This is a genomic window from Stenotrophomonas sp. VV52 (genome assembly GCF_002893095.1).
Lineage (GTDB): Bacteria > Pseudomonadota > Gammaproteobacteria > Xanthomonadales > Xanthomonadaceae > Stenotrophomonas > Stenotrophomonas aracearum.
The window spans coordinates 1-56,195 of sequence record NZ_PKQQ01000015.1 but is presented as its reverse complement, the minus strand read 5'-3'; the positions used below and the strand labels follow the sequence as shown (position 1 = coordinate 56,195).

48 protein-coding genes, 1 pseudogene and 1 riboswitch (1 of these 50 running past the window's edge) are annotated in these 56,195 nt (G+C 67.7%); of the genes and pseudogenes, 23 read left to right on the top strand and 26 right to left on the bottom strand.

Annotated elements, in window-relative coordinates; all coding sequences use genetic code 11:
- Positions 1-1,614 carry the 3' portion of an acetyl/propionyl/methylcrotonyl-CoA carboxylase subunit alpha gene (locus C2U58_RS18420; RefSeq protein ID WP_102947200.1) on the top strand. 369 nt of this gene lie to the left of the window's left edge, so 1,614 of the gene's 1,983 nt are visible here — the last part of the coding sequence; its start codon lies off the left edge, out of view; its stop codon occupies positions 1,612-1,614.
- A 4-nt stretch (positions 1,615-1,618) separates the two neighbouring features.
- Here C2U58_RS18420 and C2U58_RS18415 read toward each other — a convergent pair whose 3' ends face one another.
- Together C2U58_RS18415 and C2U58_RS18410 are read right to left on the bottom strand one after the other, a co-directional pair.
- Positions 1,619-4,096: a putative peptide modification system cyclase gene (locus tag C2U58_RS18415; protein WP_102947170.1), complete on the bottom strand. Its 2,478-nt coding sequence runs from the start codon at positions 4,094-4,096 to the stop codon at positions 1,619-1,621.
- Between the two features lies 1 nt (position 4,097).
- Positions 4,098-5,255 carry a putative peptide maturation dehydrogenase gene (locus C2U58_RS18410; RefSeq protein WP_102947169.1) on the bottom strand — a complete coding sequence of 386 codons (1,158 nt, stop codon included), beginning with the start codon at positions 5,253-5,255 and terminating at the stop codon, positions 4,098-4,100.
- A gap of 182 nt (positions 5,256-5,437) precedes the next feature.
- On the opposite strand from C2U58_RS18410, the gene C2U58_RS18405 reads away from it, so the two are divergent.
- Positions 5,438-5,740 (top strand): NHLP-related RiPP peptide, encoded by a 303-nt coding sequence (locus C2U58_RS18405; RefSeq protein WP_102947168.1) that lies wholly within the window; start codon positions 5,438-5,440, stop codon positions 5,738-5,740.
- A gap of 24 nt (positions 5,741-5,764) precedes the next feature.
- Here C2U58_RS18405 and C2U58_RS18400 read toward each other — a convergent pair whose 3' ends face one another.
- From C2U58_RS18400 to aceB, 4 genes are all read right to left on the bottom strand, one after another.
- On the bottom strand, positions 5,765-8,245 hold the full coding sequence (locus C2U58_RS18400) for a putative peptide modification system cyclase (protein ID WP_102947167.1): 2,481 nt from the start codon (positions 8,243-8,245) through the stop codon (positions 5,765-5,767).
- Between the two features lie 12 nt (positions 8,246-8,257).
- Positions 8,258-9,301 carry a GGDEF domain-containing protein gene (locus tag C2U58_RS18395; protein WP_102947166.1) on the bottom strand — a complete coding sequence of 348 codons (1,044 nt, stop codon included), beginning with the start codon at positions 9,299-9,301 and terminating at the stop codon, positions 8,258-8,260.
- A 248-nt stretch (positions 9,302-9,549) separates the two neighbouring features.
- On the bottom strand, positions 9,550-10,833 hold the full coding sequence (gene aceA, locus C2U58_RS18390; protein ID WP_102947165.1) for an isocitrate lyase: 1,284 nt from the start codon (positions 10,831-10,833) through the stop codon (positions 9,550-9,552).
- A 144-nt stretch (positions 10,834-10,977) separates the two neighbouring features.
- Positions 10,978-12,627, bottom strand: coding sequence for a malate synthase A (gene aceB, locus C2U58_RS18385; protein WP_102947164.1), 1,650 nt, complete (start codon positions 12,625-12,627; stop codon positions 10,978-10,980).
- 106 nt (positions 12,628-12,733) lie between these two features.
- Here aceB and C2U58_RS18380 point away from each other — a divergent pair, with 106 nt between their 5' ends.
- Positions 12,734-13,702: a LysR substrate-binding domain-containing protein gene (locus C2U58_RS18380; RefSeq protein ID WP_102947163.1), complete on the top strand. Its 969-nt coding sequence runs from the start codon at positions 12,734-12,736 to the stop codon at positions 13,700-13,702.
- A 9-nt stretch (positions 13,703-13,711) separates the two neighbouring features.
- Positions 13,712-14,617, top strand: coding sequence for a LysR substrate-binding domain-containing protein (locus C2U58_RS18375; protein ID WP_070208700.1), 906 nt, complete (start codon positions 13,712-13,714; stop codon positions 14,615-14,617).
- Here C2U58_RS18375 and C2U58_RS18370 read toward each other — a convergent pair.
- Together C2U58_RS18370 and lepB are read right to left on the bottom strand one after the other, a co-directional pair.
- Complete coding sequence (locus C2U58_RS18370; protein ID WP_102947162.1) at positions 14,607-15,878, bottom strand: MFS transporter; 1,272 nt, start codon at positions 15,876-15,878, stop codon at positions 14,607-14,609. The two genes, C2U58_RS18375 and C2U58_RS18370, sit on opposite strands and share 11 nt — an antisense overlap.
- Before the next feature lie 203 nt (positions 15,879-16,081).
- Entirely contained in the window at positions 16,082-16,711 is a 630-nt protein-coding gene (gene lepB, locus C2U58_RS18365; protein WP_102947161.1) for a signal peptidase I, read from the bottom strand.
- A 169-nt stretch (positions 16,712-16,880) separates the two neighbouring features.
- Here lepB and C2U58_RS18360 point away from each other — a divergent pair, with 169 nt between their 5' ends.
- Both C2U58_RS18360 and C2U58_RS18355 read left to right on the top strand, forming a co-directional pair.
- Positions 16,881-17,285, top strand: coding sequence for a hypothetical protein (locus C2U58_RS18360; RefSeq protein WP_102947160.1), 405 nt, complete (start codon positions 16,881-16,883; stop codon positions 17,283-17,285).
- A 3-nt stretch (positions 17,286-17,288) separates the two neighbouring features.
- The gene (locus C2U58_RS18355) at positions 17,289-17,732 is read left to right on the top strand and encodes a 3-dehydroquinate dehydratase (RefSeq protein ID WP_102947159.1); all 444 of its coding nucleotides are present in this window, start codon (positions 17,289-17,291) and stop codon (positions 17,730-17,732) included.
- A gap of 140 nt (positions 17,733-17,872) precedes the next feature.
- On the opposite strand, the gene dcp is transcribed toward C2U58_RS18355, so the two are convergent.
- The 3 genes from dcp to arfB all read right to left on the bottom strand — a co-directional run bounded on the left by dcp (position 17,873) and on the right by arfB (position 21,168).
- Positions 17,873-20,029, bottom strand: a complete 2,157-nt coding sequence (dcp, locus tag C2U58_RS18350; protein ID WP_102947158.1) for a peptidyl-dipeptidase Dcp — start codon at positions 20,027-20,029, stop codon at positions 17,873-17,875.
- A gap of 100 nt (positions 20,030-20,129) precedes the next feature.
- Positions 20,130-20,732 (bottom strand): lysophospholipid acyltransferase family protein, encoded by a 603-nt coding sequence (locus tag C2U58_RS18345; protein ID WP_102947157.1) that lies wholly within the window; start codon positions 20,730-20,732, stop codon positions 20,130-20,132.
- A gap of 4 nt (positions 20,733-20,736) precedes the next feature.
- A complete protein-coding gene (gene arfB / locus C2U58_RS18340) occupies positions 20,737-21,168 on the bottom strand; it encodes an alternative ribosome rescue aminoacyl-tRNA hydrolase ArfB (RefSeq protein WP_102947156.1) in 432 nt (143 codons plus the stop codon).
- A 199-nt stretch (positions 21,169-21,367) separates the two neighbouring features.
- Between arfB and C2U58_RS18335 the strand changes: the two genes are divergently transcribed.
- Complete coding sequence (locus tag C2U58_RS18335; protein WP_102947155.1) at positions 21,368-21,919, top strand: DUF2059 domain-containing protein; 552 nt, start codon at positions 21,368-21,370, stop codon at positions 21,917-21,919.
- A gap of 126 nt (positions 21,920-22,045) precedes the next feature.
- Here the strand turns inward: C2U58_RS18335 and C2U58_RS18330 are convergent, their stop codons facing one another.
- From C2U58_RS18330 to oleC, 6 genes are all read right to left on the bottom strand, one after another.
- Positions 22,046-22,771: a pseudouridine synthase gene (locus C2U58_RS18330; protein WP_102947199.1), complete on the bottom strand. Its 726-nt coding sequence runs from the start codon at positions 22,769-22,771 to the stop codon at positions 22,046-22,048.
- Positions 22,768-24,426 (bottom strand): ubiquinone biosynthesis regulatory protein kinase UbiB, encoded by a 1,659-nt coding sequence (ubiB, locus tag C2U58_RS18325; protein WP_102947154.1) that lies wholly within the window; start codon positions 24,424-24,426, stop codon positions 22,768-22,770. Before ubiB ends, C2U58_RS18330 begins: the two co-directional genes overlap by 4 nt.
- Positions 24,423-25,064: an SCP2 sterol-binding domain-containing protein gene (locus tag C2U58_RS18320; RefSeq protein WP_102947153.1), complete on the bottom strand. Its 642-nt coding sequence runs from the start codon at positions 25,062-25,064 to the stop codon at positions 24,423-24,425. Before C2U58_RS18320 ends, ubiB begins: the two co-directional genes overlap by 4 nt.
- Positions 25,065-25,274: 210 nt before the next feature.
- Complete coding sequence (locus tag C2U58_RS18315) at positions 25,275-25,430, bottom strand: DUF1328 domain-containing protein (RefSeq protein WP_070208703.1); 156 nt, start codon at positions 25,428-25,430, stop codon at positions 25,275-25,277.
- A gap of 61 nt (positions 25,431-25,491) precedes the next feature.
- Positions 25,492-26,502 carry a 2-alkyl-3-oxoalkanoate reductase gene (oleD, locus tag C2U58_RS18310; RefSeq protein ID WP_102947152.1) on the bottom strand — a complete coding sequence of 337 codons (1,011 nt, stop codon included), beginning with the start codon at positions 26,500-26,502 and terminating at the stop codon, positions 25,492-25,494.
- A complete protein-coding gene (oleC, locus tag C2U58_RS18305; protein WP_102947151.1) occupies positions 26,499-28,154 on the bottom strand; it encodes an olefin beta-lactone synthetase in 1,656 nt (551 codons plus the stop codon). Before oleC ends, oleD begins: the two co-directional genes overlap by 4 nt.
- Positions 28,155-28,256: 102 nt before the next feature.
- Between oleC and C2U58_RS18300 the strand changes: the two genes are divergently transcribed.
- Positions 28,257-28,634 carry a YkgJ family cysteine cluster protein gene (locus C2U58_RS18300; RefSeq protein ID WP_102947150.1) on the top strand — a complete coding sequence of 126 codons (378 nt, stop codon included), beginning with the start codon at positions 28,257-28,259 and terminating at the stop codon, positions 28,632-28,634.
- Between the two features lie 13 nt (positions 28,635-28,647).
- Here C2U58_RS18300 and C2U58_RS18295 read toward each other — a convergent pair whose 3' ends face one another.
- The 4 genes from C2U58_RS18295 to C2U58_RS18280 all read right to left on the bottom strand — a co-directional run bounded on the left by C2U58_RS18295 (position 28,648) and on the right by C2U58_RS18280 (position 34,037).
- Positions 28,648-29,538 carry an alpha/beta fold hydrolase gene (locus C2U58_RS18295; RefSeq protein WP_102947149.1) on the bottom strand — a complete coding sequence of 297 codons (891 nt, stop codon included), beginning with the start codon at positions 29,536-29,538 and terminating at the stop codon, positions 28,648-28,650.
- A gap of 62 nt (positions 29,539-29,600) precedes the next feature.
- Positions 29,601-30,617 (bottom strand): 3-oxoacyl-ACP synthase III, encoded by a 1,017-nt coding sequence (locus C2U58_RS18290; RefSeq protein ID WP_070208685.1) that lies wholly within the window; start codon positions 30,615-30,617, stop codon positions 29,601-29,603.
- Positions 30,618-30,729: 112 nt separating this feature from the next.
- Entirely contained in the window at positions 30,730-31,047 is a 318-nt protein-coding gene (locus C2U58_RS18285; protein WP_102947148.1) for a DUF4156 domain-containing protein, read from the bottom strand.
- Positions 31,048-31,193: 146 nt separating this feature from the next.
- Positions 31,194-34,037 carry a pitrilysin family protein gene (locus C2U58_RS18280; RefSeq protein WP_102947147.1) on the bottom strand — a complete coding sequence of 948 codons (2,844 nt, stop codon included), beginning with the start codon at positions 34,035-34,037 and terminating at the stop codon, positions 31,194-31,196.
- Positions 34,038-34,442: 405 nt separating this feature from the next.
- Between C2U58_RS18280 and C2U58_RS18275 the strand changes: the two genes are divergently transcribed.
- Positions 34,443-34,913 carry a hypothetical protein gene (locus tag C2U58_RS18275; protein WP_102947146.1) on the top strand — a complete coding sequence of 157 codons (471 nt, stop codon included), beginning with the start codon at positions 34,443-34,445 and terminating at the stop codon, positions 34,911-34,913.
- Positions 34,914-34,941: 28 nt separating this feature from the next.
- A complete protein-coding gene (gene trmL / locus C2U58_RS18270) occupies positions 34,942-35,421 on the top strand; it encodes a tRNA (uridine(34)/cytosine(34)/5-carboxymethylaminomethyluridine(34)-2'-O)-methyltransferase TrmL (protein ID WP_102947145.1) in 480 nt (159 codons plus the stop codon).
- A 4-nt stretch (positions 35,422-35,425) separates the two neighbouring features.
- On the opposite strand, the gene C2U58_RS18265 is transcribed toward trmL, so the two are convergent.
- Positions 35,426-36,589, bottom strand: coding sequence for an acyl-CoA dehydrogenase family protein (locus C2U58_RS18265; protein WP_102947198.1), 1,164 nt, complete (start codon positions 36,587-36,589; stop codon positions 35,426-35,428).
- 149 nt (positions 36,590-36,738) lie between these two features.
- Between C2U58_RS18265 and C2U58_RS18260 the strand changes: the two genes are divergently transcribed.
- Entirely contained in the window at positions 36,739-37,233 is a 495-nt protein-coding gene (locus tag C2U58_RS18260; RefSeq protein ID WP_102947144.1) for an N-acetyltransferase, read from the top strand.
- A 296-nt stretch (positions 37,234-37,529) separates the two neighbouring features.
- A complete protein-coding gene (locus tag C2U58_RS18255) occupies positions 37,530-39,206 on the top strand; it encodes an electron transfer flavoprotein-ubiquinone oxidoreductase (RefSeq protein ID WP_102947143.1) in 1,677 nt (558 codons plus the stop codon).
- A 3-nt stretch (positions 39,207-39,209) separates the two neighbouring features.
- On the opposite strand, the gene C2U58_RS18250 is transcribed toward C2U58_RS18255, so the two are convergent.
- Positions 39,210-42,788, bottom strand: coding sequence for a transporter substrate-binding domain-containing protein (locus C2U58_RS18250; protein ID WP_102947142.1), 3,579 nt, complete (start codon positions 42,786-42,788; stop codon positions 39,210-39,212).
- 78 nt (positions 42,789-42,866) lie between these two features.
- On the opposite strand from C2U58_RS18250, the gene C2U58_RS18245 reads away from it, so the two are divergent.
- The 7 genes from C2U58_RS18245 to C2U58_RS18215 all read left to right on the top strand — a co-directional run bounded on the left by C2U58_RS18245 (position 42,867) and on the right by C2U58_RS18215 (position 49,338).
- Entirely contained in the window at positions 42,867-43,505 is a 639-nt protein-coding gene (locus tag C2U58_RS18245; RefSeq protein WP_102947141.1) for a response regulator transcription factor, read from the top strand.
- Between the two features lie 18 nt (positions 43,506-43,523).
- Positions 43,524-44,657: a phosphotransferase gene (locus tag C2U58_RS18240; protein ID WP_102947140.1), complete on the top strand. Its 1,134-nt coding sequence runs from the start codon at positions 43,524-43,526 to the stop codon at positions 44,655-44,657.
- A 41-nt stretch (positions 44,658-44,698) separates the two neighbouring features.
- A riboswitch (TPP riboswitch) is annotated at positions 44,699-44,794 on the top strand.
- 67 nt (positions 44,795-44,861) lie between these two features.
- Positions 44,862-47,012, top strand: coding sequence for a TonB-dependent siderophore receptor (locus C2U58_RS18235; protein WP_102947139.1), 2,151 nt, complete (start codon positions 44,862-44,864; stop codon positions 47,010-47,012).
- Positions 47,009-47,593 (top strand): nicotinamide riboside transporter PnuC, encoded by a 585-nt coding sequence (pnuC, locus tag C2U58_RS18230; RefSeq protein ID WP_172448191.1) that lies wholly within the window; start codon positions 47,009-47,011, stop codon positions 47,591-47,593. Before C2U58_RS18235 ends, pnuC begins: the two co-directional genes overlap by 4 nt.
- Positions 47,594-47,603: 10 nt before the next feature.
- On the top strand, positions 47,604-48,077 hold the full coding sequence (locus C2U58_RS18225; protein WP_102947138.1) for an AraC family transcriptional regulator: 474 nt from the start codon (positions 47,604-47,606) through the stop codon (positions 48,075-48,077).
- Positions 48,074-48,484, top strand: coding sequence for a VOC family protein (locus C2U58_RS18220; protein WP_102947137.1), 411 nt, complete (start codon positions 48,074-48,076; stop codon positions 48,482-48,484). The genes C2U58_RS18225 and C2U58_RS18220 overlap by 4 nt, the downstream gene beginning before the upstream one ends.
- 209 nt (positions 48,485-48,693) lie before the next feature.
- Positions 48,694-49,338, top strand: a complete 645-nt coding sequence (locus tag C2U58_RS18215) for a CPBP family intramembrane glutamic endopeptidase (protein WP_102947136.1) — start codon at positions 48,694-48,696, stop codon at positions 49,336-49,338.
- Positions 49,339-49,418: 80 nt separating this feature from the next.
- Here the strand turns inward: C2U58_RS18215 and C2U58_RS18210 are convergent, their stop codons facing one another.
- The 3 genes from C2U58_RS18210 to C2U58_RS18200 are packed head-to-tail and all read right to left on the bottom strand — an operon-like array spanning position 49,419 to position 54,254.
- Positions 49,419-52,484, bottom strand: coding sequence for an efflux RND transporter permease subunit (locus C2U58_RS18210; RefSeq protein ID WP_102947135.1), 3,066 nt, complete (start codon positions 52,482-52,484; stop codon positions 49,419-49,421).
- Entirely contained in the window at positions 52,481-53,578 is a 1,098-nt protein-coding gene (locus tag C2U58_RS18205; RefSeq protein ID WP_102947134.1) for an efflux RND transporter periplasmic adaptor subunit, read from the bottom strand. Before C2U58_RS18205 ends, C2U58_RS18210 begins: the two co-directional genes overlap by 4 nt.
- 43 nt (positions 53,579-53,621) lie before the next feature.
- Positions 53,622-54,254, bottom strand: coding sequence for a TetR/AcrR family transcriptional regulator C-terminal domain-containing protein (locus C2U58_RS18200; RefSeq protein WP_102947133.1), 633 nt, complete (start codon positions 54,252-54,254; stop codon positions 53,622-53,624).
- 334 nt (positions 54,255-54,588) lie between these two features.
- On the opposite strand from C2U58_RS18200, the gene C2U58_RS18195 reads away from it, so the two are divergent.
- From C2U58_RS18195 to C2U58_RS18180, 4 genes and pseudogenes are all read left to right on the top strand, one after another.
- Positions 54,589-55,032 (top strand): hypothetical protein, encoded by a 444-nt coding sequence (locus C2U58_RS18195; RefSeq protein WP_146033498.1) that lies wholly within the window; start codon positions 54,589-54,591, stop codon positions 55,030-55,032.
- Positions 55,033-55,239: 207 nt separating this feature from the next.
- On the top strand, positions 55,240-55,422 hold the full coding sequence (locus C2U58_RS18190; protein ID WP_102947131.1) for a hypothetical protein: 183 nt from the start codon (positions 55,240-55,242) through the stop codon (positions 55,420-55,422).
- Entirely contained in the window at positions 55,419-55,625 is a 207-nt protein-coding gene (locus tag C2U58_RS18185) for a hypothetical protein (protein WP_102947130.1), read from the top strand. Before C2U58_RS18190 ends, C2U58_RS18185 begins: the two co-directional genes overlap by 4 nt.
- Before the next feature lie 185 nt (positions 55,626-55,810).
- A pseudogene (locus C2U58_RS18180) lies at positions 55,811-56,195 on the top strand (PAS domain-containing sensor histidine kinase); the annotation flags it as partial.

The window sequence follows — 56,195 nt, the reverse complement described above, 5'->3', positions numbered from 1 at the left end:
GCGCAGGCCGGCGTGCCGCTGACCCCGGGTTACCACGGCGACGCGCAGGACCCGGCGTTCCTGCGCGAACAGGCCGACGCCATCGGCTACCCGGTGCTGATCAAGGCCAGTGCCGGCGGCGGTGGCAAGGGCATGCGTCGCGTGGACGACAGCACGGCCTTCATCGATGCCTTGGCCAGCTGCCAGCGCGAGGCGCAGTCGGCGTTCGGCAACGCACACGTGCTGGTGGAAAAGTACGTGGAGCGTCCCCGCCATATTGAGATCCAGGTGTTCGGCGACAGCCACGGCAACGTGGTGTATCTGTTCGAGCGTGACTGCTCGGTGCAGCGCCGCCACCAGAAGGTGCTGGAAGAAGCGCCCGCGCCGGGCATGACCGTCGAGCGCCGCGCCGCGATGGGCAAGGCCGCAGTGGATGCCGCGCGTGCGGTGAACTATGTAGGCGCGGGCACGGTGGAATTCATTGCCGGGCCGGGCGGCGACTTCTACTTCATGGAAATGAACACCCGCCTGCAGGTGGAGCACCCGGTGACCGAGTGCATCACCGGTACCGACCTGGTGGAATGGCAGCTGCGCGTGGCCAGTGGTGCACCGCTGCCGCTGCAGCAGGAGCAATTGCAGATTCGGGGTCATGCGCTGGAAGCACGGTTGTATGCCGAGGATGCGGACAAGGGCTTCCTGCCGTCCACCGGTACGCTGCGTCACCTGCGCCTGCCTGCGGGCAGCGCGCATGTGCGCGTGGATGCGGGCGTGGAACAGGGCGATGCGATCACGCCGTTCTACGACCCGATGATCGCCAAGCTGATCGTGTGGGACGTGGACCGCGACGCGGCGTTGCGCCGCATGCAACAGGCGCTGGCCGAGTGCGAAGTGGTGGGCGTGACCACCAATGCGGCGTTCCTGCGTCGGTTGGTGATGACCGATTCGTTTGCGAACGCGAAGCTGGATACGGCGTTGATCAAGCGCGAGCAGGCGGCGCTGACGTTGGTCGACGGCGACACCGATGCTGCGTTGTGGGCGCTGGCGGCGGTGGCTGCGGTGGCCACCGACGCGCCGGCCAGCATCGATGCGCACGACCCGCATTCGCCGTGGCAGGCCAATGATGGCTGGCGTCTGGGGCAGCGCGCGGCTCGGCGGGTGACGTTGGAGCATCGCGGCAGCCAGCGCGTGGTGGCCGTTGAAGGCGGCGCTGGCGCGTGGTCGCTGCGCGTGGATGACGCCGAGGTGCAGGCCACCGGCCTTGTCGGCGGTGAGCAGCTTGCACTGCAGATCGGGCAGACCCTGCACCGTGCGCGGATCGTGCGCGACGGCGGCGAGCTTTACCTGTTCGGCACGGACGGCGTGCAGCGCTTCACCCTGCATGATCCGGTGAGCGAAGCTGATCAGGGCGTGGCCGATGCAGGCAGCCTGGTCGCACCGATGCCGGGCCGGATCGTGGCGACGTTGCTGGCACCGGGCACGCAGGTTACGCGCGGTACCCCGCTGCTGGTGCTGGAGGCGATGAAGATGGAGCACACGCTGCAGGCGCCGGCGGATGGGACGGTGCAAGGTTACCGGGTCAAGGCCGGTGATCAGGTGGGGGACGGCGCGGTGTTGGTGGATTTCGAAGCCACGTAATCCATCATTGCCGCAACGTGGCGTCCGACACCATGTCGTGCACGTTCAACGCCTGCATCAACTGGGTGTTGGCGACTTCGGCGATCGCCCTGCCCCGGTTTTCGAACAGCCATTCGTTCTGCTTGTGGAACTCCGGCACGTCACCGAGCTGGCGATACGCTTCGCGCAGCACCACGCGCGCCTGCACCGGCTCGTTGCCGTCCATCAGCGGTTTCAGCAGCGCCACGCCCTGGGCCGGCGTGCCCTGCCCCATCTTCTGCATGGCCTGCACCACGGTGCGCCATTTGCCGATCACCGGGCTCTTCTGCTTCACCAGCAGCGGGTCGTACTCGGCCAGCAGGCGGTCGGCCAGCGCATGGTCGCCCTGGCGCTGCGCCAGGTACACCAGCGACAGCAGGCGCAGCATGCGGTCGGGCATGCCGGGATCGTTGGGGTCGGCCAGCTGGGGACGCATGTCCGCTGCGATGCGCGCCAGCGCGTCGGCGTCGCCCTCCTGGCACGCGGTGTCGACCACCGTTTCCAGCAACTCGCGATGCACGCGGAAATCCTGCGACACGGTCGGCATGGGTTCGGTCGACAGTGCCTCGCGCATGCCCGTGCAGTCGTCCTGGTCCGCCGCCAGCAGCAGGCGCACGCGCACGTTCATCAGTGCCGGCAGTTCATCGTCGGGTTTGCCGAGCCTGGCCAGTACCTCGCCCGCTTCCTTGTAGCGGCGCATGGCGATAAGCACATCGGCGCGCGGGTCGACCGGCCCACGGCGGGTGAGCTGCTCGGACTGCTTGAAGCTGCGCACGGCCTCGTCGTAGCGGTTGGTGCCCAGCTGGATCCAGCCCAGGTTCGCGTATGAGAACGCACGCAGCGTGTTCGACGGCACGGTGGCAGCGCGCGCGTAACGCTCGGCATCGTCGAAGCGGTTGTCGAGCAGCAGGTACCAGGAGGTCGTATACAGGCCTGCGTACGAATCCGGATAGACATCGGCCAGCACGCGCCAATCGTCGAGCGGCCACGACACCGGGCTCAGCTCGTTGCTCCAGGCTTTCAGGTACAGCCGCTCGCGGTGAGGCAGGCGCTGGCTCACGGCCATCGCGCGGGCGAGGTGGGGCTGCGCTTCAGCGCGCTGGTCCAGCCGCACCAGCAGCCTGGCCAGCCCGACGTGGGCCATGGCGAAGTCCGGGTCGGCGTCGATCGCCGCTTCGAACAGCTTGGTGGCTTCGGAAAAGCGCCGCCGGCCCATGGCGCTCTCGGCCAATGCAAAGGACTTCAGGGCCTGCAGGTTGGCGGTGGTGGCCTGCGGCAGCGGTACCGACTGCTGCACCGACGCCACCGATTCGCCCAGCCCCGCGCGCAGCTGGCCGACCACATCGTCCACCGCCGCGATCACATCGGCGGAGCCTTCCGCCTTGGCCCGATAGCTGCGTACCACCGCGCGGCTGGCCGGATCGAGCAGGTCCACGCTGACCAGGTAATGCCCGGCGGACTCGCGGATGGCCGGCGCCAGCACCATGCGAGCGCCCTCACGGGACGCCACGTCGATGGCCAGGTCGCGGTCCAGGGCGCGCGTGGACGGCACCCGCAGCAGGTCGCGCGATTCGGTGACCTTGCTGCCGGAGAGCACGTTGACGTAGCGCGACTGCTCCAGGCTCATCAGCAGGGCGCGTTGCAGTGAGTCGTCGAACAACGCTTCACCACTGGCGTTGTCCACGTCGGCCAGCACCACCCAGTCGCGCTCGGCGAAGGCGATGGCGGGTTCGGGGCGCAGCAGCAGCCAGGTGCCGATTCCCAGCAGGCCGACCAGTGCCACCTGGGCGGCCAGCGCCGCCGGCCGGCGCCACACCGGCAGCACGCGGCGCGCCTTGGCATTGCCACGCGGCATGCGCATCGGGGTGATGCCCAGCTCGCCGGCCTCGAACACTTCCTGCACCGACGGCACCGACTTGAAGCGCCAGCGGCCGTGCGCCTTCCAGAGCAGCCTGTCGCCGCGTTCGCCCAGCATGCTGCTGGCGCGCCGGGTCAGGGTTTCGGCCACCGCCGAGAGCAGGATCTGGCCGGGCCAGGCCAGCATCATCAGGCGCGCGGCCATCGGCTTGGCCAGGCCTTCCACCTCGACCGGCTTGGCACCGGCGGCGACCGCCTCCGCACTGTTCTCCCAGGTCAGCACTTCGCCGACGTGCAGGCCGGCGCGCGCGCTGAGCTCGATGCCGCGCTGCTTGCCGATCTCCAGCAGTTCGCGCTGGTAATCCAGTGCGAATCCGAGCGCGTCGATCGGCCGCTCGAACAGCATGAATACGCCGTCGGAGCGATCGATCTGCTGCCCGTGCCAGTGCTGCTGCAGCGCCAGGACCAGCCGGTCGTGCTGCTGGAACAGTTCGGCTGCCAGGCTGTCGCCGAGCCGTTCAACCAGCCCGAGCGAATCGCACAGGTCGGTGAACAACAGGGCTTTCAGCAGCGGGGGCTGGGTCGAGGGTGCGCTGTCGCCGTCCATGCTAGGGCCAAACCACCTTGTTGGGATCGAACTCTGCCGTGTCCAGCGTATCACTGCGCCAGCCCACGCCCACGATTGCGACGGGGCTCTGGGTAACGCCGTCCAGCGCGAACACCGCCTCGGTGTCGATTTCATTGATGGCAGCGGTCACGAAGGCGGCCAGGCCGGCCTCGGTGGCCGCCATGTACAGGGCCTGCGAGAGGTGGCCCACGTCCAGCAACAGGGCGCGGTAGGCCTTGGCGTGGTTGCGGTACTTCCAGTTGGTGCGGGCGAAGCGCGGCACCAGGACCAGATGGGCGGCCGCGTTCGAGAACCAGTCCTGGCCGGACAGCATGGCCTCGGCGACGTCCTGCAACGGCCGCTCGCAGTGGCGTGGCAGCGCCACCAGCGCATGCTGCACAGGGTGGTAGTGGTACAGCCCCGGCGCCAGGCCCTCTACGCGCTGCACCAGCAGATAGGTCTCGGTGGGATGCAGCCCACCGCCGGACGGCACGTTCTTTTTCAGGAACGTGGTATCGGCCTCCATCTGCACCACGGCCTGGGCCTTCACCGTGCGCTGCAGCAGCTGCGCCAGCTGCGCCTGGTCGATACTGCGGGCGGCATCGAAATTGCGGCAGGTAGTGCGGCGTTCGAGAAGCTGGTCGTACCCGGTGGCCTCCACGGTGGGGAGTGGCTGATAGGTGCCCGGGTGCGGCTGCACCGCCGGCGGCGGCGCGCCCAGCTGCCGGCGCAGGTCGTTGACGGTGACCATGTGGCTGTCGCGCATCTGCGCGGCGCTGTTCACGCCACGCCAGCGGGCATGACGATGGACCAGTGCCGCCAGCGGCCACCAGTGGCCGTCCCGCATGCCTTCGTCGCGCTGGCGGTGGGCGGCATGTTCGTCGTCGTCCGAGATGAGCAGCCCGGTCGCCAGCAGGGGCTGCCAGTCGCCCGGCGGGCAGCCGATGTCGCGCGCGTCGGTCCAGAAACGGGAACCCAGCCCGCCCAGCAGCTCCCGCTGCGCAGCCGTCACCGGCACGGGCTGTTCCAGGTGCGCGGCCAGGGCGACCCACGTGATGGTCGTGGAAGGCTCGGTGCGCCCGGCCAGCATGGCAGCGAAGTCGAGGCGGACCTCCTCCCGTGGCTCGAACATCACAGTGGTGCAGCGGCGCAGTTTCATCGGCGAATGACCGTGGAAGGACCCGGCCATTCTAGCCGGGGCACGGCAGGGTTCCCCCGGGCGTGGCCGGTCTCCAACGTTACCTGCGTACTGCCTCGCACCGCGCGTTTGCACCCCTGCCGGCGCTACATTCCCGGCCACCCGGGCCGATAACCTTCACTTCACCCACTGGATCGACCGCAATGAGCAACGACAAACCGGAAACGAACAAGATTTCCCCTGAAATCGCCGCGCGGCTGGTCAGCAGGCTGATCGACGACCCCGCCTTCCGCGAGCTGTTCCAGAAAGATGCGCGCCAGGCGCTGACCGAGATCGGCTTCAGTCCGGACGAGCAGCCGCTGTGCTGCGATATCCAGCAGCTGGCGAGCGTGGAAGAGCTTCGCGCGGTGCAGGCGCAGCTGGAGCAGTACCTGAGCACGTCAACGCAGGCGATGTTGCTGCCGCACTGCTTCGAGGCAGGCAAGGCCGCCGACTCGCTGGAATGAGTGCACCGCCAGCCTGCGCCCGGTCTACTGGGGACGCAGGCTGGCGTCGGCCAGCGTGTCACGTACGCTCAGCGGCTGCATCAGCTGCATGGGCGCCAGTTCGGCAAACGCCTGGCCGCGATGGTTGAACAGCCATTCGTTCTGCTTCTGGAACTCTTCCGCATTGCCCAGCCGACGTTGCGCCTCGCGCAGCACCACCCGTGCCTGGACCGGCTCGGTTCCGTCCAGGATCGGCCGCAACAATGCGTCGGCCTGGGCGGGCTGGTCTCTGCCGAGCAGCTGCATGGCCAGCACCACGGCATGCCACTTGGCGATCAATGGGCTCTTCTGGGCCGCAAGCAGCGCCCCCTGCTCGCGCAGCAACGCATCAGCGCGCGCGAAGTCGCCCTGGCGCTGCGCCAGATAGGCAAGCGACAGCATGCGCAGCAACCGGTCCGACAGGTTCGGGTTGGCGGTATCCTGCAGCAACGGCAGCAGCTGGTCGGACACCGCAGCCAATGCCGCGGGATTCGGCCGCTCGCACACGGTGTCAACCACCGCGTGCATCAGCAACACATGCGTGCGGAAGTCGACCGATTCGCTCGGCGCCTTCTCGCTGGCCAAGGCAGCAGTCATGCCGGTGCAGTCGTCCTGGTCGGCGGCGAGCAGCACCCGCACACGCTGGTACATGATGGCCTGCAGTTCGTCACGGGCCTTGGGCAGCTGCGCCAACAACGCCTGTGCCTCCTTGTAGCGCCGCTGGGCGATCAGTACGTCTACCCGCGTGTCGCTGACGCTGCGGCCGATCACCTGCTCGGACAACTGGAAGCTGCGTAATGCATCGTCGTAGCGGTTGGTGCCCAACTGGATCCAGCCCAGGTAGCCGAGGGTGCCGGCACGCAGCGGAGCCTTCGGTCCCGAAGCGGCGCGCGCATAGCGCTCGGCTTCTGCAAAGCGGTTGTCCAGCAACAGGTACCCGGCGGTGTTGGCCTGTCCGGCAAAGAAGTCGGGATACACTTCCGCCAGCACCCGCCAGTCTTCCAGCGGCCAGCCATCCGGACGCAGCTCGCTGCTCCACGCCTTCAGGTACAGGCGCTCGCGGTGCGGCAATCGATCGTTCAGCGCCAGCGCCCGCTGCAGGTGCGGCAGGGCTTCAGCGCGCTGGTCCACGCGCACCAGCAGCTTGGCCAGACCCATGTGGGCCATGGCGAAGTCCGGGTCCGCGTCCAGCGCCGCCTCATAGAGCTTGGCAGCTTCGGTGAAGCGATACCGGCCCATCGCGTTTTCGGCCAGGGCGAACGATTTCAGTGCCTGCAGGTTGTTGGTGGTGGCCTGCGGCAACGGCACCGACTGCTGCACCGAGGCCACGGTTTCGCCCAGGCCGGCGCGCAGGCGACCGACGACGTCGTCCACGGCGGCGACCACGTCACCGGGGGAACCCGCGTCGGCCTGGTAGGTACGCACCACCCCTCGGGTAAACGGGTCCATCAGGTCCACGGCGACCACGTACCGGCCGTTGGAGCGACGGATGCTGGGGGCCAGCACCATCCGCGCACCCTCGCGTGACGCCACGTCGCCGGCCAGCTCCCTGTCGAGCGCGTGTTCTGCCGGCACCCGCAGCAGTTCGAGCGACTCCTTCACCCTGCTGGAGGACAGCACGTTGACGTAACGCGACTGCTCCAATCCCAACAGCAGCGCACGCTGCAGGCTGTCATCGAACAGCTTGTCGCCACTCGCATTGTCGACGTCGGCCAGTACCACCCAGTCGCGCTCGGCGAAGGCGATCGCCGGCTCGGGGCGGAGCAGCATCCAGCCGCCGATGCCGAGCACGGCGAGCAGGGCGACTTCCGCCGCCAGCGCGACCGGCCGGCGCCAGAGCGGCTGCTTGCGCTGCGCCTTGGGGTGGGCCTTGGGCATGCGCAGCGGCGCGAAGCCGGGTTCACCGACCTCGAACACCTCCTGCGCGGTGGGAATGCCCTTGAACAGCCACGGGCCGTGCGAGCGCCACTGCAATGTTTCGGCGCGCCCGCCCAGTTCACTGCTGGCACGACGGGTGAGCGATTCGGCCACGGCCGAGAGCAGGATCTGGCCGGGCCGCGCCAGCCCCATCAGGCGCGCGGCCATCGGCTTGGCCAGGCCTTCCACTTCCACCGGCTTGGCGCCGGCCTGGACCGCCTCCGGGCTGTTCTCCCAGATCAGCACCTCGCCCACGTGCAGGCCGGCACGGGCGCGCAGCGGAATGTTGCGGCGCTTGCCCAGCTCGTGCAGTTCACGCTGGTAGTCGAGCGCGAAGCCGAGCCCATCGATGGCGCGGTCGAACAGCAGGAACAGGCCGTCGGAGCGGTCGATCTGCTGCCCGTTCCATTGCTGCTGCAACGCGAGCACCAACCGGTCGTGCTGCTGGAACAGGTCGGCGGCGGCGCTGTCGCCGATGCGCTCGACCAGCACCAGCGAATCGCACAGATCGGTGAACAGCAGGGCCCGCAGCAGCGGGAGCTGGTTGGACGGTCCGTTGTCGCCGTTCATTGCAGGCCCCGGTCAGGGCGCGACGGTCGCAGAGCGCGACCAATGCAGCCGATTGCCACCCAGCCGCTTGGCCTGGTACAGCGCGTTGTCGGCACGGGCGTACCAGTCGCTCCAGTCGCCGAGCGGGTCGATCAGGCACACCCCGATGCTGACCGGGCAGACGTGCGGCTGCAGGTTGGCGCGGCCCATCAGGCCGTGCACCGCGCCCAGGATGAACTCGGCAGCATGCTGCAGGCTGTCGGCGTCGGCCACGCGCAGCAGCAGGCAGAACTCGTCGCCGCCGAGCCGGCAGGCGCGGTCCTGTTCGTTGGCCACCGAGCGCAGGATGTTGGCGATGCTCTGCAGGACGCGGTCGCCGGCCTGGTGGCCGTGCTCGTCGTTGACCTGCTTGAAGTGGTCGCAGTCGATCAGCAGCAGGCCCTGCGGGGCGTCGCCTTCGTGGCTGCGGCATTCCTGCAGGTACAGGGCCAGGCCGCGGCGGTTGTGCAGGCCGGTGAGTTCGTCGGTGCGCACCAGCTCACGGGTATGGGTGAGCTGGTGGGTGGTGACATACAGATTGTCGAGCGCGGTTTCGAGGTCGTGGTTGCGCCGGCGCAGCTGGCGGATCAGGACCTGTTCGTTGCTGACCACGCGCATGATCGTGCGGCGCAGGAAGTAGGCGACCAGGCCGGGATCGCGGTCGACCAGGCGCTGGAAATCGGCGTTGTCCAGTTCCAGCACCAGCGAATCGCTGGTGGCGCGGGCATCGGCGCTGCGCGGGTGGTCGCCGATCAGCAGGCCGAGTTCGCCGAAGAATTCGTGCGGACCCAGCGTCTTGACCACCAGGTCTTCGCCGAAATCGAGCTCGATGCCACCGCTGACGATGACATACATGGTGCTACCGGACTGGTTGCGCAGGAACAGGTGTTCGCCGGCGCGCAGCGGGCGGTGCCGGCCGAACTCGGCGAACAGGGCGAACTCGCCGGCGCTGAGAACGGCATGCACGATGTCAGCCATCGCGGTCTGCGCGATGCCTGGTTCCCGTTCGCACACGTTCGTGGCCAGCTTGCCGCTCATACCGTACACCCGCTTCCTAGCGTTCCCCGGTGAGCGATGGAGGATAGCACCCCTTAAAAGTGTGCGCCTCATCGCAAATTCAAGCCAGGGCGCCCGGAATCCCTCCCGACGCACTGGCCCCTCCCCCCAACGCGGCAACCGGTTCGAACCGGCCATCCTCCACCGCATGGCGTCTTGTGCGGACCGTAGCATCTGGCGGTTGCAGATAAAAGCGGGGCCGCCCCTACAGGGGCGGCCTTTTTCGCTGATCAAGCCGCCCGGAACTGCTCTTCTTCGGTCGAGCCGGTCAGGGCGGTGGTGGAAGACTGGCCCTGCTGGATGGCCTGGGTGACCGCGTCGAAGTAGCCGGTGCCGACCTCGCGCTGGTGCTTCACGGCGGTGAAGCCGCGGTCGGCGGCTGCGAACTCGGCCTCCTGCAGCTCGACGAAGGCGCTCATCTGGCGGCGGGCATAGCCGTGGGCCAGGTTGAACATGGAGTAGTTCAGGGCGTGGAAGCCGGCCAGGGTGATGAACTGGAACTTGTAGCCGTAGCTGGCGATCTCCTTCTGGAACTTCGCGATGGTGGCGTCGTCCAGGTTCTTCTTCCAGTTGAAGCTGGGCGAGCAGTTGTAGGCCAGCAGCTTGCCCGGGTACTTCGCGTGGATGGCCTCGGCGAACTTGCGGGCGAACTCCAGGTCCGGCTTGCCGGTCTCGCACCAGACCAGGTCGGCATAGGGGGCGTAGGCCAGGCCGCGGCTGATCGCCTGGTCCAGGCCGTTGCGGGTGCGGTAGAAGCCTTCCGGGGTGCGCTCGCCGCTGGCGAAGGGCTGGTCGTTGGGGTCGATGTCGCTGGTCAGCAGGTCGGCGGCTTCGGCGTCGGTGCGCGCCACCAGCAGGGTGGGCACGCCCAGCACGTCGGCGGCCAGGCGCGCTGCGTTCAACTTCTCGATGGCCTCGCGGGTGGGCACCAGCACCTTGCCGCCCATGTGGCCGCACTTCTTCACCGAGGCCAGCTGGTCTTCGAAGTGCACGCCGGCCGCGCCGGCTTCGATCATGGCCTTCATCAGTTCGAAGGCGTTGAGCACGCCGCCGAAGCCGGCTTCGGCGTCGGCCACGATCGGCTGCAGGAAGTCGATCTCGTCCTTGCCTTCGGCGTGGTGCAGCTGGTCGGCGCGCAGCAGGGTGTTGTTGATGCGCTTGACCACCGCCGGCACCGAGTCGGCCGGGTACAGCGACTGGTCGGGGTACATCTGGCCGGCCAGGTTGGCGTCGGCGGCGACCTGCCAGCCGGACAGGTAGATGGCGTTGAGGCCGGCCTTGACCTGCTGCATGGCCTGGTTGCCGGTCAGGGCGCCGAGTGCGTTGACGAAGTCCTTTTCATGCAGGTACTTCCACAGCTTCTCCGCGCCCAGCCGGGCCAGCGAATGCTCCACGTGCACGGTGCCGCGCAGGCGCACCACGTCGGCGGCGCTGTAGTTGCGCTGGATCCCGGCCCAGCGCGGGTCGGTGTTCCATTCGTGCTGGATCTGTTCGGCGGTCGGCAGCTTGGTCATGGTGTTCTCCAGGTTGGTCGGCAGCGGGGCAGAGCCCCGCTCTACGGCGGTGGGTCGTCGGGCGGTTCGTGGGCGTTCGGGCGCGTGGTGGGCAATCGGAGGTAGAGCCGGGCTCTGCCCGGCTTGCGTCAGGTCGTTCGCGCGTCAGGCCAGGCGGTCGTACGCCGGCAGGGTCAAAAAATCGGTCAATTCATCACGGCGGCTCAGCTCGGCCAGCAACCCGATCGCCTCTTCAATCCGCGCGCCACCCGGCAGCGCGCTGCTATCGCCCAGCTTTGCCGGCAGCGCGGCCAGGGTGGCGTCCAGCAGCGGCAGGTCGATGGCGGTGCCGTCGTCCAGGTGCTGGCCGGGCACGTGCAGCCACTGCCACAACTGGCTGCGGCTGATTTCGGCGGTGGCCGCGTCTTCCATCAGGTGATGGATCGGCACGCAGCCGTTGCCGTCCAGCCAGGCGGCCAGGTAGCGCACGCACACTTCCACGTTGCCCTCGAAACCGGCCCGGGTGATGGTGCCGGTGGGTGCGGCGATCAACTCATCGCGGCCCACCCGCACATCCCGGCGCAGCACTGCGTGCTGGTTCGGGCCGGGCATGTGCGCGTCGAAGATCGCCTGCGCCACCGGAATCAGCGCCGGGTGCGCCACCCAGGTGCCGTCGTGGCCCGCGGTCACTTCGCGCAGCTTGTCGGCCCGCACCCGCGCCATCGCCTGTTCGTTGGCGGCCGCGTCGTGGTTGATCGGAATCTGCGCGGCCATGCCGCCCATCGCGTGCGCGCCGCGGCGGTGGCAGGTCTGGATCAGCAGTTCCGAATAGGCCTTCAGGAACGGCTGGGTCATGGTCACCTGGCCACGCTCGGGCAGCACCTTGTCGGCGTGCTTCCGGAAGGTCTTGATGTACGAAAAGATGTAGTCCCAGCGGCCGCAGTTCAGGCCGACGATGCGGTCGCGCAGCGCGTGCAGGATCTCGTCCATCTCGAACACCGCCGGCAGCGTTTCGATCAGCACGGTGACCTTGATCTGCCCATGCGGCAGGCCGAGCATGCCTTCGATGTGCGACAGCGCGGTCTCCCACAGCGCGGCCTCTTCCATCGACTGCAGCTTGGGCAGGTAGAAGTACGGGCCGCGCTGGCGACACATCAGGGTGCGGGCGTTGTGGAAGGCGAACACCGCCGCGTCGAACAGGCCGCCGGCCAGCGGCTGGCCGTCGATGCGCACGTGCTTCTCGTCCAGGTGCCAGCCGCGCGGGCGCACGATCAGCACCGCCTGCTCGGCCAGCGGGCGCAGCGCGTACTGCTTGCCCGGCTTGCCGTCCACGCTGGGGCCGGTATGGGTCAGGTCGCCGCGCACTGCGCCGATAAGCGCCTGCTGCCCGGCCAGCAGGTTGCGCCAGGCCGGGGCGGTGGAATCCTCGAAGTCGGCCATGAACACCTTGGCGCCGGAGTTCAGCGCGTTGATGACCATCTTCGGGTCGGTCGGGCCGGTGATCTCCACGCGGCGGTCCTGCAGCGCCTCCGGAATGGCGGCCACGCGCCAGTCGTCGTTGCGGATGGCGGCGGTGTCGCTGCGGAAGTCCGGCAGGCCGCCGCCGTCGAAGAAGGCCTGGCGTTCGCGGCGGGCCTGCAGGCGGCGCTGGCGCTCCGGTTCCACCGCGCGGTGCAGCGACACCAGCAGCGCCAGTACCCCTGCCGGCAGCAGCGCGGACTGGCCGGCCAGCTGGGTGGTGAGGGCGATGCCCGGCGTGGCCGGAGCGTCGGCCGGGGTGGGCTGGGCGGTGGCGAAGGCGGCGACAGCGGACATGTCCAACTCCTGCGTTGCGGGTGATCCCACCGTGCGCTGGAGTGTGGTATTTGACAAAGCAGATATTGCAATGCGTTTTATAAGTTCAACTTATAACCGTGACGCCATGCCCACACCCAAGCCGCCAAGTCCCCGTTTTTCCTACAAATCCGACCGGCTCAAGCCCCTGCGGGCGTTCTGCCAGACGGTGCGGCTGGGCTCGGTCTCACGGGCGGCTGAGGCGCTGTTCGTGAGCCAGCCGGCGATCAGCCAGCAGTTGCAGGCGCTGGAACGGGAACTGGGGGTGGGCCTGTTCGAGCGCAGCGGGCGGCGCCTGGTGCCCAGCCGCGAGGGCCAGCTGCTGTTTGAGATGGCCCAGCCGCTGGTCGAGAGCCTGGACGGGCTGGAGGCCAGCTTCCGCGACAAGGTGAAGGGGCTGGACGCCGGCGAGCTCAACATCGCCGCCAACAGCTCCACCATCCTGTACCTGCTGCCGCGGATCGTGGAGCGCTTCCGCCAGCGCCACCCCGACGTTCGCCTGACCCTGCACAACGCGATCAGCGCCGACGGCACCGACCTGCTGCGCAGCGACGCGGCCGACCTGGCGGTGGGCTCGATGACCGAAGTACCCTCCGACCTCAGCTACGCCCCGGCCTACCGCTTCGAGCAGGTGCTGATCGCCCCGCCCGAGCATCCGCTGGCCACCGCGCCGGAGCTGACCCTGCAGGCGATCTCGGCCTATCCGCTGGTGCTGCCGCCCAAGCGCCAGATCACCTACCGGCTGGTCGACCAGGTGTTCCAGCGCCAGCGCGTGCCGTACACGGTGGCGCTGGAGGTGGGCGGCTGGGAGGTGATCAAGCAGTACGTGGCAATGGGCATGGGTATTTCCATCGTGCCGGCGCTGTGCCTCAACGACGCCGACCGCGACCGGCTGGTGACGCGCTCGATGAGCGCGTGGTTCCCCGAGCGCAGCTACGGGGTGATCGTGCGCCGTGGGCGCTTCCTGTCGCCGCAGGCGCGTGCCTTCATCGAGCTGATCCAGCCGGACCTGTTCAGTCCGCGCAGCTATGATGAAAGCGGTCATTCCGAACGCTGACGCGCTGCCATGTCGATCGAACTGCGCCACCTGCGCTATTTCCTGGCGGTGGCCGACACCCTGCACTTCGGCCGCGCCGCCGAACGGCTGGGCATGTCCCAGCCGCCGCTGAGCCAGCAGATCCGCCAGCTGGAAACGCTGTTGGGCGCGCGATTGTTCCTGCGCAGCAATCGCCGGGTGGAACTCACCGAGGCCGGGCGCGTGTTGCAGGCGCAGGCCACCGAGGCATTGGCGCGGGTCGACCAGGCGATTGAACTGACCCAGCGCGCGCAGCGCGGCGAAACCGGCGAGCTGCGCATCGGGCTGACCCGGGCGACGCCGTTGTCGACGCAGATTCCACGCGCGATCTTCGCTTACCGCCAGCAGTTCCCGCAGGTGCAGTTGAAGCTGCGCGAAATGAACACGTTGCAGCAGATCGACGCGCTGGTGGCCAATGAGCTGGACGTGGGCTTGATCCGCAAGCGGGCGCTGCCGGCCCCGCTGACCTCGCGCAAATTGTTCAGCGACCCGCTGGCGCTGGTGGTGCATGACCAGCACCCGCTGCTCCGCGGCCTGCCGGAGGGCGCGCCATTGGCGCTGCGGCAGTTCGCGCATGAGCCGTTCGTGGGGTTCCTGCGTGAGGTGGGCGCGGGCATCCATGACCATTTCATCGCGCTGTGCCGCAATGCCGGCTTCACCCCGCGCATCATCCAGGAAGCCGGGGAAGCGTCCACGCTGATCAGCCTGGCCGCGTCTGGCCTCGGCGTTACCGTGCTGCCGGCGTCGTGCAGCCACATCCATGTGGAAGGTGCGCGCTTCGTTCCGTTGAGCGACCGCGCGGCCAGTTCGGAAGTGCACGTGGCCTACCGGCGCGGCAGCCCGTCACCGCTGATCACCCACTTCACGAAACTGCTGCAGGGCGGACTCAGCGACTGACGGCGAGCGCGGCCTGCAGCGGCTGCGCGCGACGGCCGAGCCGCCACGCGATGGTCGCGCCAATCAGGGTGAGCACGGCGGTGAACGCGCACACGCCCCACCAGTCCCAGCGGGTGTAGAACACGCCGCCTGCGGCACCGGCCAGGCTGGAGCCCAGGTAGTAGGCGAACAGGTACAGCGCCGAGGCTTCGGCGCGCATCACACCTGCGCGGCTGCCGACCCAGCTGCTGGCCACCGAGTGCCCGCCGAAGAAGCCGAAGGTGACCAGCGCGATGCCCACGGCCATGCAACCCAGCCACGGCAGCGCGAGCATGACGATGCCGAGTGCGATCAATGCGTAGCAGATGCCGAGCACGCGGCCGCGGCCGTGCTTGGTGGCCTGCTGGCCCATCCATGCGGAGCTGAAGGTGCCGACCAGGTAGACGCTGAAGATCAATCCGACCACGGTCTGGCTGAGCTGGTACGGCGGTGCGAGCAGGTGGTAGCCGAGGTAGTTGTAGAGGGTGACGAACACGCCCATCAGCACGAACGCGGTGGCGAACAGCCAAGGCAGGCCGGGGTCGGCGAACAGCTGGCGCCAGCGGGTGGGCAGTTCGCGCAGGCCGCCGCGGCGGCTCTGGAAGTGGCGCGAGGGCGGCAGCTGCACCCACAGCAGCACGGTGCTGAGCACCGCGATCAACGAGACCACGCCGATGCCCCAGCGCCAGCCCCAGTGGTCGGCGACGATGCCGGCGATCAGGCGCCCGCTCATGCCGCCGACGGCGTTGCCGCCGATGTACAGGCCCATGGCCAGGCCGAGCGCGCGCGGGTCCATTTCTTCGACGAGGTAGGTCATGGCTACTGCCGGCACGCCACTGAGGGTCAGGCCGAGGAGGGCGCGCAGCACCAGCAGCGTGCTCCAGTCGTCGACCAGCGCGCTGGCGGCGGAGAGCACGGTGGAGGCGAGGAGTGCGGCGATCATCAGGCCGCGGCGGCCGATGCGGTCGGAGATGAGCCCGGCGACGAGCATGGAGACTGCCAGCAGGCCGGTGCTGAGGGAGAGCGCCATGGCGCTGTTGGCAGCGGAGACGCCGAAGTGGCGGCTGAACTCGGGCAGCAGCGGCTGCACGGTGTAGAGCAGGCCGAAGGTGGAAAAGCCGGCCAGGAACAGGGCCACCGCCGTGCGGCGGAAGGCCGGGGTGCCCTGCTCGATGTGCAGGGACGGCGTGGGCGGATGGGTAGTGGGACTGCGCTCGGGCAGCGCTGCGGTGTCGCCGTTCATTGCGTTCGGGCCCGTGGGGGCGGGCCGGTGCGTAAGGATCAGCGCTCAGGATAGGCCGGGGTTATCGGTCGATCGATAACCTGCGGGGTCTTGATTGAGACGTTTGGGATATCGAACGGTGACGCGCCCGGCGTAGAGCCGGGCTCTGCCCGGCTGCGGTAGAGCCGGGCTCTGCCCGGCTGAGCGCGGTGCCCGAGGGGCCGTTACAACGCCTGCCAGGTGAACCCTTCACCCCGGCGGTAATACACGCGCGCCGCTTTGCCGTACAACGCCTTGGCATCCACCAGACCGAAATACCGCCCATCCGCGCTGTTACCCCGATGGTCGCCCAGCATCAGCACCTTTCCCGCCGGCACGGTCAGGCCGGTGATATCCGGACCCCCACCCTGCCCCAGGTCCAGCTGCGCCAGGGTACGGCCGAAATCTTCCACTTCATCGGTCCCGGCCTGAGCCAGCGGGTTGCCGTTGATGCTCAGGTGCCCCTCGTGCAGGTCCACCCGGTCACCGCCCACGGCGGCAATCCGCTTGATCAGCCGGGTGCCGTCCTGCGGCGAATCGAACACGGCCACCTCACCCCGCTGCGGCACCCCGGTATGCAGCAGCTCCACGCTGGTGAACGGCAAACGCAGCCCGTACGCGCGCATGTCCACCACCACGCGGTCGCCCGGCATCAGGGTGTGCTGCATCGAGCCACTGGGCACCTGGTAGTGATTGGCCAAGCTGTCGCGCGCGGCAGCCAGCAGGCCGAGCATGACCAGCAGCGGCAGCGCTTCCTTCTTCAGCCAGTACAGCACGCCGGTGCGTGCTCCGGCGGCGGGGGCGACCTGGGACATGGGGCGATCCTTGCGGTGAGAGAAGGGTGTGACCGGCAGTGTGGACCCGAGTTCCCCACAAAAGCTACGCACTCTTTACGCGCGGGCGGCCACCGGCGCATGGCTGCTTTATGGCCGGCGCGCGCATCGTGGCCACACCGCGCCTCCGGGTGCTTTGTAGAGATGTTCCATGACCATCCTGTTGATCCGGCAGGCCTCGGCGGACCCGCTGCCGGTACCGGCCCAGCTGGCCGGCCACGCGATCCACTGCGCGCACTGCGCCTCCCTGCCCGCACTGGTGGCATGCCTGCGCGAGGCGACCCTCAGCGCACCGGAGTGGGTGCTGATCGAGACTGCTCCGGCCGAACCGGCGCAGTGGGTGGAGCACGGGCAGGCACTGTGCGCGGCGCTGGATGCGCTGCCGGCGCCGTACATCGAGATGGCGGCCAATGATGACGATGGGCTGGACGCGCACCTGCACCCGCAGCATGCGCCAGCGGCCACGGTGGTGTGCAGCAGTGGCCGCGACGATGCGTGCCGGTTGTCGCTGGCGATTGCCGAGCGGCGTCTGCTGGCTGCGGCCGGGAGGGCGTAAGCGATGTCGATCTTCATCATTCGCGGCCCGGAAGCGGCCGGGCAGTTGATTCGTACCGCGCAGCCGCTGCCGGCGCCGGTGCTGAAGGCGCTGGTGCACCGTGCGATCGATGCGGGTACCACGGTGGCGATTCGTGCCTGTGGTTCGGAACAGGAACTACTGGATGCGCTGCGCGTAGCCGACCACAGCCGTGGCGAAGTAACGCTGCTGGATCCGGGTGCATGCGTGGGCAGCCTGCGATTGCAGAAGCTGCTGCCACACCTGCACAACGTGTATGTGGAAGTGCATGACGATGACAGTGCGGCGCCAGAAACGTGCCTGCCGGAGCATGTAGGCCAGCGCATCGGCGTGGCGCACGGGTATTGCGCGCAGAGTTACATGCATGCGTTGGAGATCGCGTTGGATCACCTGGGGTGTAGTGAAGTGGGGTGCAGGGTGGGTACGTAGTGCCGGCCGCTGGCCGGCTCCTCTTTCGGTTGGGCTCGTGCAGAGCCGGCCGGCGGCCGGCACTACGCGTTGTGGGCAACCGTAGAAAACACGAAAGGCAGGGGTTCCCCTGCCGTTCGTGTGTCACAACATGTGAGCGATCACTTCAAACCGCGGTTCACCAGCAGCGGTTCCACCGACGGGTCCTTGCCGCGGAATTCGCGGTACAGGTCGGCCAGCTCCACGCTGTTGCCACGCGAGAGGATCTTGTCCCGGAACACCTGGCCGTTTTCAGCGGTCAGGCCACCGTGTTCCTTGAACCACTCGAACGAGTCGTGGTCCAGCACTTCGGCCCAGAAATAGGCGTAGTAACCGGCCGAGTAGCCGCCGCCCCAGATGTGGTCGAAGTAGGTGGTGCGGTAACGCGGCGGCACCTGCGGCAGGTCGACCTTGAACTTCTTCAGCGCAGCGGCTTCAAACGGCGCCACGTCCTGCAGCTTGGCGTCGGCCGGCTGGGTGTGCCAGGCCAGGTCGAGCAGTGCGGCGGACAGGTACTCGGTGGTCGCGTAGCCCTGGTTGAAGGTACGGGCCTTCAGGATCTTGTCCACCAGCGCCTGCGGCATCGGCTCGCCGGTCTTGTAGTTCTTGGCGTAGTTGGCGAACACCTTCGGGTCCAGCGCCCAGTGCTCGTTGAACTGCGACGGGAACTCGACGAAATCGCGCGAGGTGCTGGTGCCGGCGATGGACGGGTACTTCACGTTCGAGAACATGCCGTGCAGCGCATGGCCGAACTCGTGGAACATGGTGGTGACGTCGTCGAAGCTCAGCAGCGCCGGCTGGCCCGCGGCCGGCTTGGTGAAGTTGCAGACGTTGTAGACCACCGGCTTGTCGCCGGTCAGGCCGTTCTGTTCGACGAACACGTCCATCCACGCGCCACCGGACTTGCTATCGCGCTTGAAGTAGTCGGTGTAGAACAGCGCCAGCGAGGTGCCGTCCTTGTCGAACACTTCATACACCTTCATGTCCGGGTGGTAGGTCGGAATGTCGGTACGCGGCTTGAAGGTGATGCCGTACAGCTGGGTAGCGGCATAGAAGACGCCGTTCTGCAGCACGTTGTCGAGCTCGAAGTACGGCTTGATCTGCGACTCGTCCAGGTCGTACTGCGCCTTGCGCACCTGTTCAGCGTAGAAGTCCCAGTCCGACGCGGCCAGCTGGAAACCACCCTTCTGCGCGTCGATCACCTTCTGCATCTCGGCGATTTCACCGCGCGCCTTGTTGGTGGCGGCCGGCACCGTATCGGTCAGAAGCTTCGTCGCCGCCGCCGGGGTCTTGGCCATCTGGTCGGCCAGGCTGTACGCGGCGTAGTTCTCGAACCCAAGCAGCTTGGCCTTCTGCGCACGCAGCTGGGCCAGGCGCTGTACGGTTTCGCGGGTATCGTTTGCATCGCCACGCTCGGCGCGGGTTTCCGAGGCATTGAGCACGGCAGCGCGCTGGTCGCGGTCGGTCAGCGAAGCGAGCACCGGCTGCTGGGTGGTGTTCTGCAGCGGCAGCAGGAACTTGCCTTCCAGGTTGCGCGCCTTGGCGTCGGCGGCGGCGGTGTTGATCTCTTCTTCGCTCAGGCCGGCCAGCCTGGCCTTGTCGTCCACCACCACGGCAGCGGCGGCGGTTGCAGCGACCAGGCGGGTGTGGAACTTGGTGGCCAGCGTGGTTTCTTCCACGTTGAGCTTGCGCAGGCTGGCCTTGTCGGCGTCATTGAGCTGCGCGCCGGCACGGACGAATTCCTGGTAATCGCGCTCGACCAGACGCTTCTGCACCGGGTCCAGGCCCAGCGAATCACGCTGGTCGTAGATGCTCTTGATGCGCGCGAACAGCTTCGGGTCCAGGCTGATCTCGTCCTGGTGCTCGGCCAGCTTCGGCGCGACCTCTTCCTGGATCTTCTGGCGCGCGTCGTTGGTGTCGGCCTGGACGATGCCGAAGAACACGCGCGAGACGCGGGTGAGGGTTTCGCCGCTGCGCTCCAGCGCTTCGATGGTGTTGTCGAAGGTGGCCGGCTCGCTGTTGTCGGCGATCTTGCGCACTTCGGCCAGGTGCTGCTTCATGCCTTCATTGAAGGCCGGCAGGTAGTCGCTGTCCTTGATGCGGTCGAACGGCGGCGCCTGGAACGGCAGCGTGCTGGCGCTCAACAGGGGGTTGGTGGACGCATCGGCCGGCTGCTGCGCGGCGGGGGTCTGGGTGTCGGACACGGGGGTGGACTCCTTGCCGGAACAGGCCGCCAGCGCAAGGCTGATGGCGGCGGCCAAGATAACGGTACGCGACATGAAACGGGCTCCTGGAATGAGGTGAAGCGGGCTGTAACCGCAGCCGATCACCCTACTCCCATTGCCTGCGCCCAGCATGTGCCGGACGTGGCGCCTTCCTTCACACGGTGCCGCGGTTCTTGCCCTGCCAGGGCCGGTAGTACTCGCGGATGGCGGCCATGTCGGCCACGTCGTCGCCGGTGGAGTAGAACAGCGGGCCGATGCCGATGGTCTTTTCCGGGTAGTGGAAGTAGCAGGCCAGCACCGGCACGTCGGCCATGCGGGCGATCTTCAGGAACCCGGCCTTCCAGTGGGTCACCGCCTTGCGGGTGCCTTCCGGGGTGATCGCGTACCAGAGCTTGTCCGAATTGCGCAGCAGGCTGACCGCCTGCTCCACCGTGCCCTGCGGCGAGCTGCGGTCCAGCGGGATCACGCCCAGGGTGTGCAGCAGCGGCGAGAGCGGCCACCAGAACAGCGAGGCCTTGCCCAGCACCTTCACCTGCATGCCCAGCGCGATCTTGGCCGCCATGCCCCAGAAGCCGTCCCAGTTGGACGAATGCGGGGCCACGATGAAGACCAGCTTGGGCACGTTGGGGAAGGTGCCGGTGACCTTCCAGCCGCCCAGGCGCAGCGTGCAGCGCGCCAGCCAGCGCAGGAAACGGTTCGGTTTGACCTGCGGCATCTGCGGGGGCACGGCCGGCAGCAGCGGACTACGGTTGTTCAAGCAATCACTCCCAATTGCGTGTGGTGCGGCCGCGCTTGATCTGCGCGCGGCCTTTCTTTTCATCCAGCCGGCGCATCTTGGCGCCATAGGTGGGCTTGGTCGCCACGCGCGCCTTGGGCACGCTGAGGCTGGCCTGGATGAAGGCGGCCAGGCGTTCGCGCGCGTCCTCGCGGTTACGGTCCTGGGTACGGAAACGCTGTGCGTCGATGACCAGCACGCCTTCGCCGGTCATGCGCCGGTCGCGTCGCGCCAGCAGGCGCGCGCGCAACGGTTCGGGCAGGGAGGGCGAGCCGGCCACGTCGAAGCGCAGCTCGACGGCGGTGGAGACCTTGTTCACGTTCTGCCCGCCGGCGCCACTGGCGCGCACGAACCGCTCGACGAGTTCCGTGTCCGGAATCGCCAGCTGGTCGTTGATGGTGACAGGCCCATTTCCCATGGGGCGCATTGTAAGGGCAGGACCCGCACCGTAGGTGACCGCAATGTGCACCAATAGCGTCGAAACGGGGGTCAAAAGTCACGTATGGGCCGGAACCGTCGGTTTGCTGGCCCGGCGCAGGGCGATGCTGCTCCGCGCCACGACGGCTTGACGGTGGCGCAGGTATGCTCGGGGTTCCATGCACCGCAGGACGCACTTCATGATTTCGACCCGTTCAACCGCCCGACGTGGGTTCGCCCGGCTGGGCCTGGGCCTGACCGTTGCACTGGCCCTGGCCGCAGTGGCCCCTGCCTTGGCCGCGCCGCCGTCGGACGCGGACATCAACCGGCTGCTGGCCGCCTCGCGGGCGCAGAACATGCTCGACTCGATGGTGCCGCGGATGGAGGAGATGCAGCGCCAGCAGTTCCTGCAGATCGCGCAGCAGCGCAAGCTGGACGAGGCGCAGAAGGTGCAGTTGCAGCGCATCGAGCAGCGCAGCAAGGAAACGATTCGCCAGGCGCTGTCGTGGCAGCAGCTGCGGCCGATGTACGTGGACCTGTACAAGAAGACCTTCAGCAAGGAAGACGTGCTGGCGATGGCGGAGTTCTATGAGAGCTCGGCCGGGCAGAGCCTGCTGGACAAGACCCCGGCGCTGATGCAGAACGCGATGGTGGCGATCCAGGACCGCATGCAGCCGCTGTTCGTGGACCTGCAGAAGGACCTTGAGGCGATTGTAAATGAGGCGCCGGCGCAGGGGGCGCCGGCGAAGTAAGTCGAGCGGTGCGGATGTGCGTGGGACACGCGTGGCGTGTCGCTACGCGGTCCGGCGGACCGTGACGGGTGGGCTGCGTAGCGACACGCCATGCGTGTCCCCGCGGTCCCAAACCCGCGCGACGCATTACCAGCCGAACAGATCCATGGCCTTGCGAAACTCCCCATCCACCGGCGCGCTGACATCCATCGGCGTGCCGTCCAAATGCGGGAAGCGCAGGCGTTCGGCGTGCAGCAGCATGCGGTGGATGCCCTGCATGCGGAAGCTGCGGTTGTGGCGGCCGTCGCCGTGGCTGGTGTCGCCGATCAGGTGATGCGACAGATGCTTCAGGTGCCGGCGGATCTGGCGGAAGCGCCCGGTCTGCGGCTGGCAGCGCAGCAGCGCATAGCGCGAGGTTTCGAATTCGCCCATGGGTACCGGAATCTCACCCACCGCCACCCGCTGGAAATGGGTGATGGCCTGCTTCTTCACCGGCTTGCCGGGGCCGCCGTCCAAGTCGTGGTCGACGGTGAAGGCTTCTTCCGCCGGCCAGCCCCGGCAGATCGCCAGGTAGTCCTTGATGACGTCGCCGCCCATCAACGACTTGCCCAGCACGCTGGCGCTTTCGCGATCGAAGGCGAGCAGCAGGCAGCCGCTGGTGGCGCGGTCCAGCCGGTGCACCAGGAAGATCGGCCTGCCCAGCTGTTCGCGCAGGCGGTCGGCCAGGAAATCATCTTCGCCACGCGCCAGCTTGCTGTCGTGGACCATCAGGCCCGCAGGCTTGCTGACCACCGCGAGGCGCTCGTCCACGTGCAGCAGCTGCAACGGCGGCAGCGCCACCGGCGCTTCGGCCAGCGCCTCGACCTCGCTCATCGCCGCCACCACGCTGCGCCCAGCGAGAACAACCCGGCCACACCGCTCACCCAGCTCAACATCGGCACGTCACCGAAGTACCAGCCACCCGGCTGCATGCCATACAGTACGGCCGCGACGATCAGCAGGCCGACACCTGCAATCGCGGCTACCGCACGCTTCTGCAGCTTCTGCAGGTTGACGTTGAGCGCTTCAAGGTCGCGCGAGCGCATCGACAGTTCATGCCCGCCTTCCACCTGCTGGCGCAGCCAGGCGTGGACCAGGCGCGGCATGTCCGGCGCGTGGGTCATGATTTCCGGCAGGCGCTTGCGCATTTCCTTCAGCACCCGGCGCGGGCTGTAGCGTTCGCGCAGGATGCGTTCCAGCACCGGCCGCGCCACTGCCCAGATGTCCAGTTCCGGATCCAGCTGGCGGCCCACGCCTTCGATGTTGAGCAGGGTCTTCTGCAGCAGGATCAGCTGCGGCTGCAGGGTCAGCTCATAACGCTGCGCCACGCGGAACAGCTTGATCAGCACTTCGGCCAGCGAGATCTGCGACAGCGGGCGGGTGAAGTACGGCTCGCACACCGAACGCGCGGCCGCTTCGAGTTCGTCGATGCGCACGTTGTTCGGCATCCAGCCGGCTTCAACATGGAGCTCGGCCATGCGCCGGTAGTCCTTGTTGAAGATGGCCATGAAGTTCTCGGCCAGGTAGTACTGATCTTCTTCGGAGAGCTGGCCCATGATGCCGAAATCCAGCGCGATGAAGCGCGGGTTGTCGCGGCGCATCGGGTCGGTGTCGACCCAGATGTTGCCGGCGTGCGCGTCGGCGTGGAAGAAGTTGTCGCGGAACACCTGCGTGTAGAACACGCGCACGCCCTTGGCGGCGAGCGCCTTGCGGTCGATGCCGGCCTTGTCCAGCGCGGCGATGTCGTCGGAGGGAATCCCCCACACCCGCTCCAGGGTGAGCGCGCGTTCGGCGGTGTGGCTCCAGATCACCTCGGGCACGTACAGGTCGTCCGAGTCCACCCAGTTGCGGCGCAGCACGCTGGCGTTGGCGCCTTCGCGCTGCAGGTCGAGTTCGGCGGCCAGGGTGTTTTCGACTTCGGCCACCACTTCGCGTGGGCGAATCTTGTCGGCGCGCGGGTGCGCGCGCTCGACCAGCGCCGCTGCGGATTTCAGCAGCGCGATATCGGCGTCGATCTGCTTTTCGATGTCCGGGCGCAGCACCTTGACCACCACCTGGCGGCCATCGGCCAGGGTGGCGGCGTGGACCTGGGCGATCGAGGCCGAGGCCAGCGGCTGCAGGTCGAACGTGGCGAAGGCCTCGGCCACCGGGCGGCCCAGCGCCTGTTCGACGATGCGCTGCGCGGTGGCGCCGTCGAACGGCTTGACCCGGTCCTGCAGCAGGGTGAGTTCGTTGGCGATGTCGGCCGGAATCAGGTCGCGGCGGGTGGACAGGATCTGCCCGAACTTGACGAAGATCGGGCCGAGGTCCTGCAGGGCCAGGCGCAGGCGCGCGCCCCGCGACTGCGCGGCGATGTCGGACGAGGCGCGCGGCACGAACGGCTTGGCAATGCGCAGCCAGCCTTCCAGCGGTGTGCCGTCGAGCAGATCGTCCAGACGGTAGCGCAGGATCACCCGACCAATGCGGCTTGCACGGAACACCGCCTTCATGCGCGCACCTGGGCCAGGCGCTGCACACGGGCCGCCATGCGTTCCACGTCGTCGCGCATCACATCCACATCGTCATGGAAGGCATCCAGTTCGGCTCGGGCTACCACGTCGCGCGACTCCTCGGTGACAAATTCAGCGGCGCTGTGCGCCAGGTCGGACGCGCCACGGCGCGCATGCTGCAGGGCCGAGCGCAGCGCATTGGCGACCTGCACGCCTACTACTTCGCCAAACACCTTTACGAACGGCAGCTGCCAGTCCGGGTCGAACCGGTTGGCCAGCTGCTGCAGCCGACGCGCCAGTTCGGCATCGCCGGAGACCTTGACCCGCCCAGCCGGGGCGTCGCCGCCACGGCGCGCGTTGGCCAGGAATGGCAGCTGGGCCAGCACGCCCCCCAGCGTGCTGCGCACGGCCAGGTCCGGCTCGGCCTGCGGGTCCACCGGACCCACGGTCAGGCGCTCGCCGTCCACGCCGATCCGCATCGCCAGCGCGGGCGATTCGAGGGTAAGGGCGATATGGCGGCCATCCAGCGCGACCAGCGCGCGGCGGGTATCGGGATCCAGCGCCAGGGCGCGGTTGAGCGCGAGCTGCAGCGCATTGCCGGCCAGGGGCTTGAGGGAGGAGAGCAAAGAGCGGGGCATGGCGACATTCTACAGGGACGGGGTAGAGCCACGCCCTGCGTGGCTGCGCTCGGTCCAGACATCACGCAGCCACGCAGGGCGTGGCTCTACCGTCGGTTGTCGACCCACAACAAAAAGGGCCTGGCGCCCTTGGAAGCGCCAGGCCCTCAGCGGTTCGCGCTGGATCATGCGGGCCCGGAGAGAGGGGGGCCCGCAGGATCCTGCGCGCTACTAACCTCGCTTGCGGAACATCGAGATGATCGCCAGGATCAGGAACACCACGAACAGGATCCAGGCGATGTTGCTGGCGGCACCAGCAATGCCGGAGAAACCGAGCACTGCCGCAATAAGGGCGATAACAAAGAAGATTACGGCGTAGTGCAGCATGTCGATCCTCGCGTCGGGCGTGCCGGATTGGCGTGCTGCCATCTTCACCAAGCTTCGGTGTTCAGGAAGTGATGGGAATCTGGATATGCGATGAAGCCTTCAGCCTCGTGAGCCCTTCGTCAATGCTCACCTGTGGCACATAGCCGAAGTCGCGGCGTGCCGGCTCCATGCTGTACCAGTGCGGGGTGCACAGTTGCTCGGCCAGGAAGCGGGTCATCGGCGGTTCGCCCTTCAGGCGCAGCAGCGGCCACAGGCGTTCGGCCACCGCACCGATGCGGTACGCGGTCTTGAAGCTGATCGACTTCTCCACGCCCGGTGCGCCCACCGCCGCCAACAGCTTGTTGAGCAGCTCGCGCATCGGCAGCGGCTCGCCGTTGGAAATGAAGTACGCCTTGCCCGCGCACGCCGCGCCCGGGGCGAGGTGTTCGAAGGCGAGGAAGTGGGCCAGTGCGGCGTTGTCGATGTAGGTGGTATCGACCAGGTTGGTCCCGTCGCCGACGAAGCGCAGGCGACCGGCGCGCGCCCGTTCGGCCAGGCGCGGCACCAGCTGCTGGTCGCCCGGGCCCCAGATCAGGCGCGGACGCAGCGCCACGGTGGCCAGCGATGCATCGTTGGCGGCCAGCACGCGCTGTTCGGCAATGGTCTTGGTGGCCGCGTACGGCGCCTGGAAGTCTTCGCCGTAGGGCACTTCATCGGCACCCAGGCCCTCGACCGGGTGGGTGGCGCGGTGGGTGACGCTGGGCGTGGAGGTGTACACCAGCGTGCGCACGCCATGCGTGCGGCAGGCCGCGATCACGTTGTCCGTGCCGACCACGTTGGCCAGGTGGTAGCTCTCGTAGCTGCCCCATGCGCCGGCCTTGGCACCGTTGTGGAACACCGCGTCGACCCCGGCCACCGCGTGGCGCACCGCGTCGGCGTCGGCCAGGTCGCCGCGGATCTGGCCCACGCCCAGCGCGGCCAGCGGCGGGTAGTCGCCGCGGTTGAAACTGAGCACTTCATGGCCGCGCGCGACCAGGCCACGGCACAGCGCCTGGCCGAGGAAACCACCACCGCCGGTGACGAGGATCTTCATGCGTGTTGTTCCATTCGGGTTGCGGCCCAGACCGCGAGTTTCTCGCGGCCGATCTTGGCATTGTGGCGGATGTCGACCGGGAAGCCCGGGTGCAGCAGGAAGCGCTCGATGCGCAGGGTGCCCGCATGGGCAGCCGCTTCATCGCGCAGCCGCTGCTGCAGCGCGGGCGAATCCGCGGTGCCCGGCTGCAGTTCATAGCAGAGCACCGGCAGCTGCGCACCGGCGGCGCCGATGCCGACCAGCGCGGTGCGCGCGATGCCGTCCAGTGCGTTGAACACCGGCTCCACCTGTTCGGTGTACAGCGGGCCGTGCGCGGTTTCCACGCGCTGGGTCTTGCGCCCGCAGAACCACAGCCGGCCGTCGGCGTCGAAGTAGCCGACATCGCCCATGCGGTGTACGACGCGGGTGCTGCCGTCGGCCAGGGTTTCAGTGATCTTGGCCGCAGCGGTGGCCTGCGGACGGTTGAAGTAGCTGTCGGTGGCGGTGGGCCCGGCCACGGTGATTTCGCCGACCACGCCGGTGGCCACCTCGCGCACCTGCGCCCAGGTGGGCAGCGGCGCGTCGTCGATGGCGATGATGCGCACCTGGTTCGGCGCCACCACCCTGCCCACGCAGGTGCCGGCGCCGGCTTCGGTGGCCTGGCGCGTGCTTTCCAGCTCGCGACCTTCGATCACCGCCACCGGCAGGCACTCGGTGGCGCCGTAGGGCGTCCAGAACTGGGCGTCGTCGGGCAGCAGCCGGCGGATGCGCGCCACCACGTCGGGCGGCACCGGGGCGCCGGCCGAGGTCACCCGGCGTACGCCGGGCAGCGGCTGGCCATGGTCGGCCAGCACCCGCATCAGCGCCGGCGAACCAAACAGCTGGGTCACCCCGAAGCGTTTGATCGCGTCATGCAGCTTGCGCGGGTCGGCCTTGGCCGGACGGGTGGGGTCCATGTCGGGAATGACCGAGGTCAGGCCCAGCGCCGGGTCGAACAGGGCGAACGGCGGGAAGGTGGGCAGGTCGATGCCGCCCGGTTCCATGCCGAACGCCGAACGCAGCAGCTCGACCTGGCCGACGAAATGGCGGTGCCGGTAGACCACGCCCTTCGGCACGCCGGTGGAGCCGCTGGTGAACAGCAGCGCGGCCACGTCCTCGCCGTCGGTAGCCGCCATCGGCTGCGGGTTCCGCGCGCCGTCTGCTTCCAGCTGGGCCAGGGTAGTGCCGCCCCAGCCCCAGCGCCGCCCGACCGTGACCAGGCGCTTCGCCCCCGGGCACCAGCGCAGCACCAGCCGCGCCACGTGGGCCAGGCCGATGCCGATGAAGGCTTCAGGTTGCGCTTCGTCCAGGCACTGCTTCAGCGCGCGCTTGTCGATGCCGGGGTCGACCAGCACCGGCACCGCGCCGTTCTTGAACAGCGCGAACATCAGCAGGAAGAACTCCGGCGAGGGCCGCACCATCACCACCGCACGCACCCCACGGCCGATGCCGTAGGCAGCCAGGCCCGCGGCCATGGCGTCGCTGCGGGCGTCCAGGGTGCGGTAATCCAGGGTCACGTCGTAGCGCGCCATGCCGTCCGGGCCCGGTTTCCCGGGGCAGCGGATGGCGATCTGGTCGGGGCGTTCACGGGCCAGTTCGGGCAGGCGCGCGGCGATGTTGGTCGGGCTGTTCATCCGTTCATTGTCGCCGCATCAGAAAATTCTTGCGCGGCGGCCGCAGGCGTGGAAAATTCGCGCCCTTCCCACACGCAAACAGCCGCCCAAGGCCGGCACCCCATGTCCCATCCCTGCATGACCTGCGGCGCCTGCTGTACCCAGTACCGCGTGGCGTTCCATTGGATGGAATCGGACGAGGTCACCCCCGGCGGCGTACCGCACCAGCTGACCGAACCGCTCGACCCGCACCGCCTTTGCATGCGCGGCACCCTGTCCAAGCCGGTGCGCTGCGTGGCGCTGGACGCGGAGATCGGCGTGTATTCCCGCTGCAGCATCCATCCCAACCGGCCCAGCGTGTGCCGTGAGGTGGACGCGTCGTGGGAGTTCGGCAAGGCCAGCCCGCAGTGCGACAAGGCGCGGGCGATCCATGGCCTGCCGGCGCTGAGCCTGGAAAGCTGGGCCTGGCGCGACGCGCCGGATCACCCGGACGCCGCGTAACCCCACCCGGGGGTCAAACCGGGTTCGCGTCCAGGAACGCCCGGATCTCCGGCACCAGTACTTCGTGCTTGTCTTCCAGCACGTAATGCCCGGCGTCTTCGAACGCGTGCACCTGCGCCTGCGGCAGCGCGGCCTGGAAGCCGGCCAGGAAATGGTGGTCGAACACGAAGTCGCGCAGGCCCCAGCCGATGAAGGCCGGGCGGTCGGCGAACGACGGCAGCGCCTTGCCGGCACGTTCGAGCAGCGACCAGGCCTTGTCGGCCGGGCCCAGCGGAATGTCCTGCATGAAGCGGATGGTGCTGATCCGGTTGGCGTAGGTGTTGTACGGCGACACGTAGGCGCGGCGCACATCGGCCGGCATCTTCCGCTCCACGCCCAGCCACGAGGCGCCGGACGAGAACGCATTGAAGCTGCGGATGATCCACTCGCCGATCTTCCAGTGGCGGCCCAGCGCGATCTGCCACGGCATCTGCTTGGCGGCCGGCATCGGGAAGGCGGCGGTGTTCAGCACCACCAGGCGCTTGACCTGCGCATGGTGCGACAGCGCCCAGCCGAAACCGATCATGCCGCCCCAGTCGTGCACGGCCAGGGTGACCGGGCCGGTGATGCCCAGGTGCGCCAGCAACGCGTCCAGGTCGTCCACGCGCGACTGCAGCGTGTATTCGTAGTGCGCGTCATCCGGCTTGTCCGACAGGCCCATGCCGATATGGTCGGGCACGATGCAGCGGTAGCGGTCCGACAACCCGGCCACCAGCGTGCGCCAGTAGTAGCTCCACGACGGATTGCCATGGACCATCACCACCACCTCGCCGTCGCGCGGGCCTTCGTCGAGATAGCTCATCGACAGGCCGGGACGGACCTCGAAACGCTGCGGATGGGCGGGGTAACCGGGAAGCTTGGACATCGGGTGGCACCTGTAAAAAGGGCCGGTAAGACCGGCCCTTGGGAATCAACGCAGCGGACGGCTTACCAGACCACTTCGGCCATCGAGCAGTTCAGGCCGGAGCCGATGCCGAGCAGCGCGATGCGGTCGCCCTTCTTCAGCTTGCCCAGCTGCTTGAGCTTGCTCAGCACGATCGGCACCGAGGCCGGGCCGATGTTGCCGTGCTCGCCGAAGATGGTCATCACCTTCTTCGGGTCGATGCCGAAGTTCTTGATGAAGGCGGCGGTGTGCGGCTGGCTGACCTGGTGGATCACGAACTGGTCCAGTTCTTCCACGGCCCAGCCCAGCGCTTCGCGGGCGGCCATGAAGGTCTTCTGGGCCAGCTTGATGCCTTCGATCAGCAGCATGCGGGTGTCGGTGACCATGCGGTCCAGGTTGCCCCGGCACAGCTGGTTCCACTCGGTGGCCGAGCGGGTCACGCCACCGCGGTAGCGCGGCGCGTCCGGCACCAGTTCGGTGCGCGCCATGACCATCGCAGCGGCGCCGCAGCCCAGGGTCAGGGCGGCCATCTCGTTGCGGAAGTCGTCAGCGGTCACGCCCGGCTGGGCCATGCGCTCAAGGGTCTTCTCGTACACCAGGTTGGCGGTTTCGCCGTCGACGATCAGGGCGTAATCGATGTCGCCGCGTTCCAGCATGCGGGCCGCGATGTCCATGCCGTTGATGAAGGCCAGGCAGGCGTTGGCGACGTCGAAGGTCATGCACTCGTCGCTCACGCCCAGGTTGCCCGAGACGATGGAAGCGGTGGACGGCTCCAGGTAGTCGCGGCTGACCGAGGTGTTGACCAGCAGGCCGATCTTGTCGGCGCCGATGCCGGCGTCTTCCAGCGCCTTGCGGGCGGCCAGGGTCGCGGCGTCGGAGGCGAGCATGTCCGCGTCCCACAGGCGACGGGCGTGGATGCCGGCGATATCGCCGAGCACGTCGGTACGGATACCCAGGCGGTCCAGCGTCGGCTGCAGGCGTTCGTTGATTTCCTTCGACGTCAGCGTATGCGGCGCGTCGATGTGCGCCAGGCCGGCGATCGATACATTCTTGAAGAGCATCAGTTAGCGCCAAGGCTCAGGCAAAGGGGGCGCTATTGTAAGCCCCCCGGGCCTTCACCGCACCTTTACGAATTCAGCTTCAGGCGTATGGTGGCGCTGGAGGATGAGCGGTTCAGCGCGGCGGGCACTGGAACGCCTTGAAACGCTGGCTGCCGTCGGCCGGCAGGCCGGAGGCCTGGACGGCGTTGGCCGAGGCGCTGGGGGCCTCGTTGCGGGCCAGGGTTTCCAGCTCTTCCTGCACGCGCAGCGGGTTGCGGTTGTAGAAGCCGACCTTGCTCTTCACGGTCACCACCACCTCGCCCTTGTCGATGCAGCCGGTCGGCACCGGCCCGGCCGGCAGCACCCGCACCGCCTTGCCCACCGGTTCGATCGGCACCCAGGTGCAGGCGGAGGTGGCGAGGATGAGGGTGGAAAGAAGCAGAAGGCGCATGGTGGGGACGCTCGTAAAGGTCATGAGGGATTCTGCCTGAACGGAATGAATGGCGGGTGGATGGGCTCCCGGAGCCGGGCAGAGCCCGGCTCTACGTCCGGGGGCCGCGCCGGCCGGAAGGTCCGACCAGCGCCGCAGCCGGTCGGTTATTTCACCGGCTTCCCATCCGCGTCAATCACCACCACCTCGCCCAGGTTCAGCGCGCGCACCGGGGCTTCGGTCTGCTTCAGGTCGCCCACCACCACCCAAGTCAGGGTCTTCGGGTCCAGGGTGGCGGCGGCCTGCTGGACCTGGGCCGGGGTCATCGCCTCGATCTCGGCCTTGCGCTTGAACACGTAGTCGTCCGGGCGCTGGTAGCGGACGATGCCGCTGATGGTGCCCAGCACAGCGCTGGCGGTTTCATACGCGCCCGGCAGGCTCAGGTTCTGGATGTTGCGGATGCGGGTGACCTCGGCCGGAGTGACGGCTTCGGCACCGGAAGCAAAGTCGGCAATCTCCTTCTGCATTTCCTTCATCGCATCGGCGGTCTTGTCGATCTGCACCGGCGCCATGCCCATCCACGGGCGCTGGCCCAGGGTGCTGCTGGCCATGGTGCGGGCGCCGTAGGACCAGTGCTTTTCCTCGCGCAGGTTCATGTTCAGGCGCGAGGTGAAGTCGCCGCCGAGCACGCCGTTGGCAATGTCGAAGCGGGTGGCGCCCGGGTCCATGGTGGACGGCACCACCTGGCCGGCGTACAGGTTGGCCTGCACCGCGCCAGGCTGGTCGATCAGGTACACGCGGGCCTTGGCCGGGCGGGCCACGTCGACCAGCGGCTTGAGCTGCGGGGCCGGGCCGGTGCTCTTCCAGTTGCCGAACTGGCGCTCCAGCAGCGGCACGATGTCCTTCAGGGTGGTGTCGCCCACCACGATCAGGGTGCCCTGCTCCGGACGCAGCGCGTCGCGGTGGAAGTCGACCAGGTCCTCGCGGGTCAGCGACTGGATGTCGGCTTCATTGCCGCTGCCGGTGAACGGAATGGCGTACGGGTGGCCGGCGCCGTAAAGCAGCGGCGGCAGCACGCGCATGGCCGCGGCGCTGGGGTTGACCTTCTCCTGCTGGATGCCGGCGATCCAGGTCGCCTTGACCCGGTCGATCTCGCTCTGGTCAAAGCGCGGCTGGCGCAGCATGTCGGCATACAGGGCCAGCGACGGCGCCAGATTCTCCTTCAGCGCCGAGAGGTACACGCTGGCGCTGTCCAGCGACGCCGAAGCGCCCAGGTTGGCGCCCAGTGCGTCGGCCGCGTCGGCAAACGGCAGTGCGCCCAGCTTGCCGGCGCCCTCGCCCATCAGGTCCATGGTGAAGTTGGCCGTGCCGGACTTGCGGCCCTGGTCGGCGGTGAAGCCACCGGGGAATTCATAGCTGAACTGCACCACCGGGATGTCGTGGCGTTCGGCCAGGATCACCTGGGTGCCGTTCTTCAACGTGGCGCGGTGCAGCTGCGGGAACTTCAGTTCCGGGAAGGTCTTGGTCTGCGGCACGCCGGTGCTGCGGTCGACCTGGCTGGCGGTGGTGGTGAACTTCGGGTCCACGGCCGGCACGGTGAACGGCTTCGGGGTGGCCGAGGGCAGTTCCGGCAGCGCCACGCGGGCGCCCGGCTCCACCACCAGGGTGTGGTCGCCCGCGCCAAGCCACTTGGCGCCGGCCGCGCGCACGTCGGCGGCGCTGGCCGCGTCGATGGTGGCCAGCGAGCGGCGGAAGCAGCCCGGGTCGCCTTCGAACACGGTGCATTCGGCCAGCGCGTCGGCCTTGCCGCCGAACCCACCGATGCGCTCGATGCCACGGATGAAGCCGGCACGGAATGCGGTCTTGCCGCGGCTCAGTTCATCGGCGGAGGGGCCGTCGGCCACCAGGCGGCGCACTTCCTCGTCGATGATCGCCTCGACCTTGGCCGGGTCCACGCCCTGCTTCACCGTGGCCATGATCACGAAGTTCGAGCCCAGCTGCGAGGTGTAGGCACCGGCGCTGATGTTGTCCACCAGCTTGTCCTGGTGCAGCAGGCGCTGGTCCAGGCGCGAGGACTTGGCCCCGCCCAGCACCTGCGCGAACAGCTGCAGCTGGTCGATGTCGGTGGTGCCGGCCTGGGCCACGTTCCAGGCGCGGTAGACGCGTGCCTGCGGCACCTTGTCGGTCATGGTCTCGCGGGTGGACTTTTCGCGCTTGGCCACGTCGACCTTGGGCTGGGCCATGCTCGGGCCGGCCGGGATGTCGCCGAAGTAACGCGCGACCTTTTCCTTCGCGGTGGCCACGTCGATGTCGCCGGCCAGCACCAGCACCGCGTTGTTCGGGCCGTACCAGGTGCGGAACCAGTTCTTGACGTCATCCAGCGAGGCCGCGTTGAGGTCGTTCATCGAGCCGATCACGCTGTGGTGGTACGGGTGCCCTTCCGGGTACAGCGCGCGGTTGATCTTTTCCCACACTTGGCCATAGGGCTGGTTCTCGCCCTGGCGCTTTTCGTTCTGGACCACGCCGCGCTGTTCGTCGAGCGCGGCCTGGTCGATCGCGCCGAGCAGGTGGCCCATGCGGTCGGACTCCATCCACAGCGCCATGTCCAGCGCGGTGGTGGGCACGTTCTCGAAGTAGTTGGTGCGGTCGGTGTTGGTCGTGCCGTTCTGGCCGGTCACGCCGACCTGCTTGAACGGTTCGAAGTATTCGCCGGCGTGGTTTTCGCTGCCCTGGAACATCAGGTGTTCGAACAGGTGCGCAAAGCCGGTGCGGCCGGCCGGTTCATCCTTGCTGCCCACGTGGTACCAGATGTTCACCGCCACGATCGGCGCCTTGCGGTCGGTGTGCACCACCACGCGCAGGCCGTTGGGCAGGGTGAACTCCTCGAACGGAATGTCGACCTTGGCGACCTGGGCCGGCTTGGCCATCAGCGGTGCCGGGGCAAGGCTGCCCAGTGCGGCGGAAAGCGCAACAGCCAGCAGTGCGGCACGCGGTCGAAGTTGGACGGTCATTCCAGGTCCTTGGTCATGAAAGTGAAGGGGGATGCTAGCCCGGGACGACCGGTTGGGGCATCGGCCAACAGTCATTGCCCATGTAAGGGAACTTTCCACGCCGTGCCGGTACCCCGGCGGCGGGTGTGCGGCTGGCTGAACCGTTGTCCGGACAGTTTCCGAGGGTGGGATCGGACAGGTGTCCGGACAGTGGACACTCTGGAACGCCTATAAAACCCTTTTAAATCAATGATTAAAAGTTGGCACGATGCCTGCTTTGGCCTACGTGCGGAAAGGACGCGATCAAACGAAACATGACTGATCGCTGAACAAAACACGAAATCTTGAATTTGTTCTTGCATCCCCAGATTCGGTGTACTACCTTACTACCACACCACTGCTCACCAACACTAAACAGGCCCCGTCATGAACACCAAGACCATCGCAATCGCCATCGCCCTCGCTGCCGGCTCCGCGTTTGTTTCGAACGTGCATGCCGCTTCCGCCATCACCACCCTGCAGACCGTGCAGGTTCGTCCTTCCGCCGACCAGCTGGCCCAGGCCGAAGTCGAGCGCACCAGCAGCATCCCGACCCTGGCGCTGGTGGAAGTGCGTCCGACCGCCGGCCAGGTTGCCGAATACCGCGCCGAACTGGCCGACAGCCGCCGCGTCACCACCCTTGCCGCCGTTGAAGTCCGCCCGACCGCCGAACAGCGCGAAGCGCTGGCCGCCGAACAGGCCGAACGCAGCACGGACTACATGGGTGCCCTGGCCTCGGCCGCCGGCGTACTGGCCCGCGACGTGATCATCAACCTGCCGGCCCTGCAGGTGCGTCCGTCGCCGAACGACCTGCAGGCCTTCGCGGTCGAAACCGCTTCGGTGCTGGTCCGTCCGTAATCGGGGATTGGCGGCGTAAAATGCAGGAATGACCGCCACCCCGACGTTCCATGTTGTGTTGTTCCAGCCGGAAATTCCCCCGAATACCGGCAATGTGATCCGGCTCTGCGCCAACACCGGCGCGCGACTGCACCTGATCGAGCCGCTCGGTTTCGACCTGAGCGACAAGCAGCTCAAGCGCGCCGGCCTGGATTACCACGAATACGCCCGACTGCAGGTGCATCCAGACCTGGACACCTTCCTGCAGGTAATTGCACCGAAGCGCCTGTTCGCCCTGAGCACCCGCGGCAGCGTGCGCTATGACACCCAGCAGTTCGAAGACGGCGACGCCTTCCTGTTCGGCCCGGAAACCCGCGGCCTGCCGCAGGACGTGCTGGACGCGCTGCCCGATGGGCGCCGCTTGAGGTTGCCGATGCAGCCTGGGAATCGCAGTTTGAATCTGTCCAACACCGTGGCCGTGGTGATGTTCGAGGCCTGGCGACAGAACGGGTTCGTTGGCGGCGCGTGATCGCCTAGAAAGCGTTGATACCCGTAAGCTCGCGCCCGATCACCAGCTGGTGCACGGTCTCGGTGCCCTCATAGGTAATCACCGACTCCAGGTTCAATGCGTGCCGGATCGCCACATGCTCGGTGGTAATGCCCGCTCCACCCAGCAGATCCCGGCATTCGCGCGCGATGTCGATCGCCATGCGGCAGTTGTTCCACTTGGCCAGGCTGACCTGCTGCGGCTGCAGCTGCCCCGCATCCTTCAACCGCCCCAGCTGCAGCGACAGCAGCTGCGCGGTGGTGATGCGCCGGGCCATGTCGGCCAGCTTGATCTGCGCGCTCTGGGTGGCCGCCACCGGGCGCCCGAACAGCACGCGCTCCTTTGTGTAGCCCAGCGCTTCGTCCAGGCAGGCAACGGCCGCGCCGATCGGCCCCCAGCTGATCCCGTAACGGGCCTGGTTGAGGCACCCCAGCGGTCCCTTCAGCCCCTGCACGTTCGGCAGGCGGTTGCGTTCGGGCACGCGCACGTTGTCGAAGAACAGCGCGCCGGTCAGCGACGCGCGCAGGCTCATCTTGTGCTTGATCTCCTGGGTGGTGAAGCCGGGCATGCCCTTCTCCAGCACGAATCCCTGGATCCCGTCTTCGGTATGCGCCCAGACAATGGCGATGTCGGCGACCGGGCCGCTGGTGATCCACATCTTGCTGCCGTTGATCAGCCAGTCGCCGCCGTCCTTCACCGCGCGCGTCTTCATCGCGGCCGGGTCGGAACCGCCGTGCGCCTCGGTCAGGCCGAAGCAGCCGATCACCCGGCCAGCGGCCATGTCCGGCAGCCAGCGCAGGCGCTGTTCTTCGCTGCCGTAGGCGAAGATCGGGTACATACACAGCGAGCTCTGCACCGAGACGAAGCTGCGCAGGCCCGAGTCGCCGCGTTCCAGTTCCTGGCAGATCAAGCCGTAGCTCACCGCGTTCAAGCCGCCGCCACCGTACTGCTCGGGCAGGCTGGAGCCGAGCAGGCCCAGCGACGCGATCTCCGGGATCAGCTCATCCGGGAACCGGCCCTGGTCGAAGGCATCGCCGATGATCGGCAGCACCTTTTCGTCGGTGAAGCGCGCCACGCTCGCCTGCACGGCACGTTCCTCCTCGCTGAGCAGCGAGCGGACATCGAACAGATCGTACGGATTGAGGGCCATGGGCAGCGACATCGCAGGCAGCAACAGGGCCCCCATTGTGACACCAGCCCGGTAGTGCCGGCCGCTGGCCGGCTGCACGCAATACCGGCCATCACCAGGAGCCGGCCGGCGGCCGGCACTACAATGGCTGCTTACAGGAGGCCTTGCCCATGCAGATCCGCAGCGAGCGTCCCGGCGACGCCCATGCCATTCACGCCCTCACCCGCGACGCGTTCGAACACGCCCCGCACAGCAGCCACACCGAACAGCACATCGTCGATGCGCTGCGCGATGCCGGTGCGCTGGCGGTATCGCTGGTGGCTGAAGATTCCGGCGCCATCATCGGCCACGTGGCGCTTTCGCCAGTGCAGCTCAGCGATGGCAGCGAAGGCTGGTACGGGCTCGGGCCGATCTCGGTGTCGCCGGAACGGCAGGGGCAGGGGGTTGGTGGGGCGTTGATGAAAGCGGCGATGGAGTCGCTTGAGGCGATGGGCGCGGCCGGGTGTGTGTTGTTGGGCGACCCCGCGTACTACGGGCGGTTTGGGTTCCACGCAGAGCCGCGCCTGCGTCTGGCCGGGGTACCGGCGGAGTATTTCCAGGCACGGTTGTTGCGCGGGGAATGGCCAGACGCCGAGGTCACCTACCACGCGTCCTTCAGCGCGTAGTGCCGGCCGCCGGCCGGCTCCTCGTACCGCCGGGCATCGCCTGGAGCCGGCCGGCGGCCGGCTCCTCGTACCGCAGGGCATCGCTTGGAGCCGGCCGGCGGCCGGCACTACGGTCTCGAGTTCTTATGCTGCGCCGCAGCATCGCGCGTGAACGTCGGCGATCTAGGCGGAAACGGCTCCTACCGGTACCCTGATGGCCTGATCCAGCAGTTGCGCAGTGACCTGTCGCGCGCGATTCCCAGGCAACCGCCGCCGGCTTTGGCCGGGACGGCACTACCCACGAGTTACGCATCACCATGAGCGAAGAGACCACTGCCCTGCCCCCGCGTGAAGCCATGGAGTTCGACGTGGTTGTCGTCGGGGCCGGCCCGGCCGGCCTGGCCACCGCGATCCGCCTGCGCCAGCGCGCCATCGAAGCCGGCCGCGAGCTGTCGGTGTGCGTGCTGGAAAAGGGCTCCGAACCCGGCGCCCACATCCTGTCCGGCGCGATCATGGACACCCGCGCGCTGACCGAACTGTTCCCGGATTGGGCCGAACGCGGCGCGCCGCTGAAGCAGAAGGTCACCCGCGACGAGTTCCTGTTCCTGTCCGAAGACGGCGCGCGCAGCACCCCGCATGCGCTGCTGCCGGAGTGCTTCCACAACGAAGGCAACTACATCATCAGCCTCGGCGAGGTCACCCGCTGGCTGGCACAGCAGGCCGAAGTGCTGGAAGTGGCGATCTTCCCCGGCTTTGCCGCCGCCGAAGTGCTGTACGACGAGAACGGCGCGGTGATGGGCGTGGCCACCGGCGACATGGGCATCCGCAAGGACGGCTTGCACGGTCCCAATTTCGAACGCGGCATGGAGCTGCACGCCAAGTACACGGTCTTCGCCGAAGGCTCGCGCGGCCACCTCGGCCGCCAGCTGATCGCCCGCTTCCAGCTGGACGCCGGCAAGGACCCGCAGGCTTACGGCATCGGCATCAAGGAACTGTGGCAGATCGACCCGGCCAAGCATGAGCCGGGCCTGGTGGTGCACACCGCCGGCTGGCCGCTGGACAGCGACACTTACGGCGGCTCGTTCCTGTACCACGCCGACGGCGGCAAGGTCGCAGTGGGCTTCGTGGTCGGGCTGGACTACCGCAACCCGTGGATGAGCCCGTTCGAGGAGTTCCAGCGCTTCAAGACCCACCCGTCCATCCGCAAGCACCTGGAAGGCGGCAAGCGCATCGGCTACGGCGCGCGTGCGATCACTGCCGGTGGCCTGCTGTCGCTGCCCAAGACCGTGTTCCCGGGCGGCGCGCTGGTCGGCTGCGAAGCCGGTTACCTCAACGCCAGCCGCATCAAGGGCAGCCATGCCGCGATCAAGACCGGCATGCTGGCCGCCGACGCCGCGTTCGACGCGCTGGTTGCAGACCGCCAGCGCGACGAACTCAGCGCCTACCCGGCCGCCTTCGAAAGCAGCTGGTTGAACGACGAGCTGAAGCAGTCGAAGAACTTCAAGCAGTGGTTCAAGAAGGGCCGCAACGTCGCCACGCTGATGACCGGCATCGAGCAGTGGCTGCTGCCCAAGCTGGGCATCCGCAATCCGCCGTGGACCCTGCGCCACAGCACGCCGGACCACGCGTGCCTGGAGCCGGCGTCGCAACATACGAAGATCGCCTACCCCAAGCCGGACAACGTGCTCACCTTCGACCGGCTGAGCTCGGTGTTCCTGAGCAGCACCAACCACGAAGAAGACCAGCCGTCGCACCTCACGCTGAAGGACGCCAGCGTGCCGGTGCGGATCAACCTGTCCGAATACGCCGGCCCGGAAGCGCGTTACTGCCCGGCCGGGGTCTATGAATTCGTGGGTGGCGAGGGCCAGGAACAGCTGCAGATCAACGCGCAGAACTGCGTGCACTGCAAGACCTGCGACATCAAGGACCCGACCCAGAACATCGTGTGGGTGACCCCGCAGGGCGGCGGCGGCCCGAACTATTCGGGGATGTAACTGCTACAGGCTATCCAGGTAGGCCTGCAGTGCGGTCTCGAACGCGGCGATGTCCCCTGCACTCGCCGCAATTCCCTGCTCGGGAATCTGCTGCATCAGCGCGCGCGCCTGCTCTGCCAGCGCTTCCGCACCCAGCGTGCCGAGCCCGCCCACGATGCGGTGCAGGACTTCCACCGCCGTGTTGATGTCGTCCTGCGCGCGGGCGTCCTGACCGCGCTGCAGGTCGTCCGCGGTGGCTTCGCGCATGCTGTCGATCAGCACCGTCGCCACGTGCTCGGAGCCGAACCGGCGCACGATCGCCGCACGCGTCGGCGGCGCTGCCGGTACCGCCGCCGCCAGCGGCAGCTCCGGTTCCGGCGCGGCATCGCCTTCGTCGGAGGGCAGCCAGCGGCGCAGTGCCTGGCGCAACGTCGCCAGCGCCACCGGCTTGGCCAGCAGGTCGTCCATGCCCGCTTCGCGGCAGCGCTGCACGTCTTCCGCCAGCGCGCTGGCGGTCAGCGCGAGCACCGGCATGCGCTGGCCACTGCCACGTTCGTGCTCGCGGATGTGCCGGGTCAGCGTGTAGCCATCCATCACCGGCATGCGGCAATCGGTGATCACCAGGTCGAAGTGCGCGGCGTCCAGCAGCGCCAGCGCCGCTTCGCCATCCACCGCCACCTCGTGCTGCAGGCCCAGCTGCTGCAGGCGCCAGCGCATCAGTGCCTGGTTGGTGGGGTGGTCTTCCACCACCAGCACGCGCCGCCGCGCCTGCCCGGCCGGCAGCGGCTCCACCTCGCCGCCGGCGCGCTGGTCATCGCGCGCCACCGCGTCTGCCGGCACCAGCGGCAGGCTCACCACCACGTCCACGCGGGTGCCCTTGCCCGGTTCGCTCTGCATCTCCAGCTTGCCGCGCATCAGCCCCACCAGCCGCTGGCAGATGCTCAGGCCCAGCCCGGTGCCGCCGTAATGGCGGGTAATGGCCACGTCGGCCTGCGCGAACGGCTTGAACAGCCGCTCGCGCTGCTCGGCTGAAATGCCGATGCCGGTATCGATCACGCTCAGGCGCAGGGTCTGCGAGATCTCGTCGGCGCGGTCCACCGACAGCGCGATGCTGACCGATCCCTCATTGGTGAACTTGATCGCATTGCTGAGCAGGTTGAACACGATCTGGCGCAGGCGCATGCCGTCGGCCAGGTGCTGTGGACCCACCGCCGCGTCGACCTCCAGGCTCAGCGCCAGGCCCTTGCTGGACGCCTGCGGCGACAGCAGCTGCTGCACGTTGTCGAGCAGGGTGCGCAATGCCACCGGCTGCGGCTCCAGCGGCAGCGCGCCGGCTTCGATGCGCGAATAGTCGAGGATGTCGTCCAGGATCTGCCGCAGCATCTGCGCCGAGTCTTCGATCACGCTGATGATGCGCCGCTGTTCGCCGTCCAGCCCGGTGTGCGAGAGCGCCTCCACCATGCCCAGCACCCCGCTCATCGGCGTTCGGATCTCGTGGCTCATGGTGGCCAGGAAGTTCGACTTGGCCGCCGTCGCGCGTTCGGCAGCAGACTTCGCCGCCGCCAATGCATCGGCCTGTGCACGCGCTTCGGTCACGTCCACCCAGTAACCGCTCCACAGCACCGCACCGTCCGCAGCCGCATACGGCAGCGCGCGCGTGCGCACCCAGCGCACCACCCCGTGCGGACTGGTGCGGAATTCCAGGTCCAATGCGGAAAAGTCGCGCGCGGCTTCGATCAGCGCGGCGTGCACCGCCTCGCGGTCGCGCGGGTCGATCTTGTCGGCCAGGCGGGTTTCGTCGGCAATCACCTCCTGCGTACTCACCCCGAACATCGATTGCAGGTCGCCGGTGATGTACGGGAAGGTGACCCGGCCATCGCTGTCGCGGCGCGCCTGGTAGACGATCGCCGGCAGGTTGTCGGTCACTTCCACCAGCCGCTGTTCCAGCTTGCGCCGCATGCTCACTTCGCGGCGCAGGCGCCAGTAGCCCCAGCCGTGCACGACGATGCCGGTGAGCAGCACCAACGACAGCGGTACGGCCCAGCGCGCCACCGAACGCCAGTCCAACCCGGTGCGGTATTCGGCCAGCAGCCAGTCGCCACGGATCGCCGCCTGTTCGCGCGGGGTGATGTTGGCCAGCACGCGATCGAAGGTGGTGGCCAGCGGCGCGTACTGGCGCTTCACCGCCAGCGAGAGCTGGTCGCTGAAACCGGCCGGGGCCGCCACGTGCAGCTTGGCCGGGTACACCTCGCGCACCACCCGGTCGACCATGGCCAGATTGCCGACGTAGGCGTCGGCATCCCCATTCGCCAATCGCGACAATGCCTGGTCCACGCTGCGCGCCGGCACGATCCGCGCCTTGGGCGCGTACTGCAGGATGTAACCGCGCAGGCGCTCGGGATCCGAAAGCAGGATGCTGCGCCCGTCCAGGTCGCCCAGGCCCAGCACCGAGCGGCTGTTGTTGGGGGTGACGATCACGTTGGGCACGCTGATGAAGGGCTGGCTGAACACCCAGTCGTCGCCCAGATAGTGCGCGTCGTTGGGCATGCCCATCACCACGTCCACGTCGCCCCGGCGCATCTGTTCGCGCACCTCGAACCAGTCGTGCGCCGGTACCCGGTTCAACTGCGCGCCGACCATGCGCAGCTGGCGCAGGTAGTCGCCCGCCACCCCGCTGGGCTCACCGGCCGCGTCGATGAACGACAACGGCGCACCGGTGGGCGCATAGCCCATGCGCAGCGGCGTGGCCAGGACCCGGCGCTCGGCCTCGCCGAGGATCAAGCGCGACTGCGACGACCACTGCAGCGGCGGCAGCCAGCGCTTGTACAGGGCCTCGCGCTGCGCCTGGGTGACCGTGGAAAGCGCGCTGTCCAGCGCTTCGGCCAGCGGCTGGCGCGCATTGGGCACCCCGAAGTGCAGCCGCTCGGGCGGCAGGTCGCTGGGTCGCAGCAGGGCAATTCCGTCGAGCCCGTCCTGCCGGATCAGGGTGCTGGCCACGTGCGCGTTGCCGATGTACACGTCGGCATCGCCCTTGGCGACCATCGAAAGGGCCGCGCGGGTATTGGCCGCGGTCACCTGGCGGGCGGCCGGGAAACGGGCCCGGACCTGGCCACTGGTCAGGAATTCCTGCTCGGTCACCACCCGCAGCCCGGCCAGGTCGGGGTCGGTCGAGGTGCGGGTGTCGCCGACCCGGCCGACCAGCGCCAGCGGGGCGTCGGCATAGGATCCCGTGTAAACCATGCAGCGGGTCCGGTCGGGGGTCAGGGTGATGTTCATCACCACGTCGACCTCCCCCCGGCATGCCGCATCCAGCACGGCCGCCCAATCACGGTATACCCGCACCTTCACCTGCACACCCAGCTGCCGGGTCAACAGCATCAGGTAGTCATGGCCAAGCCCGTCGGGTCGGCCGTTCTGCATCATTTCGAATGGTGGCCATCCGCTGTTGTACATGCCCAAAAGGATGGTAGGGTTCCGTTCGATCCAGTCGGCCTGGCGCGGTGAGAGCGAAGGGGCAGGGGCAGGCGCCGCCACGGCAACTGCACCGCCCAGCGCCCAACCCAGCCACAGCACGACCAGCCAGCGAACAAGCGAGGTACGCATGCTGTCTGTTCTCCCAGGAGTGATCCGCCCACGCGACGTGCCCCGTTGGGGCCGCTGCCTTCAAGGCAATACTAGTCCATGACCTTGCGCATAATCATCGCTGACGACCACCAGGTGGTCCGGGTCGGCGCCAGAGCGGCCATCGAAGCCAGTGGGGTCGGCGTACTGGTGGCTGAAGCCAGCAACGCAGACGAGTTGTTCGCTGCGCTGGAGCAGCACGAGTGCGATCTGCTCATCACCGACTACTCGATGCCACAGAGCAAACGGGTTGACGGAATCGACATGATCCAGAAAATCCGGCGCAACTATCCGGACCTGCGCGTGCTGCTCATGAGCGTCACCCAGAACATCGCGATCCTGCGCATGGTGGTCAACAACGGCGTGCTCGGTCTGTTCGACAAGGGCTCGCTGGTGGAAGAGCTGCCGTTGGCGATCCAGGCCGTGTCGCGTGGCCAACCGTATGTCAGCCGCAAGCTCCGCGAAATCATCGACCGGGTCGGCACCCAGTCCATCGGCGACGACCGCACGCGCGTGCTGTCGCCGCGCGAGGTGGAAGTGCTGCGACTGCTCAGCAGTGGCATGACCGTCAAGAAGATCGCCGAGAAGCTGCACAAGAGCATGAGCACCATCAGCCGCCAGAAAGGCGATGCCATGCTCAAGCTCGGCCTGCGAAGCGACGCGGAACTGTTCGACTTCATGCGCGACAACAAGCTCTAAGGTTTTTTCCAGCGCGTGATGCACGACCACCACCACGTACAGGGCCTGGACAACGACCAGGTGGCCGCCGATTGGCCTGCGATCAGCGACGCCGAACTGGCGTGGCTTCGCGGGCACTACCCTGCGCTGGAAGGCGCGTGCGAGGTGCTCTGGCACAGCCCGCGGCCGTTTTCCGCTGCGGCGCTGGTGGAGTGTGGCGCGCAGCGTTTCTTCCTCAAGCGCCACCACGCCAGCGTGCGCACCGCTGCATTGCTGGGTGAAGAACATCGCTTCATCGCGCACCTGGCGGCTGCCGGGCTGCCGGTGGTGCAGGTATTGCACACGCATGACGGCGCCAGTGCGCTCGAACGCGACAACTGGACCTACGAACTGCATGCGCAGGGCGACGGCCACGACCTGTATCGCGACACGCCGTCGTGGACACCGCCACACGACCCCGCACATGCGCACGCGGCCGGCGCCATGCTCGCGCGCCTGCACCTGGCCGCCAGCGACTACCACGCGCCCCAGCGCAGCACCCACCTGCTGGTGGCACGCGACGACCTGATCCGCGCGCGCGATCCGCTGGCACTGCTGCGCAGTGAACTGCCGACCCGGCCGGCGCTGGCCGATTACCTTTCGCGGCAGCCGTGGGAACACGACCTGCAGCGCGCCGTGCTGCCATGGCATGCAGCGCTCGGCGAGCACCTGCAGGACGAGCCGGTGCTGTGGGGCCACAACGACTGGCATGTCTCCAACCTGCTCTGGCACGGCCACGGTCCGGACGCGACGGTGGCCACCGTGTTCGACTTCGGGCTGGCCTCCCCGGCCAGTGCGCTGTTCGACCTGGCCACCGCGATCGAGCGCAACGCCGTGGCGTGGCTGGACGACGCTGGCGGCGGCCCGGTCGCCCACGCGGACATCGCCCTGGCCCTGCTGGCCGGCTACCGTCAGGTACGGCCGCTGTCCGCCGCCCAGGTGCACCTGCTGGCCGACCTGCTGCCGCTGGTGCATTTCGACTTCGCCCTGTCGGAAGTCGAGTATTTCCAAGGAGTTACCGGCTCCCGGGCGAATGCCGACGTGGCCTACCACACCTTCCTGCTCGGCCATGCCGACTGGTTCTCCAGCGACGCCGGCTGGGCCCTGCTGGACACCCTGCACGCTGCCGCCTGAGCCGGTGGGCTCGCCACGGCGGCCGATTGGTGTGAAAATGACCACTGAAGCGGGGGTGCCTGGATCTGCCAGGCTGAGAGAGTCCCTTGGAACCTGATCCGGTTTGCACCGGCGTAGGGAGCTTTGAGCAGCAGGCGCACCCCCGTTCCGGGCCGGTGCGCGCGCGTGCCTTCGCTTCGTCTCCCCTGGCTGATGACGAATCGAATGAACCGCTGCTACCGCCTCACGCTGCTGACCGCCGCCCTCTGCGCCGCCCTGCCCCTGCACGCCGCCGAACGGTCGCCGACCGACCTGGCCGGCGTGCGCGTACAGGCCAACAAACCGGCCGCGACCACCGCGCCGGGCAGCAGCTTCGGCAACGTCGACTGGAAGAACACCCCGGCCTCGGTCAACGTGCTGGACCGTGCGTTGCTCGACCAGCTGCAGGTGCGCACGCTGTCCGAGGTGGCGCGGCACGATGCCTCGCTGGGCGACAGCTACGCACCGGTGGGCTACTACCAGAACATCGCCATCCGCGGCTTCGCACTGGACCCGGCTACCGGCTACCGCTTCAACGGGCTGTCCATCGCCGGCGAACAGCGCCTGGCGCTGGAGAACGTGCAGCAGGTGGAAATCCTCAAGGGCGAGGCCGGCCTGGCCGCCGGCGTGATGGCGCCGGGCGGCATCATCAACTACGTGGGCAAGCGCCCGGCCGAGGTGCGCAACGTCACCCTCGCCACCGACCAGGAAGGCTCGCGCTATGTCGCCGCTGACGTCGGCACCTGGATCACGCCGCGCTTCGGCGTGCGCGTGAATGCTGCCTGGGACGACACCGCGTCCTACATCGACCACGCCGACGGCCGCCGCAACTTCTATTCCGTGGCGGCCGACTGGCTGATCGGCGAGCGCGGCAAGCTGGAGCTGGACGCCAACTACCAGACCAGCGCGCAGCGCTCGGCCAGCGGCTACCAGCTGCTCGGCGGCAGCGTGCTGCCGCGCGGCGTGGACCGCAGCCGCATGCTCGGCCACCAGCCTTGGCAGCAGCCGGTGGGCATCGCCAGCACCAACATCACCGCGTTGCACACCTTCGACTTCACCCCGGACTGGCAGTCGCGCGTGGCCGTCGGCCACAGCCGCTCGGTGATTGATGACAACGTCGCCTTCGCCTACGGCTGTTACTACGCCGCCGGGTGTGCCGACGGCAGCGTGCCGGGCAACTACTTCGCCCCCAATGGCGATTACGACATCTACGACTACCGCAGCCCCGACGACACCCGCGTCAACGACGAAGCGCGCGGCGAACTGCGCGGCCGCTTCGCCACCGGCTCGGTGCGGCATGAACTCTCGTTCGGGCTGAGCGCGTTCCACCGCACCGTGGACAAGCGCCAGAACGTCAACGAATACGTGGGCACCGCCAACATCGCCGACGCGCAGGTGCCGGTGTTCGATCCTTCACCGCTGCAGCCGGGCCCGTCCGCGCGGCGCCTGGACAGCTGGCAGCGCGCGGTGTTCGCGCTGGACCGCATGCACTTCGGCGACAACTGGCAGTGGCTGGCCGGCGGCCGCTACGTGCGCCTGGACGAGCGCGCCTACGACAAGCGTGGCGTTCCGGAGCGGCACAGCCGCATGTCGCAGTTCCTGCCGCAGACCGCGCTGATCTGGCAGGCCAGTGAGCGCGTCAACGTGTACGCCAGCTATGTGGAAGGCCTTTCCCTGGGCCAGGAAGCGCCGTTCTGGACCAGCAACGGCAGCACCTTCCTGCCGGCCATGCAGTCGCGCCAGCGCGAGGTGGGCATCAAGTACGCCGCGGCCGATGGCCTGATGCTGGGCGCGGCGGTGTTCCGCATCAGCCAGCCGTTCCAGTACGCCAAGCCGGACGACAGCGAAGCGGGCTTCACCTTCGTGCAGGAAGGCACCCAGGCCCACACCGGGCTGGAGCTCACCGCCAACGGCCAGGTCACCGAACGGCTGACCGTGAATGCCAGCGCCAGCCTGCTGCAGGCGCGGGCACGCGACGCCGGCACCGCGTACTACGACGGCCAGCAGCTGGTGAACGTACCCAAGGTGCGCACCGCCGTGCACGTGGACTACGCCCTGCCCTTCGCTGAAGGCTTGGCGGTGAGCGGCGGCTGGCGTTATGCCTCCTCCAATGCCGCCACCGTGGACGGCAGCGTGAAGGCGCCTTCGTATTCCGTATTCGACGCCGGCGTACGCTTCCAGCATCAGCTGCGCGAGCATCCCGTTACTTGGAGCCTGTCGGTGGACAACCTGTTCGACCGCTTCTACTGGCGCGACACCGGCAGCACCGCCGGTGACTACTACCTGTTCCCGGGTGCACCGCGCCAGGCGCGCCTGTCGGTCACGTTCGGGCTATGAGCGCGGCCGTGCTCGAATGGTCGGCGGTGGTAGCCAGCCTGCTCGGCGTCTGGCTGATGGCCGGCCGCCGCATGTTGGCCTGGCCGGTGGGGCTGGTCGCGGTGGGCCTGTACGCCACGGTGTTCATCGAAGCACGCCTGTATTCGGACAGCCTGCTGCAGGTCGCCTTCGGTGGCTTCCTGCTGTACGGCTGGCTGAGCTGGCACCGGCATGCCGAACAGGACGGCGCGATCGTGATCGTGCCGCTGCCGCGCGCGCAGCTGCTGCGCGACCTGGGCGTCGGCGTGCTGTTCGGCATCGCGCTCGGCTTTGCCATGCACAGCTGGACCGACGCCGCGCTGCCGTGGCTGGACGCCATGCTGGCCGCGCTGAGCCTGGTGGCGCAGTGGTGGCAGGCGCGCCGGCACGTGGCTACCTGGTGGCTGTGGATCCTGGTGGATGTGGTCTACGTGGCCATGTACCTGTACAAGTCGCTGGACGTCACCGCCGGGCTGTACCTTATGTTCATCGGCCTGGCCGTGATGGGCCTGCGCGCGTGGACCGCGGCCAGCCATGAAGGGGCCGAGCTCAAACCGCGCTAGCCTTGGCGGCATGAACCCGACCCCCGAACTGCTGCGCCGGCTGCTCCGGGCCAAGGACCACATGGACCGCGCCCCGCACGAGGCGTGGCCGGTGGCGCGGCTGGCGCAGGTCAGCGCGGTATCGGAGGCGTACTTCGCACGGCAGTTCCGGCAGGCGTTCGGGCTGCCGCCGCACCGCTACCTTCTCACCCGGCGCATCGAACGCGCGGTGGCGCTGTGCCGCGACACCGAGCTGCCGATTACCGAGATCGCACTGCAGACCGGCTGGAGCAGCCTGGGCACCTTCGGACGGATCTTCCGCGACATCACCGGGCAGAGCCCCGGCGAGCTGCGCGCCAGCCTGCTGCCGGGTACGGCCGCGCAGGCGCCGGAGTGCATTGCCCGCGCCGCCAGCCGGCCGGACCTCAATACCTCAGTTTCGGAGAAGCGCTCGGGCAGCGGCGGGCGTAAAAAGGAGCCACCAACAACACCGGAGGTTCCATGAAGCAGGGCATTGAAGTGGTCGGGCTGTATGTGCGCGACCAGGAAGAAGCGCTGGCGTTCTACGTGGGCAAGCTGGGTTTCAGCGTGCACACCGACGCTGGCAACGGCGGCTACCGCTGGCTGACCGTGCAGCACCCGGACCAGCCGGGGTTCCAGCTGGGCCTGTTCCGCCCGGGCCCGCCCGTGCATGACGCGGCTACGGCGCAGGCCTTGAATGCATTGGTGGCCAAGGGGGCGATGCCGCCGTTGGTGCTTACGGTTGAGGATTGCAAAGCCACGTATGACCGCTGGTCGGCGGCCGGCGTGGAGTTCAACCAGGAGCCCACCGAGCGCTATGGCACGGTGGATGCGGGGTTCCGGGATCCGTCTGGTAATGGTTGGAAGTTGATCCAGCGCGCGGGGCGGTAGGCGAGTAGGTCACTGGCCAATAAGGTTCTGCCCCGTTATGCGCCACTAGGAGGGCAAGGGATAGCGTCAGACTTTCCTGATTGATGTCGGAATTTCACACGAATAGACTTCGGCGGTCGCTGTTTGCCAACTAAGCAAGTGACGCAACGTTCCCGGTGCAACCGCGCTGGGAACACCGCCATCAACTTGCCTGAGTCAAGGATCGACACGTGAAGCGACCTGCTCCCACTCCGGAGAACAAGGTAATTTTCGCGGCCCTCGTGTGGGTGTCGGTCAGCTTCGGGGGGATGGTCTTGTCGGACGCCGGCGTCTACGGAGCCCAGAGCGTTGCGGAGATAATCGCGTTGATCGCAATGGTTGCACTGTTTCCCGACGAGCCACGGAGGAAGTGCTCGATTTATCGCATGGTCGCCTGTGTGGCGACTGCGCTCGGGTTCCTTGCTGCGTGGATCGTCATCCATGGAGAACCACAAGCAGACGGCTTTGATTTCCCCCGCACCAGGGACTTCAGGACCATCGATGTCGTCGCGGGGTTCGTGGCAACGGGGATTGTTGCGCCACTGTTTGAGGAGAAGCTCGCAAGGCATCTGGCCTTGAGGGGGATTCACGGAATGGTCGGTCCCGCAGTCTCACGCTACGTTGCACCCGGCGTGGTGGCTTCCCTGATCGTATCGACCATATTCGCGCTGGCACATCCATCGCTGATGCCACTCGCATTCCTGCTGTCCCTGGCGCTCTGTCATCTGGCACTGAAGTACGAGTTCGACCTGGTCCAACGCGCCGTCATTCATGGTCTGCTCAACAGCGGAATCATGGCGTGGTATTTCACCAATGGATTCGGGAGCCATCCTTAGCAGGTCGGAGACGCTTCCATTGGTAGGGCGGATGCATCCGCCCTACCGCATTCGAGACCTGCAAAGCGTCAGGCAGGGGGTCAGTGCGCTTGGTGCGTGGACTTGTGGCGGAACTTCCGCGACATCCATTCGCCCAGGTCGTCCATCACGGTGAAGGCGGCCGGAATCACGATCAGGCTGAGCAGCGTGGAGGTGATCAGCCCGCCGATCACCGCAATCGCCATCGGTGCGCGGAAGCTGGAATCACCGGCAAAGCCCAAGGCGATCGGCATCATGCCTGCGCCCATGGCGAGCGTCGTCATGATGATCGGCTGGGCACGTTTGCGGCACGCATCAATCAGCGCGTCATGCTGGCTCATGCCCTGCTCGTCTTCGGCCATCACCGCGTAGTCCACCAGCAGGATGGAGTTCTTGGTGGCAATGCCGATCAGCATCAGCAACCCGATCAACGCAGGCAGCGACAGCATGTTCTGGGTGATCAGCAGCGCACCGAACGCACCACCGGCGCACAGCGGCACCGCCGCCAGGATGGTCACCGGCATCAGCGCGTGGTTGAACAGCAGCAACAGCACCATGTAGATGCAGATCAACCCGGCGGCCATCGCCAGCATGAAGCCGATGAACAGCTCCACGAACACTTCGGCATCGCCGGTGTTGAGGAAGGTCACGCCCGGCGGCAACTGCTTCACGCTGGGCAGGGCCTGTACTTCGGTCATCACATCGCCCAGCGGGCGACCGTTGAGCTCGGCGGTGAGGGTCACGTTGCGCTGGCGCTGGTAGCGCGAGATCTGCGACGGGCCACTGCCCTGGCGGATCTCGGCCACCGCCGCCAACGACACCGGACCGTCGCGGCCGGGCACGCGCAGCTGCCCGATCAGCGCGGGATTGGCCAGGTCGGCTTCGGCGAAGCCCACCCGGATCGGCACCTGGCGGTCCGGCAGGTTGAGCTTGGCCAGTCGCTGTTCGTAGTCACCGGCGGTGGCAATGCGCGCCGCCTCGGCGATGTCCTGCGTGGCCACGCCCAGGTCCGCCGCACGCGCCGCGTTGGGCACTATCTGCAATTCCGGGCGCAGCAGCGAGGCGGTGGAGGTCACGCTGCCCAGCCCCTGGATGCCGCGCAGGTCGCGCTCCAGTGCCGTGGAAGCTTCCTGCAGGCGCTGCGGGTCGTCGCCGGAGAGCACCAGCTGCAGCAGATTGCCCGGCTCGGAGCTCACGTAGCTCACGCGCACGCCGGGCAGGTTGGCCAGCCGAGCGCGCGCATCGCGTTCCAACGCGCGCTGGTCGCGGTCGCGGTCATCGGCCACGCCCCAGTCGAGGATCAGGGTGGCCTTGCGCGGCTCGCCCACGCCGGTGGCGCTGGGGTCGCCCAGGTCGAGCACGGCGCCCACGGCCGTGTAGACCTGCTTCAGCTCCGGCATGTCCTTGAGCAGCGCGCGGGCGCGCTCGGCCACGTCCACGGTTTCCTGCAGGCGGGTGCCCGGCGGCAGTTCAAGATTGAGGTTGCTGCGGCCCAGATCGGACTGCGGAATGAAGGTCGCCGGGATCAGCGGCACCAGCGCCAGCGAGGCCACGAACAGACCGGTCGCGAGCCACAGCGTGCGGCCCCGGTAGCGCAGCGCCCTGTCCACCCAGCCCAGATACCAGGTCATCAACTTCGACTCGGGCTTCTCTTCGCCATGCGGCTTGAGCAGGTACGCGGCCATCATCGGGGTGAGCAGGCGCGCCACCAGCAGCGAGAACAGCACTGCCGTCGCAGCGGTCCAGCCGAATTCGCGGAAGAACTTGCCGGCAATGCCGGGCATGAACGCCACCGGCACGAACACCGCGGCCAACGTCAGCGAGGTGGCGATCACCGCATTGCCGATCTCGCCGGCCGCCTCACGCGCCGCTTCCAGCGGCGGCTTGCCCATGCGCAGGTGGCGCACGATGTTCTCGATCTCCACGATGGCATCGTCGACCAGGATGCCGACCACCACCGACAACGCCAGCAGCGTGATGATGTTCAGCGTGAAGCCGAAGAAGTACATCACCGCGAAGGTGGGAATGATCGACAGCGGCAACGCCAGCGCAGACACCCACGTCGCGCGCCAGTCGCGCAGGAACAGCCACACCACCAGCAGCGCCAGCAGCGCGCCTTCCCACAGCATCGTCATCGACGAATCGTAGGAGCGATGTGTTTCATCGATGGCGGTGGTGACCAGCCGGAAGTCGATGCCGGGGTGCTCGGCCTTGATCTTGTCCAGCGCCTCGTGCACGCCGGCTTCCACTTTCACTTCGCTCGAACCGCGCGTGCGCGACATCGAGAATGCAACGACCTTTTCGCCGTCCAGCAGTGCTGCTTCGGTGGGATCTGCCGCAGCATCGGTGATCGTGGCCAGCGTGGACAGGCGCACCGCGCGGCCGTCCGGCAGCGCGATGGAGTAGTCGCGCAGCTGCTGTGCGTCACCCACCGTACCCAGCGTACGGATGGTCTGCTGCGCACCTTCGATTTCGGCCTTGCCGCCCGCCCGCTCGACCTGGATGCGGGCCAGCTGTTGCGAGACGTCGCCGGCGGTGATGCCCATCGCGATCAACGCGTTCGGGTCCAGGTCCACCCGCACCTGTCGCTGCACGCCGCCCACGCGGGTCACCCGGGCCACGCCCGGCACGCCGTACATCGCGCGCGAAATGTCGCGGTCGACGAACCAGCTGGCCTCGTCCGGCGTCATGTGCGGCGCGACCAGCGCATAGGTCATCAGCGAACCACCGATGTCCACCTTGGAGATCACCGGTTCCTGGATGTCCTGCGGCAGGTCGGTACGGATGCGGGTGACCGCGTCGCGGGTGTCGTCCAGCGCGGTGGCAAGATCCGCCTCCAGCTGGAACTCGATCGTGGTGGTGCTCACGCCTTCGCTGACCGAGGAGATCACGCGCTTGACGTTGTTCACCGTGGCGACCGAGTCCTCCACCTTGCGGGTGACTTCCGCTTCCAGCTGGCTGGGCGAGGCGCCCGGCTGGGTCACGGTGACCGTGGTCATCGGAAAGGCGATGTCCGGGAAGCGCGCCACCGGCAGCTGGTAGAAGCCCCACAGGCCGGCCACGCACAGCACGAAGAAGATCAGCAGCGCAGGCAACGGGCGCTTGATCGCCCAGGCGGAGATATTCATTTGGCGGTCGCCTTGGCATCAGCCACCACGCGCACGCGGTCGCCCTCGCCGAGGAACCCGGCGCCTTCCACCACCACCCGGTCGCCCTTCTTCAGACCCTCCAGGATCGCGGTGCGGCCCTGCACGGCCTGGCCGGTGCGCACGCGCAGGCGCGCCGCCTGCTGCTTGTCGTTCACGGTGAACACGTAGCTGTGGCCATCACGCTGCACGATCGCAGCGGTGGGCACGGTCAGCGCCGGGCCTTCGCCGATGACGATGCGGCCTTCCACGTACACCCCCGGCTTCAGCGTGCCCGGCTCGGGCAGGTCGGCGAAGATCGTGCCGGTGCGGGTCTGTGCGTCCACGCCCGGGGTGACCGCGCGGATGCGGCCGCTGACCACGGCGTCGGCATACGGCAATTCTACCGTGTTGCCTACGGCCACGCCGGTGAGCTGGTCTTCGGGCAGCTCGGCACGCCATTCCAGGCGGCCGTCGCGGATCAGGCGCAGCAGTTCGGTACCGGCCTGCACCACCTGGCCGGGCTGCACCAGGCGCTTGGAGATCAGGCCATCGGCCGGCGCGCGCAGGTCGGCGAAGTCACGGCGCAGCTGCGCCGCGTCGCGCGAGGCACGGGCGGTGGCGGTCTGCGCCTCGGCATTGATGCGGTTGGCACGCAGCTCATCAAGGCTGCTTTCGCTGATCAGCTTCTGCGCCGCCAGCTTCTCGCTGCGCTGGAAGTTCAAGCGCGCCAGCTCCTGCGCCGCCTGCGCCTGCTTCAGCGAGGCATCGGCCTGGGCCAGCTCGCTGTCCAGGGTGCGGTGGTCCAGCTGCAGCAGCACCTGGCCCTTCTTCACCCACTGGCCCACGTCCACCGGCAATGCGGTCACGCGCTGGCCGCTGATCTCCACGCCCAGCTGCATTTCCTCATAGGCGGTAACCGGGCCGGAGACCAGCACCGTGCGCGCCATGGTCTGCTGCTGCACCGGGGCCAGCGACACTGGCAGCGCGGAGCTGGCCGCGGCGTCGGCGGCGGCCTTGTCGTCTTTGTTGCCGCAGGCGGCGAGCGTTACCGCCACCAGCAGGAGGGAAGTGCAGCGGAGAAGAGAGGCGCGCATCAGTGAGCTTCCGTGTCGGAACTGCGTTGCAAAGGAAAAAGGGTCAGGGAGCGCTGGCCAGGCGCTGTTCGATACCGTCCAGCAGCAGGCCCAGGCCCTGTTCGAAGCGCGTGTCGAAGTCGACCTCGCTCCAGACCTCGCGCGCGCTCCAGCAATGCGGGAAGCGCGCCTCGGCCAGCGCCATGAACGACTCACCGAGCGCCTCCATGCTGCCGTCGCCGGGCCAGGACTGTTCTTCAATCACAAAGCCCATCGTGTAGTACACCAGGTCCATCGGCGCGGTCGCGGCCAGGCGGACAGAGGCCCCGGCACCCACCAGGGCGGCGATGCTGGTCTCGCCGACCCGCAGCACGTTCTCGGTGGCCAGGAAGGTGCCGGCATACACCCGCGCGCCATCGCGGCGGGCCTTGAACGCGGTGCGGAACTCGCGCGCGATCTGCAGCAGGGTCTGCCGCCAGGGCTGGCCTTCGGGGATGTCCCGGGCCACGTCCACGATCATCGCGTCGGCCATGGCATCCACCAGCGCCTGCTTGCTCTTGAAGTGCCAGTACAGCGAAGGCGCCCGGATGCCGAGGGTGCAGGCCACCTTGCGCAGGGTCACGCCCTCCATGCCGGCTTCGTCCAGAAGCTTGAAGGCGGCCGCGACGATGTTGTCCCGGGCGATGGGCTGGCGCACTGGGGCTGATTACCTAACGTTGTTAGGGGGCGAATCTAACAGTGTTAGGTTGGAGGATGCAACAGGGGACAATGCTTGGGGGCCCGGGCCGGCACGGCGACAGTAGGGTCGCTTCCTAAACGACCGCCGATAACGGTGATCGATGCTGGGAGGCATGACCTTGGCTGGGGTAACGCTCTTCCCCGTCGAAGGCCCTTGCGTTCGCCGCGCCAATTATTCTTATCGACAGTCGTTTGGAAATCGACTCTACCGCCCCGTTCCACCGTGACGCCTGGACGTCCTGGCACGGCATGGGTCCACCCGGATTCTGGCACCACATGGAAAGGAACCTGCTTTGTTGAAACTACTCAGAATGGTCCTGACGCTTCTCGCCGTCGCAATGACCGCGACTGCCTGCACCTCACACACCGAAGCCGGCACCGGCCTGCTCACCGAATTCGAATACCTGGGCTGCGCAGGCGACTGGAACGAGGACACCCTCGAACCAGAAGCAACATCGAGCGGCACCCGCGACGCCGCCACTTTCCTTGTCCGCAACCCAGCCACCTGCGGCTTCGACCAAGGCAGCAACGGCAAGGCCCACGTGGATGGCGACACGCTGAAGCTGAGCTACACCCTGACCAGCAGCGGCGGCGATGCAGCAGCCTGCATCTGCGAGTACCGCGCACGGTTCCTGATCTCCGGTCTACCGGCAGACGTAGCCAAGGTTCGCGTCAACGGTGACAACGCCAGTCTGAAGGGCGACCTGATCCGGACAAGCAACGCCCCACCCCGGTAGGGTCGCTCCCCAGACGACCCCACCGTTGACTGCATCGCCCGAGAGCAATCGATTTTATTGATCGTACCGACTGCTACGGCACACACAATCGCGAACTCCATCCCAGAATCGCTGACCACGACAGGTCGATCCTGCTCGCCACCGCCGGAATTCGAGGACGAAGTCACCATCCCCTTCCTGGAACGGCGCGGCCGCTGGCTGCGTGACATGGGGTTCAACGCAGGCGCCAAGCTGAAGATCGGCGCCCAGGACGGCAGCATCACCCTCACCGTTCTGGACCACCCCAAGCTGCCGCGCCCGGGCGTACCGCGAACGCTCGAACGCCAGATCCACCACACCATGGTGGAAGCGGACCGCCTGCCCATCTGTCCCAACGGGAGCCTGATGTGAACCTCGAAGGCATCCTGTACGCGGTGAACCGCCGCGTTGCGATCAAGGTGGAGCTGAGCCCGGTAGTGCTCTATCAGTTCCGCCTGGCGGCATGGCGGTTGAACCAGAACCCGTCCTTGCTGCTGCGGCAGATGATCTGCAGCTACATCGCGATGGCCGATAACCCGAAGTCCATCGACCTGAGCGTGACGACCGGGCCTTGAAAGCGTGCCAGCAGACGGACCGGCGCTGAGCCTGTCTCCTACTGCCTCACCTCTGTGGGTTGCATGGGCAGCAACCCACAGAGGGTACAAGCGTGCAGCGCAGCCGTCACGCACCGTCAACGGTTTCCGCTTACCCTGTGATATCGCGCTCAACAGGTCTTCACATGCGGCATTGCGATCTACCGGTGTCTTCGCCCGAGTCCCAAGCCTATCGCCTGCTCCAGGACAGCGACTGGGTTCATGCGGGATTGGCCGAGGCGGCACCGCAAGAGCTTCGCACCGTGCTGACGATGATGCTCGACTGCCCCGAACCGCTGTGGATCTCGTGGGGCCCGGACAACCTGTTCTACTTCAACGATGCCTTCGTGCCGTGGATGGGCAACAAGCTGGCGGGCGCGATGGCCACCCCGGTCAGGATCGTCTGGCATGACGTGTGGGACGAACTGGGCGGCGCGATTGCCGACGCCATGGCCGGCACCCATCGCAGCTTCCGCAACCTGCGCGTCTTCATGGACCGCGACGGCACGCGACGGGAGACATTCGGGTTCTACCCCGATATCACGGACGGTT

What these genes read in the sequence shown, in the direction of transcription:
- C2U58_RS18415 (WP_102947170.1), bottom strand. Translation starts at nt 4,096, where the DNA reads ATGGACGGCGACAGCGCACCCTCGACCCAGCCCCCGCTGCTGAAAGCC.
- C2U58_RS18410 (WP_102947169.1), bottom strand. Translation starts at nt 5,255, where the DNA reads ATGAAACTGCGCCGCTGCACCACTGTGATGTTCGAGCCACGGGAGGAG.
- C2U58_RS18405 (WP_102947168.1), top strand. Translation starts at nt 5,438, where the DNA reads ATGAGCAACGACAAACCGGAAACGAACAAGATTTCCCCTGAAATCGCC.
- C2U58_RS18400 (WP_102947167.1), bottom strand. Translation starts at nt 8,245, where the DNA reads ATGAACGGCGACAACGGACCGTCCAACCAGCTCCCGCTGCTGCGGGCC.
- C2U58_RS18395 (WP_102947166.1), bottom strand. Translation starts at nt 9,301, where the DNA reads ATGAGCGGCAAGCTGGCCACGAACGTGTGCGAACGGGAACCAGGCATC.
- aceA (WP_102947165.1), bottom strand. Translation starts at nt 10,833, where the DNA reads ATGACCAAGCTGCCGACCGCCGAACAGATCCAGCACGAATGGAACACC.
- aceB (WP_102947164.1), bottom strand. Translation starts at nt 12,627, where the DNA reads ATGTCCGCTGTCGCCGCCTTCGCCACCGCCCAGCCCACCCCGGCCGAC.
- C2U58_RS18380 (WP_102947163.1), top strand. Translation starts at nt 12,734, where the DNA reads ATGCCCACACCCAAGCCGCCAAGTCCCCGTTTTTCCTACAAATCCGAC.
- C2U58_RS18375 (WP_070208700.1), top strand. Translation starts at nt 13,712, where the DNA reads ATGTCGATCGAACTGCGCCACCTGCGCTATTTCCTGGCGGTGGCCGAC.
- C2U58_RS18370 (WP_102947162.1), bottom strand. Translation starts at nt 15,878, where the DNA reads ATGAACGGCGACACCGCAGCGCTGCCCGAGCGCAGTCCCACTACCCAT.
- lepB (WP_102947161.1), bottom strand. Translation starts at nt 16,711, where the DNA reads ATGTCCCAGGTCGCCCCCGCCGCCGGAGCACGCACCGGCGTGCTGTAC.
- C2U58_RS18360 (WP_102947160.1), top strand. Translation starts at nt 16,881, where the DNA reads ATGACCATCCTGTTGATCCGGCAGGCCTCGGCGGACCCGCTGCCGGTA.
- C2U58_RS18355 (WP_102947159.1), top strand. Translation starts at nt 17,289, where the DNA reads ATGTCGATCTTCATCATTCGCGGCCCGGAAGCGGCCGGGCAGTTGATT.
- dcp (WP_102947158.1), bottom strand. Translation starts at nt 20,029, where the DNA reads ATGTCGCGTACCGTTATCTTGGCCGCCGCCATCAGCCTTGCGCTGGCG.
- arfB (WP_102947156.1), bottom strand. Translation starts at nt 21,168, where the DNA reads ATGGGAAATGGGCCTGTCACCATCAACGACCAGCTGGCGATTCCGGAC.
- C2U58_RS18335 (WP_102947155.1), top strand. Translation starts at nt 21,368, where the DNA reads ATGATTTCGACCCGTTCAACCGCCCGACGTGGGTTCGCCCGGCTGGGC.
- C2U58_RS18330 (WP_102947199.1), bottom strand. Translation starts at nt 22,771, where the DNA reads ATGAGCGAGGTCGAGGCGCTGGCCGAAGCGCCGGTGGCGCTGCCGCCG.
- ubiB (WP_102947154.1), bottom strand. Translation starts at nt 24,426, where the DNA reads ATGAAGGCGGTGTTCCGTGCAAGCCGCATTGGTCGGGTGATCCTGCGC.
- C2U58_RS18320 (WP_102947153.1), bottom strand. Translation starts at nt 25,064, where the DNA reads ATGCCCCGCTCTTTGCTCTCCTCCCTCAAGCCCCTGGCCGGCAATGCG.
- C2U58_RS18315 (WP_070208703.1), bottom strand. Translation starts at nt 25,430, where the DNA reads ATGCTGCACTACGCCGTAATCTTCTTTGTTATCGCCCTTATTGCGGCA.
- oleD (WP_102947152.1), bottom strand. Translation starts at nt 26,502, where the DNA reads ATGAAGATCCTCGTCACCGGCGGTGGTGGTTTCCTCGGCCAGGCGCTG.
- oleC (WP_102947151.1), bottom strand. Translation starts at nt 28,154, where the DNA reads ATGAACAGCCCGACCAACATCGCCGCGCGCCTGCCCGAACTGGCCCGT.
- C2U58_RS18300 (WP_102947150.1), top strand. Translation starts at nt 28,257, where the DNA reads ATGTCCCATCCCTGCATGACCTGCGGCGCCTGCTGTACCCAGTACCGC.
- C2U58_RS18295 (WP_102947149.1), bottom strand. Translation starts at nt 29,538, where the DNA reads ATGTCCAAGCTTCCCGGTTACCCCGCCCATCCGCAGCGTTTCGAGGTC.
- C2U58_RS18290 (WP_070208685.1), bottom strand. Translation starts at nt 30,617, where the DNA reads ATGCTCTTCAAGAATGTATCGATCGCCGGCCTGGCGCACATCGACGCG.
- C2U58_RS18285 (WP_102947148.1), bottom strand. Translation starts at nt 31,047, where the DNA reads ATGCGCCTTCTGCTTCTTTCCACCCTCATCCTCGCCACCTCCGCCTGC.
- C2U58_RS18280 (WP_102947147.1), bottom strand. Translation starts at nt 34,037, where the DNA reads ATGACCGTCCAACTTCGACCGCGTGCCGCACTGCTGGCTGTTGCGCTT.
- C2U58_RS18275 (WP_102947146.1), top strand. Translation starts at nt 34,443, where the DNA reads ATGAACACCAAGACCATCGCAATCGCCATCGCCCTCGCTGCCGGCTCC.
- trmL (WP_102947145.1), top strand. Translation starts at nt 34,942, where the DNA reads ATGACCGCCACCCCGACGTTCCATGTTGTGTTGTTCCAGCCGGAAATT.
- C2U58_RS18265 (WP_102947198.1), bottom strand. Translation starts at nt 36,589, where the DNA reads ATGGCCCTCAATCCGTACGATCTGTTCGATGTCCGCTCGCTGCTCAGC.
- C2U58_RS18260 (WP_102947144.1), top strand. Translation starts at nt 36,739, where the DNA reads ATGCAGATCCGCAGCGAGCGTCCCGGCGACGCCCATGCCATTCACGCC.
- C2U58_RS18255 (WP_102947143.1), top strand. Translation starts at nt 37,530, where the DNA reads ATGAGCGAAGAGACCACTGCCCTGCCCCCGCGTGAAGCCATGGAGTTC.
- C2U58_RS18250 (WP_102947142.1), bottom strand. Translation starts at nt 42,788, where the DNA reads ATGCGTACCTCGCTTGTTCGCTGGCTGGTCGTGCTGTGGCTGGGTTGG.
- C2U58_RS18245 (WP_102947141.1), top strand. Translation starts at nt 42,867, where the DNA reads ATGACCTTGCGCATAATCATCGCTGACGACCACCAGGTGGTCCGGGTC.
- C2U58_RS18240 (WP_102947140.1), top strand. Translation starts at nt 43,524, where the DNA reads ATGCACGACCACCACCACGTACAGGGCCTGGACAACGACCAGGTGGCC.
- C2U58_RS18235 (WP_102947139.1), top strand. Translation starts at nt 44,862, where the DNA reads ATGAACCGCTGCTACCGCCTCACGCTGCTGACCGCCGCCCTCTGCGCC.
- pnuC (WP_172448191.1), top strand. Translation starts at nt 47,009, where the DNA reads ATGAGCGCGGCCGTGCTCGAATGGTCGGCGGTGGTAGCCAGCCTGCTC.
- C2U58_RS18225 (WP_102947138.1), top strand. Translation starts at nt 47,604, where the DNA reads ATGAACCCGACCCCCGAACTGCTGCGCCGGCTGCTCCGGGCCAAGGAC.
- C2U58_RS18220 (WP_102947137.1), top strand. Translation starts at nt 48,074, where the DNA reads ATGAAGCAGGGCATTGAAGTGGTCGGGCTGTATGTGCGCGACCAGGAA.
- C2U58_RS18210 (WP_102947135.1), bottom strand. Translation starts at nt 52,484, where the DNA reads ATGAATATCTCCGCCTGGGCGATCAAGCGCCCGTTGCCTGCGCTGCTG.
- C2U58_RS18205 (WP_102947134.1), bottom strand. Translation starts at nt 53,578, where the DNA reads ATGCGCGCCTCTCTTCTCCGCTGCACTTCCCTCCTGCTGGTGGCGGTA.
- C2U58_RS18190 (WP_102947131.1), top strand. Translation starts at nt 55,240, where the DNA reads ATGGGGTTCAACGCAGGCGCCAAGCTGAAGATCGGCGCCCAGGACGGC.